The sequence below is a fragment of the Rhodococcus sp. ACPA1 genome (assembly GCF_002300195.1).
GTDB lineage: Bacteria > Actinomycetota > Actinomycetes > Mycobacteriales > Mycobacteriaceae > Rhodococcus_F > Rhodococcus_F opacus.
Map to the genome: position 1 here is coordinate 460,371 of NZ_NSDX01000003.1, position 57,671 is coordinate 518,041.

General features: G+C 65.2%; 49 protein-coding genes (2 of these 49 cut by a window edge). 30 read left to right on the forward strand and 19 right to left on the reverse strand.

Going from position 1 to position 57,671, the window contains the following annotated elements; all coding sequences use genetic code 11:
• On the forward strand, positions 1 to 2,315 hold the 3' portion of the coding sequence (locus tag CJ177_RS12650) for a response regulator (protein WP_095867868.1). Its footprint begins 124 nt before the window's first position; 2,315 of the gene's 2,439 nt are visible here — the last part of the coding sequence; its start codon lies off the left edge, out of view; the stop codon is at positions 2,313 to 2,315.
• 54 nt (positions 2,316 to 2,369) lie between these two features.
• A complete protein-coding gene (locus CJ177_RS12655) occupies positions 2,370 to 3,416 on the forward strand; it encodes a YihY/virulence factor BrkB family protein (protein WP_061697332.1) in 1,047 nt (348 codons plus the stop codon).
• 21 nt (positions 3,417 to 3,437) lie between these two features.
• Here the strand turns inward: CJ177_RS12655 and CJ177_RS12660 are convergent, their stop codons facing one another.
• Positions 3,438 to 4,931, reverse strand: a complete 1,494-nt coding sequence (locus CJ177_RS12660) for an NAD(P)/FAD-dependent oxidoreductase (protein WP_061697353.1) — start codon at positions 4,929 to 4,931, stop codon at positions 3,438 to 3,440.
• Positions 4,932 to 4,961: 30 nt separating this feature from the next.
• Positions 4,962 to 5,855, reverse strand: a complete 894-nt coding sequence (locus tag CJ177_RS12665; protein WP_095867869.1) for an SDR family oxidoreductase — start codon at positions 5,853 to 5,855, stop codon at positions 4,962 to 4,964.
• A gap of 76 nt (positions 5,856 to 5,931) precedes the next feature.
• On the opposite strand from CJ177_RS12665, the gene CJ177_RS12670 reads away from it, so the two are divergent.
• The 7 genes from CJ177_RS12670 (at position 5,932) to CJ177_RS12700 (ending at position 13,257) form a co-directional block, all read left to right on the forward strand.
• On the forward strand, positions 5,932 to 6,585 hold the full coding sequence (locus CJ177_RS12670; protein ID WP_061045955.1) for a TetR/AcrR family transcriptional regulator: 654 nt from the start codon (positions 5,932 to 5,934) through the stop codon (positions 6,583 to 6,585).
• A gap of 120 nt (positions 6,586 to 6,705) precedes the next feature.
• Positions 6,706 to 7,983 (forward strand): hypothetical protein, encoded by a 1,278-nt coding sequence (locus CJ177_RS12675; protein ID WP_061697329.1) that lies wholly within the window; start codon positions 6,706 to 6,708, stop codon positions 7,981 to 7,983.
• A gap of 176 nt (positions 7,984 to 8,159) precedes the next feature.
• Positions 8,160 to 9,512 (forward strand): MFS transporter, encoded by a 1,353-nt coding sequence (locus CJ177_RS12680; protein ID WP_061697328.1) that lies wholly within the window; start codon positions 8,160 to 8,162, stop codon positions 9,510 to 9,512.
• 18 nt (positions 9,513 to 9,530) lie between these two features.
• A complete protein-coding gene (locus tag CJ177_RS12685; protein ID WP_061697327.1) occupies positions 9,531 to 10,292 on the forward strand; it encodes an IclR family transcriptional regulator in 762 nt (253 codons plus the stop codon).
• A gap of 172 nt (positions 10,293 to 10,464) precedes the next feature.
• On the forward strand, positions 10,465 to 12,198 hold the full coding sequence (locus CJ177_RS12690) for an FAD-dependent oxidoreductase (RefSeq protein ID WP_061697326.1): 1,734 nt from the start codon (positions 10,465 to 10,467) through the stop codon (positions 12,196 to 12,198).
• 1 nt (position 12,199) lies between these two features.
• Positions 12,200 to 12,508, forward strand: coding sequence for a YciI family protein (locus CJ177_RS12695; RefSeq protein ID WP_061697325.1), 309 nt, complete (start codon positions 12,200 to 12,202; stop codon positions 12,506 to 12,508).
• Positions 12,505 to 13,257, forward strand: coding sequence for an SDR family NAD(P)-dependent oxidoreductase (locus CJ177_RS12700; protein ID WP_095867870.1), 753 nt, complete (start codon positions 12,505 to 12,507; stop codon positions 13,255 to 13,257). Before CJ177_RS12695 ends, CJ177_RS12700 begins: the two co-directional genes overlap by 4 nt.
• A gap of 67 nt (positions 13,258 to 13,324) precedes the next feature.
• On the opposite strand, the gene CJ177_RS12705 is transcribed toward CJ177_RS12700, so the two are convergent.
• A complete protein-coding gene (locus CJ177_RS12705) occupies positions 13,325 to 13,783 on the reverse strand; it encodes a hypothetical protein (RefSeq protein ID WP_025433389.1) in 459 nt (152 codons plus the stop codon).
• Positions 13,784 to 14,074: 291 nt separating this feature from the next.
• Here CJ177_RS12705 and CJ177_RS12710 point away from each other — a divergent pair, with 291 nt between their 5' ends.
• Both CJ177_RS12710 and CJ177_RS12715 read left to right on the forward strand, forming a co-directional pair.
• On the forward strand, positions 14,075 to 15,451 hold the full coding sequence (locus CJ177_RS12710; RefSeq protein ID WP_095867871.1) for an MFS transporter: 1,377 nt from the start codon (positions 14,075 to 14,077) through the stop codon (positions 15,449 to 15,451).
• 1 nt (position 15,452) lies between these two features.
• Positions 15,453 to 16,145 carry a GntR family transcriptional regulator gene (locus CJ177_RS12715; protein ID WP_179443217.1) on the forward strand — a complete coding sequence of 231 codons (693 nt, stop codon included), beginning with the start codon at positions 15,453 to 15,455 and terminating at the stop codon, positions 16,143 to 16,145.
• A 93-nt stretch (positions 16,146 to 16,238) separates the two neighbouring features.
• On the opposite strand, the gene CJ177_RS12720 is transcribed toward CJ177_RS12715, so the two are convergent.
• Complete coding sequence (locus CJ177_RS12720; RefSeq protein WP_179443218.1) at positions 16,239 to 16,574, reverse strand: hypothetical protein; 336 nt, start codon at positions 16,572 to 16,574, stop codon at positions 16,239 to 16,241.
• Positions 16,575 to 16,748: 174 nt separating this feature from the next.
• Between CJ177_RS12720 and CJ177_RS12725 the strand changes: the two genes are divergently transcribed.
• A complete protein-coding gene (locus CJ177_RS12725) occupies positions 16,749 to 18,056 on the forward strand; it encodes an IS256 family transposase (RefSeq protein ID WP_095867872.1) in 1,308 nt (435 codons plus the stop codon).
• A 621-nt stretch (positions 18,057 to 18,677) separates the two neighbouring features.
• On the opposite strand, the gene CJ177_RS12735 is transcribed toward CJ177_RS12725, so the two are convergent.
• Entirely contained in the window at positions 18,678 to 20,051 is a 1,374-nt protein-coding gene (locus CJ177_RS12735) for an MFS transporter (protein WP_095867873.1), read from the reverse strand.
• 754 nt (positions 20,052 to 20,805) lie between these two features.
• Here CJ177_RS12735 and arr point away from each other — a divergent pair.
• Both arr and CJ177_RS12745 read left to right on the forward strand, forming a co-directional pair.
• The gene (gene arr, locus CJ177_RS12740) at positions 20,806 to 21,240 is read left to right on the forward strand and encodes an NAD(+)--rifampin ADP-ribosyltransferase (protein ID WP_025433386.1); all 435 of its coding nucleotides are present in this window, start codon (positions 20,806 to 20,808) and stop codon (positions 21,238 to 21,240) included.
• 194 nt (positions 21,241 to 21,434) lie between these two features.
• Complete coding sequence (locus CJ177_RS12745) at positions 21,435 to 21,992, forward strand: histone-like nucleoid-structuring protein Lsr2 (protein WP_025433385.1); 558 nt, start codon at positions 21,435 to 21,437, stop codon at positions 21,990 to 21,992.
• A 500-nt stretch (positions 21,993 to 22,492) separates the two neighbouring features.
• Here the strand turns inward: CJ177_RS12745 and CJ177_RS47390 are convergent, their stop codons facing one another.
• Together CJ177_RS47390 and CJ177_RS12755 are read right to left on the reverse strand one after the other, a co-directional pair.
• Positions 22,493 to 22,789, reverse strand: coding sequence for a hypothetical protein (locus CJ177_RS47390; RefSeq protein ID WP_179443219.1), 297 nt, complete (start codon positions 22,787 to 22,789; stop codon positions 22,493 to 22,495).
• A gap of 71 nt (positions 22,790 to 22,860) precedes the next feature.
• On the reverse strand, positions 22,861 to 23,223 hold the full coding sequence (locus CJ177_RS12755; protein WP_179443242.1) for a WhiB family transcriptional regulator: 363 nt from the start codon (positions 23,221 to 23,223) through the stop codon (positions 22,861 to 22,863).
• 783 nt (positions 23,224 to 24,006) lie between these two features.
• On the opposite strand from CJ177_RS12755, the gene CJ177_RS12760 reads away from it, so the two are divergent.
• The 3 genes from CJ177_RS12760 (at position 24,007) to CJ177_RS12770 (ending at position 27,213) form a co-directional block, all read left to right on the forward strand.
• Positions 24,007 to 25,302 carry a DUF3500 domain-containing protein gene (locus tag CJ177_RS12760; protein ID WP_095867874.1) on the forward strand — a complete coding sequence of 432 codons (1,296 nt, stop codon included), beginning with the start codon at positions 24,007 to 24,009 and terminating at the stop codon, positions 25,300 to 25,302.
• 68 nt (positions 25,303 to 25,370) lie between these two features.
• Positions 25,371 to 26,708: a DUF3500 domain-containing protein gene (locus CJ177_RS12765; RefSeq protein ID WP_095867875.1), complete on the forward strand. Its 1,338-nt coding sequence runs from the start codon at positions 25,371 to 25,373 to the stop codon at positions 26,706 to 26,708.
• 49 nt (positions 26,709 to 26,757) lie between these two features.
• Positions 26,758 to 27,213: a sugar ABC transporter substrate-binding protein gene (locus tag CJ177_RS12770; protein WP_257014503.1), complete on the forward strand. Its 456-nt coding sequence runs from the start codon at positions 26,758 to 26,760 to the stop codon at positions 27,211 to 27,213.
• Positions 27,214 to 27,618: 405 nt separating this feature from the next.
• Here CJ177_RS12770 and CJ177_RS12780 read toward each other — a convergent pair whose 3' ends face one another.
• The 4 genes from CJ177_RS12780 to CJ177_RS12795 form a co-directional block, all read right to left on the reverse strand.
• On the reverse strand, positions 27,619 to 29,130 hold the full coding sequence (locus CJ177_RS12780) for an aminobutyraldehyde dehydrogenase (protein ID WP_095867876.1): 1,512 nt from the start codon (positions 29,128 to 29,130) through the stop codon (positions 27,619 to 27,621).
• A gap of 118 nt (positions 29,131 to 29,248) precedes the next feature.
• Positions 29,249 to 30,736, reverse strand: coding sequence for a sodium:alanine symporter family protein (locus CJ177_RS12785; protein ID WP_005250600.1), 1,488 nt, complete (start codon positions 30,734 to 30,736; stop codon positions 29,249 to 29,251).
• 3 nt (positions 30,737 to 30,739) lie between these two features.
• Entirely contained in the window at positions 30,740 to 31,633 is an 894-nt protein-coding gene (gene dapA / locus CJ177_RS12790) for a 4-hydroxy-tetrahydrodipicolinate synthase (protein WP_095867877.1), read from the reverse strand.
• Positions 31,634 to 31,681: 48 nt separating this feature from the next.
• On the reverse strand, positions 31,682 to 33,076 hold the full coding sequence (locus CJ177_RS12795; RefSeq protein WP_061045944.1) for an NAD(P)/FAD-dependent oxidoreductase: 1,395 nt from the start codon (positions 33,074 to 33,076) through the stop codon (positions 31,682 to 31,684).
• 378 nt (positions 33,077 to 33,454) lie between these two features.
• Here CJ177_RS12795 and CJ177_RS12800 point away from each other — a divergent pair, with 378 nt between their 5' ends.
• Positions 33,455 to 34,141: a GntR family transcriptional regulator gene (locus tag CJ177_RS12800; protein WP_373560046.1), complete on the forward strand. Its 687-nt coding sequence runs from the start codon at positions 33,455 to 33,457 to the stop codon at positions 34,139 to 34,141.
• A gap of 3 nt (positions 34,142 to 34,144) precedes the next feature.
• Here the strand turns inward: CJ177_RS12800 and CJ177_RS12805 are convergent, their stop codons facing one another.
• Entirely contained in the window at positions 34,145 to 35,506 is a 1,362-nt protein-coding gene (locus CJ177_RS12805; RefSeq protein WP_005250607.1) for an MFS transporter, read from the reverse strand.
• A 1,237-nt stretch (positions 35,507 to 36,743) separates the two neighbouring features.
• On the opposite strand from CJ177_RS12805, the gene CJ177_RS49190 reads away from it, so the two are divergent.
• The 5 genes from CJ177_RS49190 (at position 36,744) to CJ177_RS12825 (ending at position 42,003) form a co-directional block, all read left to right on the forward strand.
• A complete protein-coding gene (locus CJ177_RS49190) occupies positions 36,744 to 36,986 on the forward strand; it encodes a hypothetical protein (RefSeq protein ID WP_306453392.1) in 243 nt (80 codons plus the stop codon).
• Positions 36,987 to 37,004: 18 nt separating this feature from the next.
• Positions 37,005 to 37,796, forward strand: a complete 792-nt coding sequence (gene yddG / locus CJ177_RS12810; protein WP_373560047.1) for an aromatic amino acid DMT transporter YddG — start codon at positions 37,005 to 37,007, stop codon at positions 37,794 to 37,796.
• A 169-nt stretch (positions 37,797 to 37,965) separates the two neighbouring features.
• Positions 37,966 to 39,204, forward strand: a complete 1,239-nt coding sequence (locus tag CJ177_RS12815) for an acyl-CoA dehydrogenase family protein (protein WP_005250612.1) — start codon at positions 37,966 to 37,968, stop codon at positions 39,202 to 39,204.
• The gene (locus tag CJ177_RS12820; RefSeq protein WP_005250614.1) at positions 39,201 to 40,616 is read left to right on the forward strand and encodes an LLM class flavin-dependent oxidoreductase; all 1,416 of its coding nucleotides are present in this window, start codon (positions 39,201 to 39,203) and stop codon (positions 40,614 to 40,616) included. Before CJ177_RS12815 ends, CJ177_RS12820 begins: the two co-directional genes overlap by 4 nt.
• A gap of 28 nt (positions 40,617 to 40,644) precedes the next feature.
• Positions 40,645 to 42,003: a styrene monooxygenase/indole monooxygenase family protein gene (locus CJ177_RS12825; protein ID WP_061697312.1), complete on the forward strand. Its 1,359-nt coding sequence runs from the start codon at positions 40,645 to 40,647 to the stop codon at positions 42,001 to 42,003.
• Between the two features lie 67 nt (positions 42,004 to 42,070).
• Here CJ177_RS12825 and CJ177_RS12830 read toward each other — a convergent pair whose 3' ends face one another.
• Positions 42,071 to 42,673 (reverse strand): CGNR zinc finger domain-containing protein, encoded by a 603-nt coding sequence (locus CJ177_RS12830; RefSeq protein ID WP_025433378.1) that lies wholly within the window; start codon positions 42,671 to 42,673, stop codon positions 42,071 to 42,073.
• A gap of 69 nt (positions 42,674 to 42,742) precedes the next feature.
• On the opposite strand from CJ177_RS12830, the gene CJ177_RS12835 reads away from it, so the two are divergent.
• The gene (locus tag CJ177_RS12835) at positions 42,743 to 43,597 is read left to right on the forward strand and encodes an alpha/beta fold hydrolase (RefSeq protein ID WP_005250619.1); all 855 of its coding nucleotides are present in this window, start codon (positions 42,743 to 42,745) and stop codon (positions 43,595 to 43,597) included.
• Positions 43,598 to 43,606: 9 nt separating this feature from the next.
• On the opposite strand, the gene CJ177_RS12840 is transcribed toward CJ177_RS12835, so the two are convergent.
• The gene (locus tag CJ177_RS12840; protein ID WP_226955571.1) at positions 43,607 to 44,536 is read right to left on the reverse strand and encodes a LysR family transcriptional regulator; all 930 of its coding nucleotides are present in this window, start codon (positions 44,534 to 44,536) and stop codon (positions 43,607 to 43,609) included.
• Between the two features lie 123 nt (positions 44,537 to 44,659).
• Between CJ177_RS12840 and CJ177_RS12845 the strand changes: the two genes are divergently transcribed.
• The 6 genes from CJ177_RS12845 to CJ177_RS12870 all read left to right on the forward strand — a co-directional run bounded on the left by CJ177_RS12845 (position 44,660) and on the right by CJ177_RS12870 (position 52,127).
• Positions 44,660 to 46,030 (forward strand): MFS transporter, encoded by a 1,371-nt coding sequence (locus tag CJ177_RS12845; protein WP_061697311.1) that lies wholly within the window; start codon positions 44,660 to 44,662, stop codon positions 46,028 to 46,030.
• A 36-nt stretch (positions 46,031 to 46,066) separates the two neighbouring features.
• Positions 46,067 to 47,683 (forward strand): amidohydrolase, encoded by a 1,617-nt coding sequence (locus CJ177_RS12850; protein ID WP_061697310.1) that lies wholly within the window; start codon positions 46,067 to 46,069, stop codon positions 47,681 to 47,683.
• 300 nt (positions 47,684 to 47,983) lie between these two features.
• A complete protein-coding gene (locus CJ177_RS12855) occupies positions 47,984 to 48,286 on the forward strand; it encodes a hypothetical protein (protein WP_005250623.1) in 303 nt (100 codons plus the stop codon).
• A gap of 355 nt (positions 48,287 to 48,641) precedes the next feature.
• The gene (locus CJ177_RS12860; protein WP_005250624.1) at positions 48,642 to 50,168 is read left to right on the forward strand and encodes a class I adenylate-forming enzyme family protein; all 1,527 of its coding nucleotides are present in this window, start codon (positions 48,642 to 48,644) and stop codon (positions 50,166 to 50,168) included.
• A gap of 109 nt (positions 50,169 to 50,277) precedes the next feature.
• On the forward strand, positions 50,278 to 50,889 hold the full coding sequence (locus tag CJ177_RS12865) for a TetR/AcrR family transcriptional regulator (RefSeq protein ID WP_005250626.1): 612 nt from the start codon (positions 50,278 to 50,280) through the stop codon (positions 50,887 to 50,889).
• A gap of 395 nt (positions 50,890 to 51,284) precedes the next feature.
• On the forward strand, positions 51,285 to 52,127 hold the full coding sequence (locus CJ177_RS12870; RefSeq protein ID WP_005250628.1) for a mycofactocin-coupled SDR family oxidoreductase: 843 nt from the start codon (positions 51,285 to 51,287) through the stop codon (positions 52,125 to 52,127).
• A 332-nt stretch (positions 52,128 to 52,459) separates the two neighbouring features.
• Here CJ177_RS12870 and CJ177_RS12875 read toward each other — a convergent pair whose 3' ends face one another.
• The 5 genes from CJ177_RS12875 to CJ177_RS12895 form a co-directional block, all read right to left on the reverse strand.
• Positions 52,460 to 52,795 (reverse strand): WhiB family transcriptional regulator, encoded by a 336-nt coding sequence (locus CJ177_RS12875; protein ID WP_095867878.1) that lies wholly within the window; start codon positions 52,793 to 52,795, stop codon positions 52,460 to 52,462.
• A gap of 124 nt (positions 52,796 to 52,919) precedes the next feature.
• Positions 52,920 to 53,678, reverse strand: coding sequence for an SDR family NAD(P)-dependent oxidoreductase (locus tag CJ177_RS12880; RefSeq protein WP_061697308.1), 759 nt, complete (start codon positions 53,676 to 53,678; stop codon positions 52,920 to 52,922).
• A complete protein-coding gene (locus tag CJ177_RS12885) occupies positions 53,675 to 55,240 on the reverse strand; it encodes an acyl-CoA carboxylase subunit beta (RefSeq protein WP_095867879.1) in 1,566 nt (521 codons plus the stop codon). The genes CJ177_RS12880 and CJ177_RS12885 overlap by 4 nt, the downstream gene beginning before the upstream one ends.
• Before the next feature lie 53 nt (positions 55,241 to 55,293).
• On the reverse strand, positions 55,294 to 56,043 hold the full coding sequence (locus CJ177_RS12890) for an SDR family NAD(P)-dependent oxidoreductase (RefSeq protein ID WP_095867880.1): 750 nt from the start codon (positions 56,041 to 56,043) through the stop codon (positions 55,294 to 55,296).
• A gap of 1 nt (position 56,044) precedes the next feature.
• Positions 56,045 to 57,671, reverse strand: partial view of an acetyl-CoA carboxylase biotin carboxylase subunit gene (locus tag CJ177_RS12895; protein WP_025433375.1) — the 3' portion only. The gene runs 164 nt beyond the window's last position; only the last 1,627 of its 1,791 coding nucleotides appear in the window; its start codon lies off the right edge, out of view — the gene reads right to left on this strand; it ends in the stop codon at positions 56,045 to 56,047.

A 57,671-nucleotide genomic window follows, 5' to 3' on the forward strand; every position in this document is an offset into this window, starting at 1 on the left:
AGACCTGGTCTGTCGAACTGCGGGCGGCGGTACGGACCGTGCTGCCCTCCGAGGTCCCGATGTTGCTCTGGTGGGGACCTGAGCTCGTGCAGATCTTCAACGACGCGTACACCCGGGTCCTCGGTGCGAAGTACCCAGCGGCGATCGGTGAACCCGGGGCGCAGTGCTGGGCGGAGATCTGGGACGAGGTGGGACCGCTCGCCGAGCAGGTGATGTCGGGCGGCGCAGCGACCTACACGGAGAATCAGCCGCTGTACCTGCTGCGGCACGGGTACCTCGAGGAGACGTACTGGACGTTCTCCTACAGTCCGGTGCAGGACGAGGACGGGAACGTCGCCGGGATCTTCGTGGCGACGACCGATGTGACCGCGACCGTGCTCGGGGAGCGCCGACTCGAGACTCTGCGGCAACTGGGCACGGTTTCCACCGCAGGCGGCGACGATCCGCTCGTCGATGCCTGCCGTGCGGTCGTGCGGGTACTCGGCGGCAACGGACAGGACGTTCCGCTTGCCGCGATCTATCTTCGCCGCGAGGTCGGCGGCTCGGGTGACGACGAGTCCGAAGACCTCGTGCTCGTCGGTGCCGCCGGGGTGGACGACGACGGCGAGTTCAGGCCCGCCCGGATCCCGGCGACCGACGTCACCCACCACCGCGTCCGGGCGTCGGGCGAGCAGTCCGAGCCCGCCGGGTCGAAGGCGGTGACCGAGGTGAGGCTGTGCCCGTTGATCGTGACGGGTCACGCGGAGCCGGTGGGTGTGCTGGTGCTCGGGATCAGTCCGTACCGCGCGTTCGACGACGCGTATCGGGGCTTCGTCGAGCTGGTCACGGCGAAGGTGTCGACGCTGATCACGGACGCCCTGGCCTACGAGTTCGAGCGGGACCGCGCCGCTGCGCTGGCGGAACTCGACGCTGCGAAGACGCGGTTCTTCCAGAACGTCAGTCACGAGTTCCGTACCCCGCTGACCCTGTTGCTCGGGCCCCTCGAGACTCTGCGCGAGCAGTCCGAGGACGAGTCGCCCGCAGATCGGCGCGAAGCGATCGCGGCCGCCTATCGTGCGGCGGTCCGGCTGCAGCAGCTCGTCGACGGCCTACTCGATCTGTCCAAGGCGGAAGCCGGCCAGCTTCTGCCACACACGGAGCCGACCGATATCGGCCAATTGACGGCGGACTGCGTGAGCATGTTCGATTCCGCCGCCGCGCAGGCGGGGCTCGCGCTCCGGACCGATCTCGACGACGTCTCCGGCCTGGTCGAATTGGACCGCGAGATGTGGGTGAAGATCGTGCTGAATCTTGTCTCGAACGCGGTCAAGTACACCCGGTCCGGATCCGTGTCCGTAGCGCTCGGCCAGGACGCCGGCCGGTTGGTGCTGAGCGTGACCGACACGGGTGTGGGGATTCCCGCCGAAGAACGGGAACGCGTATTCGACAGGTTCCATCGCGTCGAGGCCGGCGGGTCGGGCAGCGGTGGGGGCGTCGGCATCGGCCTTTCCCTGGTGTCCGATCTCGCCGCGGCGCTCGGCGGTTCCGTCGACCTCGACAGCGTCCCGGGCCGGGGCAGCACCTTCACCGTCCGCGTACCGCGGATCCCGGCGCCGGACGGCGCGACCCCGCGGGCAGACGACCAGCCCATCGGCGCGGTGACCTCCTACGGTGACGTCGAACAGCGGGAGCCGTCCGTCGAGGTCGCGGTTTCGACCGAACGCGGAGCGGACGGCCACCGCATCCTGCTCGTCGAAGACCACCCGGACCTGCGCGCGTACCTCACCCGATTGCTGCAGGAGCAGGGCTGGGACGTCGACGCCGTCGCCGACGCGGAGTCCGCGCTGAAGCATGTCGCCGTCCGCACACCGAATCTCGTGCTCAGCGACGTCATGCTTCCCGGTCGCGACGGCATCGACTTCCTCCGCGAGCTGCGGTCGGAGCAGTCGACGGCAAGGCTGCCGGTCATCCTGCTCACCGCCCGCGCGGGAACGGAGTCGACCGTCGACGGGCTGAACCAAGGAGCCGACGACTACATCGTCAAGCCCTTCCAGCCGAGCGAGCTCGTCGCGCGGGTGCGTGTTCATCTCGAAATGTCCTGGCTTCGTGAAACTCTGATCACGGACAGTGAGCTCGAGTCGACACATCTGCGCACGGCACTGGATACCCGCACCACCCTCAGCCAAGCTGTCGGGCTGACCATGGCCGCGTTCCAGTGCGACGCCGACACCGCCTTCGACAAGCTCGCCTCCTATTCGCAGAATCGCAACGTCAAACTTCGGGAGATCGCGGCGGAGGTCGTCGCGAACTTCACCGCGGGCACCGACCGCGAGTAGAGCCGAAGGGAATGCCGCAGTTTCCCTGAGCCGGGTTCCGGGTAGGCGTCACCGATGAACGACGATCAGCACGCCGAACCGGACCCCGACGATCCGCGGAAGCCGGATTCGCCTGCGGACCTGACGAAACCTTCCTGGTGGTACGTCATCAGGAAGACGGCGCACGAATTCACGCGCGATCAGTGCACCGACCTGGCCGCCGCACTGACGTATTACGCGGTGCTGTCGCTGTTCCCTGCGCTGCTGGCGCTGGTCTCGTTGCTGGGAGTGTTCGGGCAGGGGCAGCGCACCACCGATGCGGTCCTGCAGATGGTCGACGACCTCGGGCCGTCCTCCGCCGTGGACACGTTGCGTGAACCCATCGCGCAGTTGGTCGAGACACCGACCGCGGGCATGGCGCTGGTCCTCGGCCTGCTGGGCGCGGTGTGGTCGGCGTCCGGCTACATCGGGGCGTTCGGACGCGCCATGAACCGCATGTACGAAGTCGAGGAGGGGCGTCCCGTGTGGAAGCTCCGGCCGCTGATGCTGGCCGTCACCATCGTCGGTCTGGTCCTGGTGGCCGCCGCTGCGGCGATGCTCGCGCTGAGCGGCCCCGTCGCACGCTCGGTGGGTGACGCGATCGGATTCGGCGACACCGCCCTGACCGTCTGGAACATCGCCCGCTGGCCGTTCGTCCTCGGCGTCGTCGTGGTCGCCGTGGCCATCCTCTATTACGTCACGCCCAACGTGAAGCAACCGAAGTTCCGTTGGGTCAGCGCCGGTGCGTTCCTCGCCATCGTGACGTGGATCCTCGCGTCGGTCCTGTTCGGTCTGTACGTCGCCAACTTCGGCAGCTACAACAAGACGTACGGCTCCCTGGCCGGCGTGATCGTGTTCCTGCTGTGGCTCTGGATCACCAATCTGGCGTTGCTCTTCGGTGCCGAACTGGATGCCGAACTCGAACGCGGACGCGAATTGCAGGCCGGCATGCCGGCCGAGGACGAACTGCAATTGCCGCCTCGCGACACGCGGGTCTCCGACAAGAACGCCGAGAAGTACGAGCAATACGTGCAGGAGGGCAGGGCGCTACGTGGGCCCTCCGGGCCCGTGAGTACTTGTTAACCGCGGGCGGTTAACAAGTACTCACGGGCGGAACGCCATTGCGTCGTCCACGACCTTGCCGTGCCGCAATGTCAGAAGGTCGCGGAAGTAGTTCATCCGCAGCCGCCACGGCGCTTCCGACCCCTGCTTCGGGAACGACTCCACCGACCGCAGGACGTAACCGGCGGCGAAGTCGAGGAACGGCTCCTCCTCGACCGAACTGTCACGCTCCGGGGCGCACTGCGCGAACCCGTTCGCGTCCATGTGTGCGAGCAGACGGCAGACGTACTCGCACACCAGGTCGGCCTTGAGCGTCCAGGACGCGTTGGTGTACCCGATGACGAACGCGAAGTTGGGCACCCCGCTGAGCATCATCCCCTTGTACGCCATGGTGTCGGTGAGGTCGATGTCGCGGCCGTCGACGACGAGCGTCGTTCCGCCGAACGCGAGCAGATTCAGGCCGGTCGCGGTGACGACGACATCGGCGTGCAGTTCCTCACCGGACTTCAGCGTGATACCGGTTTCGGTGAAGGTGTCGATGTGGTCGGTCACGATCGACACCTCGTCGTTCCGGATGGACCGGAACAGATCCCCGTTGGGCACGAGACACAGTCGCTGATCCCACGGGTTGTACCGGGGAGTGAAGTGGGTGTCGATGTCGTAGCCCTTCGGCAGCCACTTCTCCTGCATCTGCCGGATGCGCCCCTTCATGAAGTCCGGATAGCGCTGGCACAGTTGGTAGATCGCGGTTGCGACCGACGCGTTCTTCAGGCGGGTGAGGCTGTAGGCGAGCTTGGCGGGAAGGTGCCGGCGGAGCCGGTTCGCCAGCTTGTCCTTGGCAGGCATCGAGATGATGTAGGTGGGCGAGCGCTGCAACATGGTCACGTGTGCGGCCTCGGCGGCCATCGACGGAGCCAGCGTCACCGCGGTGGCCCCACTGCCGATGATGACCACCCGCTTACCCGCGTAGTCGAGGTCCTCGGGCCACTTCTGCGGGTGCACGACCTGCCCGGCGAACCGGTCGAGGCCCGGGAACTCGGGGGTGTAGCCCTCGTCGTAGCGGTAGTAGCCGCTGCAGGACATCAGGAAGTTGGCGGTGAACCGGACCGTCTCACCGGTATCGGTGCGCTCGGCGTCGACCGTCCACTGGGCGTCCGGGGTCGACCACTCTGCACGAACGACCTTGTGCTGGAACCGGATATTCCGGTCGATCCCGTGCTCGGCGGCGGTCGTGCGGACGTACTCGAGGATCGACGGCCCGTCGGCGATGGACTTCTCACCCGACCACGGCTTGAACCGGTAGCCGAGGGTGTACATGTCGGAGTCGGAGCGAATGCCGGGGTAGCGGAACAGGTCCCAGGTGCCGCCGATCGATTCGCGGCTCTCCAGGATCGCGTAGGTCCGTCGGGGAAAATTGTCCTGCAGGTGGTACGCGGCACCGATCCCGGACAGTCCGGCCCCGATGATCAGCACGTCGACGTGTTCGACGGGCGCCTTCGCGCCGGTGGTCTCGGCGGCGGTATCGGTGTGTGACATGAACACTCTCTCGCTGGCGGGGACTGGTGGTTACTTCGGGTCTACGGCGACGTCGCCGAGAGCGACATTACGTGCGCTGGTGGACCGGCCGAGTTTCGCGACCTCCTCGTCCATCAGCGGAAGGATGCGGGGGACGTGGGGCAGCAGGTTGCGATCCCCGATCGGCGACGTCACCACCGCCTTCAGCCAGCCGACGAGCTCGACCCACCGCGGCACGTAGACCCGGCGCTTCCGCCCGGCCAGGGCGTCCACGAACGCGTCGACGCACGAGTCCACCGACGTCGTCTTGCCGAGCGGTCCCGGTAGAGCGGCGAGAAGTTGGTTGAACGCGGTGAGGTCGGCTTTCGCATCCTGAACGAGCGGTGTGTCGATCCACGACATGTGGGCCGAGCCCACGGTGACGCCGTGGTGCGCGACTTCGAGACGAAGGGTGTTGGCGAAATGCTCGATGCCGGCCTTGCTGGTGTTGTACGCGGCCAGCCCGGGTGCGGGCGCGAACGCGGCGAGCGACGACACGACCAGGATGTAGCCCTTGCGGTCGATCACGGACGGAAGCGCAGCTCGGACGGTGTGGAAGACGCCGAGGATGTTGATGTCGATGACCCGCTTGAACGTGGCCGGGTCGACGTGCATGACCGAGCCGTAGCTGGCGATGCCGGCGTTCGCGAGCACGAGGTCGATGCCGCCGAACTTCGCGACACCGGCGTCGACTGCCTTCTGCACGGCGGCCAGATCGCAGACGTCGGCGGTCGCGGCGAGCGCGACGTCGTCGCCGAGTTCGGCGGCGAGGGCATTCAATGGCTCGGCGTCCAGATCGATCAGAACCAGTTTCACGCCCTTGCGGGCGAGGGCGCGGGACGTTTCCGCGCCGATGCCACGCGCGGCTCCGGTGACGAGTGCGACTTTGTTCCTGAGCGTGGGCATGGGATCTCCTGGCGTGTGATCTGGCACCGTTCGGTGTCAGTTTGTATCTGGAACTGTGCGGTGTCAATATGGGGGCGTGAGTTCGCCCAAGCTCGACGGAACGGGCCGCACCTACCGCGGTGCGGGTCCGCGTCAGCGTCAGGAAGAGCGCCGCGTGCGCCTCGTCGACGCGGCCGTCGAAGTGTTCGGGACCAGCGGATACCGGTCCGCGACGGTGGAGAAGATCTGTTCGACCGCCGGGCTCACCAAGCGCTACTTCTACGAGTCCTTCGACGACAGCGAGGCCCTGCTCCTGGCCGCGTACGCGAGCGTGACCGACCGCCTGCGGGACAGCGTCCTGCGCGGTGCGGGGGAGGGCGGCACCGATCTCGACGCACGGGTTCGCGGTGCGCTGACCGCGTTCTTCCGATCCGTCGCCGACGACCCGCGGATCCCGCGGATCGCATTCCAGGAGGTCCTCGGCGTCGGGCCGGAGGTCGACAACGCCTACCGCCGCGTCACCCTGTCGTTCGTGGACGCCGTTCTCGTCGTCATCGGCCCGGCCGTCGACCGGACCGCGTTTCCCGACTTCCACCTGCGCACCCTCGCGACCGGCCTGGTGGGAGCCGTCCTGATGATCGCCCAGCAATGGGTGCTGTCGGAGAACCCGCAGCCGATCGAGTCCGTCATCGGCAGCGCGCACACCATCCTTTCGGCCGTCCTGGGGCAGCTCGGTCCCCAGCCCATGTGAGTGGCGCGGCGTCCGGGCGCACGCTTTGCCACTCACATGCGCTGACCTGGGATTGCGTGCGCCGGCGGCAATCCGGGCAAACCCCTGACGCCAACACATATATGTTGTTAAATACCTGACATGCCCAGTGCTGTGCACTGCCGATCACCGTGGGTCCGCAACACGACCATCCGCGCGGTGCTCGTCGCGCTGTTCGGGGTGGCCGCCCTCGCGACGCCGGCATCGCTCCTCGCGCACGCCGCCGGCTACGAGGGCCTGCTCGACATCACGCCGGCGAACGCGGCAGCGGAGTCGATCGGCGGACTCGACCCCCGGCTGCCCACCGAGTCCGCTGTCCTCGGCGCCGCGCTGGCGGCCGCCCGCTCCGACGGTGTCGCTCCGAAGCGGTATTCCGCCCTTCTGCAACAGTATTGGCTCGCTCGTGGATCCGAGGCGTCCGGCATCGACCTGGCCGCGTGGGATCCGAACGCGGGGCTGATCGCCAACGCCGCGGTGGTCGACCGGGTCTACGAGAACTACGGCCGGTACCAACTCCAACGCGCCGAGCTCTACTGGTCCGGGATGGCCGGGCTGGCGGGAGGTTCGTTCGCCGCCGGCTTCTGGGACCTCGACCTCGGCCGGACTGTGCTCGGAGTCGATGCCGTCCACACGCTCGGCAACGCTGTCGCGTCCACGGTCCGTGGGTTGCCCGGCGAGGCGATGGCGCTCCTGCCCGCGGACCCGAGAACGCTCGCGACCGTCGGCCCGGCGATGACCGCCGAGGACGTGGACTGGTATCAGAAGCGCCTGCTGATGATGCAGAAGCACATCTACTTCGACATGGTGCCCATGCACGAGGCGTACCTGAACGAGGGCAGGGCCGCTGTGGAGGAGATGGCCGCCGCCGGACTGCTCGACGAGAACGCCGAGATCGCATGGAACGGCATCTTCTCCGGCACTCAGGCCGGGTACGCGGACGCGCTGTTCCGGATGGCGTCGCGCGAGCAGAATCAGATCATCGCCGATCAGTGGGACGTCACCGCGGCAGCCCGTGACGGCGTCGGCCGCGCGCTCACGTACGCCACCACACTCGCGGCGCAACCCTCGGTTCCCGGTTCGCGGGCACCGGGACAGGTTGTGCCGATGGCGGTCGACTGCGACGTGAACGGCTCGGCCTACCGTCTCCGCACGCCCCTGCCCGGTTTCAACTGGGCCGATCGCGAACCGCGCTGGCAGTACATCGTCAGTGACATCGCGTCGTCCTACCAGCGGCTGGCCGAGGTTCGTCCGGGCGAGTTGCGGGCCCTGCTGGCCATCCCGTTCCGCGACTTCGTCGAGAGCCAGCGGGTGCTGCGGCGGGTGCCCGACCTCGCCCGCGACATGAGCACCGGCTGGGAGTTGTCCCCGGCGCATCCGTAGCGGTAGTGGTTGCCGTTCCCGGACGAACGGGACGCTCGTTCGATCTGACGCAACGACCGTCCCGTTCGTCCGGGGCACGAGGCCGGGTTTCCAATGGATGGATGTGACGTTGCGCACGCGTAGGCGCGGTTGGCACGTTGTGTCACACCACGCCAGGCCCGATCGCAGGAGAGTCGATGAACGTATCCGCCGTCACGCACGACAGCCCGACGACCGCGACACCCACCGAGGTCGCGAAGACGCCGAAGAAGGCGGCGCTCGCGTCGTTCCTCGGCAGTGCGCTCGAGTACTACGACTTCTTCATCTACGGATCCGCCGCCGCCCTCGTCTTCGGGCACACGTTCTTCCCGGCCGGCAACGACGCGATCGGCACGGTCGCCGCGCTCGCGACGTTCGGCGTGGGCTACGTGGCCCGGCCCGTCGGCGGAATAGTGCTGGGACATTTCGGAGACAAGCTGGGCCGCAAGAAGATTCTGCTGCTGACCCTGCTCATCATGGGTCTGTCCAGTCTCGCGATCGGATTCCTGCCCACGTACGAGCAGATCGGCATCGCCGCCCCGATACTCCTCGTGCTGTGCCGCCTCGCGCAGGGGTTCTCCGCGGGCGGTGAGGCCGCCGGAGCCAGCACCCTCACGCTCGAGCACTCACCCGAGGGGCGGCGGGCGTTCTTCACCAGCTTCACGATGACCGGATATGCCGCCGGGATGGTCCTCGCGACCCTCGTCTTCATTCCCGTGGCCGCGCTGCCGAAAGATCAACTCGACAGCTGGGGTTGGCGAATTCCGTTCTGGTGCAGCGCGGTGATGCTCGTGGTGGCCTACTTCGTGCGCACCAAGCTCGACGAGACCCCGGTGTTCGAGGAGTCACGCGAGCACGCGGAAGTGCAGAAGCTGCCGGTCGTCACCGTCGTGACCACCCAGTGGCGGGACGTCTTGCGGATCGCGCTCTGCTCGCTGTTCGCGGTCGGGCAGACCGTGTTCACGGTCTTCGGGCTCGCCTACGCCACCGGACCCGACGTCGGCATCGACCGCACCACGATGCTGTGGGCGTCGTCCGTGTCGATCGCGGGCTCCATCGTCGCGATCCCGCTGCTCGCCAAGCTGTCGGACCGCGTCGGACGCCGCCCCGTCTGGATCACCGGCGCCCTCGGGTGCGCCGTGACGATCTTCGGGTACTTCTGGGCCATCTCCGTCGGCTCCATTCCACTGATCTTCCTCGCCGCGCTGCTCACGATGACGCTGTTCTACTCGATGGTGAACGGCCTGTGGCCGAGCTTCTTCACCGAGATGTTCGCGGCGCCCGTGCGCTACTCCGGTTTCGCGGTCGGTACGCAGATCGGCTTCCTCATCGCCGGTTTCGCCCCGGCGATCGGCTGGGCGCTGCTCGGTACCGGGGTGAACGCGTGGGTCCCCGTGGCGGTGTTCACTGCCCTCTGCATGCTGGTCTCGTCCGTCGCCGCCTTCACCGCCCGTGAGACGTACCGGGTGCCGCTGGCCGAACTCGGGCGTCCGTCGACCCCTCGGGAGTAGCCGGAGGACAATAGGGCGATGTCACGGACACCGACAGGAGAATCGGTCACTGCCCGAGTCGTGAGGGTCTTGTCCTCATTCGACGCGGACACACCGTCCCTGTCGGTGTCCGACATCGCGCGTCGGTCCGACCTCCCCGCCGCGACGGCGCACCGCATTGTCGGGGAACTCGTGAAGTACCGACTCCTCGAACGCAACGACACCCGCATCAGCATCGGCGTGCGGATGTGGGAACTGGGGTCCCGCGGCTCGCACACCCTGAGCCTGCGCGAAGCCGCGATGCCGTTCATGGAAGACGTGAACGCCGCGATCAAACAACACACCCAGCTGGGCATCCTCGACGGCAACGAGGTGCTGTTCGTCGAACGGCTCTCCACGCGCGGGTCCGTCGTCAACGTCACCAAGATCGCCGGGCGTCTGCCGGTGCATGCCTGCTCGTCCGGTCTGGTCCTGATGGCGAACGCGTCCCGCGACGTGCAGGACGAACTGCTGTCGCAGCCGCTCGAGCGCTACACCGACGCCACGGTCACCGATCCCGAGCAGATGCGACGTCTTCTCGCCGAGGTCCGGCACCAGCACTTCGCGGTAGCCGCAGGTCTGATCACACCCGGAGCGACGGGAGTCGCTGTGCCCGTGCGGGACACCGACGGCGGCAGGGTGATCGCCGCCCTGTCCGTCGTCATACCGCACGATCAGGCCAACTCGCAGTCGGTGGTCGCGGCGCTGACGACGGCGTCGCGCGGCATCACCCGGGCGATGACGCGCGGATCGCGGCACTGACAGAAACCCTTTCCATCCATTGGAGTCGCGCTGTGACTCGGGTCTCGGGTCGGTCAGAGTGGTTGTCACGAACACACCGTCACCGATCACGCATCGCGATCCGAAAGTCACTGCACACCAGAATGTTCGCCGATGCCTGATCGAGTGCCGACTCTCCAGGGAAGGTCCAAGCATGAGCTCGAAAACTGTCAAATGCGACCTGTTGGTCATCGGATCCGGGGCCGCAGGCATGGCCGCCGCACTCAAGGCGGCGAGCGAGGGGCACAGCGTCATCGTCGCCGAGAAGTCGCAGTGGCTCGGCGGCACCACCGCGATCTCAGGAGGCTGGGCGTGGGTGCCCGGCAACAAGCAGGGCGTCGCGCAGGGTGACACCCGTCAGGACATCGAAACCTACATCCGCGCACTTGCCAAGGACTGCTACAAGGCCGAGATGGTCGACACGTTCCTCGACGAGGTGCCCGAGGCCATCGACTGGCTCGAGCGCGACACCGACGTCGAATTCGTCTATCCGGAAATGGCTCCCGACTATCAGATGGACGCGCCGGGCGCGAAGCCGTCGGGACGCGCGATTTCGGGCAAGGTCGTCGACGCGCGCACCCTCGGCGAGAACCGGTTGCGGTTGCGCCCCTACCTCGACACCTACACCGTGTTCGGCTACATGCCGGAGGTCGGGCCCGACATCGCCCAGTTCCTCCACGCCAACCAGTCGTGGAAATCGTTCGCCTACGTGTCGAAGAAGCTTCTCAAGACCTGGGTCGAGACGGTCCTCTGCCGCCGATCGTTCGACCGGACCAACGGCAATTCGCTCATGGTGCGGATGGTGTCGTCCGCCGCGAAGCTCGGCATCCGGATGTGGACCGAGACGCCGGTGACGAAGATTGTGCAGTCGGAGAACGGGGTCGTCACCGGGGCGGTGCTCGGGGGAGTGCACGCGGGAACGGTCGAGGCGCGGCTCGGCGTTGTCATCGCAGCCGGCGGCTACTCCTCGGATCCGGCGCTGCGAGCCGAGTACTGGGGTCATGATCCGCACGGGGACAACCACTTCACTCCCACGGTCGGGCACGACGGCGACAATGTGCGCCTGGCCGCGCCGCTCGGCGGGCACGTCGACACCGACGTCCACGAGCCGGCCGCGTGGGCCCCGGTGACGGTGTTCACCGGTCTGCGCGGACAGCAGCGGATCTTCCCGCACCTGCGGGCGTTCGGGCTCCCCGGACTGATCGCGGTGAACCGCAAGGGTGAACGTTTCGCCAACGAGTCGAGTTCCTACCACGACTTCGGCATGGCGATGATTCAGGACAACGCCGGTCAGGACGAGACATTCGGTTACATCATCGCCGACTCGAAAGCCATGAACAAGTACGGCATCGGCTACGCCAAGCCGTGGCCGATCCCACAGGGCTATTTCAAGAAGACCGGATTTCTCCACAAGGCAGGCACGGTCGAGGAACTCGCCCTCGAGATCGGCGTCGACGCCGCCGGGCTGAAGAAGACCCTCGCCGAGTTCAACGCGGGAGCCGCCAAGGGCGAGGACCCGAAGTTCAATCGCGGATCCAACTGGTTCCACCACTTCAAGGGCGACATGGAGCACCAGCCCAACCCGAACCTCGAGCCGCTCGACAAGGGGCCGTACTACGCCGCGAAGATCGAGATGGGAGACCTCGGCGCCTATTCCGGCCTGGCCGTCGACCGGCACAGCCAGGTCCTCGACGACGACAACCAGCCGATCCCCGGCCTGTTCGCCGCCGGTTCCGCGGCCGTGAGCATCTTCGGCGGCGGCTACCCTGGCTACGGCGCCAACATCGGGCCCGCCCTCGTCTTCGGATACACCATCGGCCGGGACGCCGAGGTCCTCGCATCGCTGCGCAGCGAATCCGCCGCGGCGACCGTCCTGGAAGAGGTCTGACGTGCCGTTCTTCCTCGTCCGTTACGCATACACCGGCGACACGGCCGGCCGGGACGAGCACCGTCCCGAACACAAAAGCCACCTGCAGGCCGCCGCCGACCGCGGACTGATCCTCGGGTCCGGACCGTTCGCGGCAGGAGAAGACCCCGGCGCGGCCATGATCTACGAGGCCGCCGGCAAGCAGGACGTCGTCGACGTCGTCGAGGGCGACCCGTTCCGGACGCACGGGTTCGTCGCGTCGTACGACATCACCGAGTGGATTCCGATGATCGGCCCGTGGGCCGTCGCAGCAGTGGGAGGTAGGTCATGACGGGTCGAGTGGCAGGGAAGGTCGCCGTCGTCACGGGGGCGAACGGTGATCTGGGCGGCGCGACCGCGCGGATGCTCGCACGAGAGGGGGCGTTTGTTGCGGCCCTCGACCTCAAAGTGCCGGATGCGCCGTGGGATTCGGCGACGATCACGTCGTTCGCGGTCGACGTCACCGACGAGACCGGCGTCGCCGAGGCCGTCGCTGCAGTGGTGGATACCGTGGGTGTTCCCGACGTCCTGGTCAACTGCGCCGGCATCATCGGCAGGCCCGCGCCGTCGCACGAGGCGTCGGTCGCCGAGTTCGACCAGATCTTCGACGTCAACGTCAAGGGTGTCTGGTTGGCCACCAAGTACGTCGTGCCCCACATGATCGGTCGGAAGAAGGGCAGCATCGTGAACTTCTCGTCGATCCACGGGTTGACGGGAGGCTCCAACGTCCCGCTGTATCACGCGTCGAAAGGTGCTGTGCGACTGCTCAGCAAGGCGGACGCCGTCACCTACGGGCCGCACAGAATTCGCGTCAACTCGATCCACCCCGGGTCGATGCGGACGTCGATGAGTCAGCGGTCGGCCGAGGGCAGCGCGATCGGCCCGGAGGAGTACTACCGCCAGCTCGTCTCGGGCAACCCCCTCCCGCGGCAGGGGGAACCCGACGAGATCGCGTACGGGGTGCTCTACCTCGCCTCGGACGAGTCCGGCTTCACCACCGGCACCGAACTCGTCGTCGACGGTGGGTACACGGCGCACTGACCTTTCGTGTCGCCCAATGTCACACGCGTTCGGTCCGACTGCACCGGTGTGACATTGGGCGCGGACGTCAATCGAAGTGCCGCACCAGACGGCGATGCCGGTGCGCGAAGAACGCGCCCAGGACGCGGGCGAGCACCGGCGTCAGCGGCACCAGCGGCAGCCTCGGCTCGAACGTGATCCGGTCGTGGACGCCGGTGCTCCCGTCGTCGAATGGCCGCAGCGTGCGTTCGTGCTCCCACCGGCGCATGCTGAGCATTGTCGACTTCTCGTGGAACCGCCGACACGGTTCGAGTTCGGCGATGGTCAGATCGTCGTAGTCGAACGGGACGAGCCCGAACAGCCGCAGCCACGCTCGCCCGAGCGGTTCGCCGATCGGGACCGAGTCGATGGTGATCGATTCCCGACCCCGCGGGATGCTCATCGTCATCCACGGACGCATTTCATCGTTGATCCCCTCCGGGTCGACGACCCTCGCCCACACCTGCCCGATCGGTGCGCCGACGACCGAGCTGCGTTCGATGATCACCGTTCCATCTTCGTTCGACCTCGCATGGGTGTGCAATGGCTTCGCGTCTGCGCACCGAAGTCCCGTAGCGAGATCTGCTCTCGCGCGTACGTCACTGATGATCGCCCGAGTCTCCCCCGCGTTCGGCGACCTCGCGGATCTATGCCCTGTGATCGACGAGTCCAACCATTGCGCCAATGGGGCGTGGCACACCTCCAGTGTGATCTGTGATCTAATCTGGATGCCCTCGGAAATCGAAAGTTCACCGGGGTTCGACGACTGCGAAGGCCTACTTCGACAAGGACACACTCGATGACGACGACAAACGCTCTCGACGATGCCCCGCTGTCCGCATTCCACAAGCGGCTTGCGTTCTCCGCTTCGGGCGGTCCATTCCTCGACGGTTACGTGTTGTCGATCATCGGGGTCGCAATGGTGCATTTGTCCACCGAGTGGGGGTTGACCACCGCGGAGCAAGGCGTTGTCGGGATCTCGTCGATGTTGGGCATCTTCGTCGGGGGCATCCTAGGTGGCCGTATCTCCGACCTATTCGGTCGAAGAATCCCGTATACGGTGACCGTCGGCTCGATCGCTGCCCTTTCAGTACTCCAGGTCTTCGTGGACGAGTTCGTATTGCTGCTCGTACTTCGGGTTCTCATAGGTGTAGCCATCGGGGCCGACTATCCAATCGCAACGTCACTGTTGACCGAGTTCTCACCGAACAAGCATCGGGGGCCCATTCTCGGCTACTTCGTCGTCATGTGGTTCGTCGGTGCCGCCGCCGCGTACGTGTGCGGACAATTACTGACACAGCTCGGCGAAAACAGCTGGCGCTGGATGCTCGTGAGCGCCGCTGCTCCTGCCGTGCTCTTCTTGCTTGCACGAGCTGGGACACCGGAATCTCCTCGGTGGCTCACCAGCAACGGCCGGATCGACCGTGCGAACGACGCCTTGCGAAAAGCATTCGGGCCTGATGTCACTGTCGAGGACATTCCCGACGAGCGGGCAACAAACGTCGATCTTCGTGCCCTCCTACGGTCCGGCTACGGAGGCCGGTTGCTGTTCGTCACGGCATACTGGACCGCCTCGATCGTTCCTCTCTTCGCTGTCTATGCATTCGCTCCAGCCATCCTCGACGATCTTGGTTTCGGGAACGGCATGGAGCAGATAGGCTCCGCCGTCATCACTGTGACGTTCATGGTGGGATGCATCGTTGCTGCCTCCTTGGTCAACAAGATCGGACGTCGTCCACTCATGATCCACAGCTTCCTGTGGTCGGCGATCGCGCTGGTGATTCTCGGTCTGTTCCCGAACTCGTCGACAGTGACGGTCATGGCCCTGTTCCTTGCATACGCCATCTTCATCGGTGGGACTCAGATCATGCAGCAGGTCTATCCGAACGAGCTGTTTCCCACTGAAATTCGAAGCTCGGCCAACGGCCTGGCTACCTCGCTCAGCCGAATCGGAGCTGCGATCGGCACCTATCTGGTGCCAGTTTCGCTTACGTCGCTGGGAGTCGGTACGACTATGCTCCTCGGCGCCGCGATCACAGCTTTCGGTGCGGTGATCGCGGTTTTGTGGGCCCCCGAAACTCGGGGATTGTCGTTGTCCGAGAGTTCGGGACTGTCCGCCCCGGAACAGTCACACTCTGAACCCGTACCCGTCTGCGGCAGGGGTGAGCAGGGCTAATATGTGTTCCGTGGTCATATCCAAGCGCGCCGAGTCGACACTGCTGACCGATCAGGTCTACGCGACGATTCACGAGGCAATCATGAACGGCGAGTTGCCGACCGGCTCCCGTCTGCGCATACGCGATCTCGCCGACCAGGTCGGAACCAGCGTCATGCCGGTGCGCGAGGCAATCAGACGGCTGGAGGAAGCCGGACTGGCCGAACGCGTCCCGCACAGGGGCGCGGTGGTGAAGGGCCTGACACTCGCGGAGTTGGTGCATGTCTACGACGTACGCCTCCTCCTCGAGGTCGAGGCTGCGCGACTAGGCGCCGAGCGGATTTCCACCGCGGACTGCGACAGGATGCAGCACGAATACGACTCGATGCGGGCCGCGATCAGCGAAGGACGTGTCGTCGCCTACCTCGACCACGACGAGGCGTTGTTGTCGATTCTCTACACCGCTGCGGCGAATCCTGTGCTTCTGCAGACGATTCGAAACCTATGGAACCATTGCCGTGCTTACAAGATCGTGGGTGCGCAAGGAACCTTGAACTCCATTGTCGACGAGTCGTTGTGGCGGTATCAGCGGGACCTGATCGCTGCCGCCCGGAAGAATGACGGTAAGGCTGCTGCTGCGGTCAACGACTCCTCGCTGGTCGACGCGACGGACCGTATCAAAGCACTTCTGGCATCGGAAACCGTCGCCGAATAGCGGTGTACAGCAACAATTTTTCCTTGCGTTCATACGACCACGTGGGGTACGTGATGCGGCCGCACCACGTACCCCACGTCTCAGCCCGCGACTCTATTGCTTCAAGCCGACGTTCAGGACGCTCCGCATGTAGTCGATGCTCTCCTTGGCAGCCTGCAATTCGAGTTCGCGTCCTTCTTCGATGGGCCGACCGTTCATCGGAAGCTCGATCTCGAAGATGATCGTGTCGAGAGCCTGGGGTGCATTCGCACGTAATTCTTGGATCAGCTTCACGCAATCGATGTCGCCCTGCCCGATCGCTGTGCCAATGGAATGAGTGCCATCGGCATCGACGACGATCTCGATGTCACAGAAATGACAGCAATAGGCATACGGCGCCATCTTCTTCACGCATTCTTCGATACCTTCCATCAGCACCAGCGAGTTCATGGTGTCGAGGCATGCGCCGATCAGAGGGTGGTGCAACTGCTCGACGACCCAAATGACTTGAGAAATGATCAGAACTTGTGGATCGGGGAGGGCGTACCTTCCCGGAAGATGATCTGCAAGGTATCCGAACTCTGATCAAGACCAGCGCGGCAACGCTGGCGGGAAGGTACGCCCGTGCTCACGGTAGTACACGACGACGACCGGACCAACGACGACGACGGGCGGTCGTTACTCGACGAGATCGTCCGCGACGGTGCCCGGCAGATGCTCGCAGCCGCCCTGCAGGCGGAGGTCGCCGCCTATATCGAACAGTTCGCTGACCAGGTCGACCAGAACGGTCGCCGCCTGGTGGTGCGCAACGGCTACCACCACGAACGCGGTGTACTGACCGCCGCCGGTGCGGTCACCGTGAAAGCCCCTCGGGTCAACGACAAACGCATCGACCCGGACACCGGAGAGCGGCAGCGATTTTCGTCGGCGATCCTGCCGGCCTGGGTGCGCAAGTCCCCGCAGATGAACGAGGTACTGCCCTTGCTGTATCTGCACGGGCTCTCCACCAGCGACTTCGGGCCGGCGCTCGAGCAGTTCCTCGGATCCGGTGCCGGGCTGTCGGCGGCCTCGATCACCCGGTTGACGACCCAGTGGCAGGACGAGGCCAAGGCCTTCCAGGGTCGGGACCTCTCGGGCACCGACTTCGTCTATCTGTGGGTCGACGGTATCCACCTCAAGGTGCGGCTCGAGCAGGACAAACTGTGCCTGCTGGTGATGATCGGGGTCCGCGCGGACGGCCGGAAGGAGCTCGTCGCCCTCACCGACGGGTATCGCGAGTCCACCGAGTCGTGGGCGGACCTGCTGCGCGGCTGCCGACGCCGCGGTATGACCGCTCCCGTTCTCGCGGTCGGTGACGGCGCTCTGGGGTTCTGGAGGGCGTTGCGGGAGGTGTTCCCGGAAACCCGGGAGCAGCGGTGCTGGTTCCACAAGCAGGCCAATGTTCTTGCTGCGCTACCGAAGTCGGTGCATCCGGGGGCGCTCGCGGCGATGAAGGAAATCTACAACGCCGAGGACATCGACAAGGCCCAGGTGGCGATCAAGGCCTTCGAGCTCGACTACGGCGCGAAGTATCCGAAGGCGGTCGCGAAGATCACCGACGACATGGATGTGTTGCTCGAGTTCTACAAGTATCCGGCCGAGCACTGGGTACATCTCCGCACCACAAATCCCATCGAGTCAACTTTCGCGACGGTGCGGCTCCGGACGAAGGTCACCAAGGGGCCGGGTTCGCGTGCGGCGGGACTTGCCATGGCTTACAAGCTGATCGACGCCGCCCAGGCGCGCTGGCGTGCGGTCAACGCACCACATCTGGTCGCGCTCGTTCGTGCGGGCGCGGTGTTCCACAAGGGCAAACTGCTCGAACGACCCACCGATATCAGCCCCAACGCCGGGGCGATCGAGCCCGCAAGCACCGGATCGGAGGTCGCTTGAAACAACCTCATCCACAGGATTTGACAATATCTCCCAAATGACCTCGTCGGCGAACAGATCGCAGTGATTCTCGAGCGCGATCTTCATTCCGCACTTCTCGATGAGTGGAATATTCTTCTGGAACTCACGTACGCGCTCCGCGAGCTGAACGACCACATCGGGATGCATGCAGGAACCGTAAATCGGTTTAGGACGCTCTATGTCCAAACTGAACTTCACCAGTTGCGCACCGATGGCATGCCCGATGTTCAATGCCGCTTCGACTGAAGCGTTCACACGTGGATCGCAGGGTGCGTTGATCGACACATTCAACTCGAGCTCGAGGTCGCGATTGCGTGCGGCCGCACTGACCTGGGCTAGGTGTTCGGCGCTGACGTCGTTGTCGAGATCGACCAATGTGATGTGCAGGACGTCCAATCCCCACTCCACCGCAAGGTCCATCATCTGATACAAGTCGATCTTCTTCTCGAATTCGTAATCCTGCTTGAACCCCCAACTCTCACCACAGCCGTTCAGGTGGAGCGTGTACGAGTGCATACCGAGCTTGAACTTCCGATCGTCGTTCTTGACGATGCCCATGGGAAATCTCCTTGTACGACCTGTTGAGGACCGGTTCGGCTTCTAGCTTCGCGACATTGCGGCCTTCGAGGACGCGGCTGCTTTCGCATCGGCCTCAAAGGTCAGACCGGCGCTCTGAGCGAGAGTGAGCCCGCGGGTCTCAGGTGCCATGAAATGCGAGAGAACTGCGCCGATGATGGTGATAGCTGCGGCGATCAGCATGGTGGGACCGATCCCCAGACCGGTGAGTGACAGTGGCACCAGGAACGTTCCGACTGCTGCTCCGATACGGCTGAGCGACGACGCCATACCGACAGCCGAACCACGAATCTCTGTGGGGAACAGCTCGTTCGGGTACACCCACTGCAGGATCTGACTGCCGCCGATGACTATTGCATACACCGCGAACAGAGCCATGATGATCGTCGACGGTGCCTCGGGGAAGAATCCGAGGATCAGCAGGGCGAGTCCGGACCAGAGGAAGCTGTGAATGAGAAGTGGGCGCCTGCCCATCCGGTTCACCAGCAGCAGTGCAACGACGCAACCGACAAGGAACAAGATTGTGATGAACGCCGATCCGAAGTGCGCTGCGTCGCCCTCGAGTTTGAGTGCACCGAGAATAGCGGGGGCAAAGGCATAGACGGCAAACAGGGGGACGATCGAACATGTCCAGAACAAGGTGATGAAGGCCATCCGCTTGCCGTAACCCGATCGCAGCAGATCCTTGACGCTGACGTTCGATCCCTCTTCTTCGGGCAAGTCTGCGATGCTGACGTGTGGTCCGAAGACTTTTCGCAGGACCTCGTTCGCTTCGTCGATTCTTCCTTTGTTGATGAGCCAGCGGGGGGATTCCGGTGTGCCGACTCGGGCGACGACAATCAAAATCGCCGGTATCGCTGCACTGGCGAGCATCCAGCGCCATGCATCGTCGTTTCCGATTCGCGCCAGGATTTCACCAGCGACGTAGGCAGCTGCCGCGCCGACGAACCACATCGCAACGAATGCGCCGAGGAACGGGCCGCGATATTTACGTGGCGTGAACTCGGTGAGCAGCGAAGTCGCGATTGGATAATCCGCGCCCACAGCCATACCGATCAACAGTCGCAGGATGATCAACCAGACGACGTCCTGAACGAAGAACTGGGCCACCGAGAACACGATGATGGCGATCAGGTCGATCGTGAACAAAATCTCTCGACCGAACTTGTCTGTCAACCATCCGCCGGCATAGGCACCGAGCAAGATCCCGACCAGCGATGATGCGCCCACCAGGCCCTGTTCGATCGATGACAGACTCAGTTGATCGGCAAACTGCACCATCGCAACGCCGATGATGGACAGCACGTAACCATCAAGGAACGGCCCTCCCGAGGAGAACACCGCGAGCTTCTTGTGGAAGCTGGACAACGGTGCGTCGTCCAACGGATTGGTTGTCATATCGATCTCCTAGGTGACAGAGGTATAGACGTCGGTGGGATGCGAGGAAACCCGGGGCTCACGAAGTGGTGAATGTGGCCTCGGGAGGCGTCAGACCAAGTGGTACCGGCGATGCGGAGGGAAGCGAGACTTCGGGTGTCGAACGGGAGCTGCTCCCTCCGAAGCCGCTGCCGTGCGGGTGTGCTGAGTCTTGATGTGATGTGCGTCTCGTAGATCAGACTAGGATGTGATCACAGATCGCACAACCCCCGGTTGGAATATTTACATCAGAGATACATTCGATGGGCCGCGCAGAACCCGCACCTTGACTACCACCTCGGATTCGTGCCGACAGGCACCGCGGCGAGGATCCGTGCTGAAGTTCGATGCCGGGTTGAACATCGCAGGTCACCCTGTCCGAGATTCGAGAGTGCTGCGCCGACAATTACATTCATATCCCGATGGAGTAGCGACGCTGCCGTCTTCACTCCGGCGCCGTTCCATGCGATGTGAGCGCGTCAGGTCCGGGATGCGTCGGATTTGAGGTCCTTTGGTGGCGACGGTGTACGCCACCCCGAGAGTTCTGGATCGAAGGCACCACAGAGCGATTCCGCGGATACAACTACTTCGGTGAGCACCCCGAACTCATGCTCGAGTTTGTACCTGTGCCGACGGCAGAAACTCCGATTACGTGTTCTCCCACTCTCACTATATGGCGGTGAGTGGGGCTTGCGGCAAGGCCCCTGACGTGCTGCACAATCGTCTGACAAGAACAATGGATGGGGTTGTTGTGACGAAACCTTTCGAAGTGCACGAGTCGGGTGCGCTCCTTCACGGCACCAAGGCGGACCTTTCAGTGGGTGATGTGCTGGTGCCCGGGTACCTGTCGAATTACGGGGTAGGGCGCCTCGCGAACCACGTTTATGTGACGCAGACATTGGATGCCGCAGTGTGGGGAGCTGAGTTGGCTACAGGCGAGGGCAGAGGTCGCATCTACGTAGTGGAGCCGGAAGGCGCATTGGAGGACGACCCCAACGTCACGGACAAGAAATTTCCCGGAAATCCGACCCGCTCCTACCGCACACGGGAGCCCGTGAGAATTGTCGGCGAGATCACGGATTGGGTGGGGCATTCGCCCGAACAGCTTCAAGCCATGCGGGACGGTCTGGCGGACCTCGAGCGCCGGGGACTTGCCGTTATCTACGACTAGATCCCGGACGCGCCGATCGAGTGGGCGGGCGTTTGGCGTTGGTCTCCTATGAGCGCCAGGTGATGATGATTAAGCGCCCCTGTCTGGGGTAAACACGGCTTACGCACCGCCGCCGGGAACGGTTCCATGATGTATTTCGCCGCCCACCGACGCCGAGGTGCCGTGTTACAACTGGGCAACTGCGGGTGAGGGCGATGAAAACCAGAGGTCGTGTGGTGGTGGCGGTCGGGGCCGGCTTTCTACTGAGGGGCTGGACCGCGAAGCTCGCGAGTTCCCCGGAGGTCGCCAAGCTGACCGAGTCTATTCGGGGAGAGCTGATGACCGCCGCGAAAGCCGCGGCGGTCACCGCGACCAGTTCGCGCATCGATTCGCTGAACAACCGGCTCCAGTCGAGCGCCGGACACCTCGTGGGTGGCGTGGCCGAGGAGGCCGGCACCAGGCGGAGGTCGGGCGAGAACCACGACCTCCACGTTGTCGAGGCGGAAAAGAGCGAGGAAGAACCTGCGGGTGACGAGTCCACAGAGGACGAAGGAGACGAGCAGCCCGAGGCGACGGGCGAGAACGACGAAGGCGAAGAGACCGAGCAGCCCGAGGAGGAGGAACGGCCGAGGCGCCGTCCCCGCACTCCACGACCCCGGGGCGGCGGCACGGCCAAGGAAGTCCGGGAATGGGCAGTCCAGCAGGGCTACGAGATCTCCTCGCGCGGCCGGATACCCGCGGACATCGAGCAGGCTTTCCGCGACGCCCACTGACGACCGAGCGGCGGCCGACGATCGGCGCACGGGCGTGGTGACGTCGGCAGAGCGAAGAACGCCCTGCCGGCAAGCTCTCCGAAGCCTCGAGACCGTGAAGCGTGCGCGTGCAGCGGGCTGTGACGGACGCCGGCATGTGTTCGAGTCCGAGATGAAGGACCGCCCGCTTCGGAATACCACTGGATAGCCCGCTGTTGAACTGGCTGACGGTGGCGCGCATACCCCGGGTACCACACCAGAAAGTCGCTGCGAGCGATCACTTGCCGAGAGGCGATATGGCGTCACTGTCACTGTCACCCCTTGACCGGGTAAGACCTACATTGCGTAGCGTTCCCGCAAGGGATGAGGAGCCGCTGACGCCGGGGAAGGCGTCGGCGGCTTTCCTCTGACTTCCCCCGGCGCCGAAGCAACGCAGGGCAGGTGCCGGAGCAACGCCCGGAAGCGGTGACCCGCGGCGTCTGTTCGCCGGGGGGCACCGCCCGCTCGCGGAACGAGGATTGTCAACTGGGAACTTCTTCGTTCAGCGCCGTGTGGCTTGCCCTGGCGTCGGGAGCGATCGGCTGTGCACTAGGCCCGTTCGGGGTGTGCGTCGTGCTGTCATCCGACCACCATCTGCGTGACAGGTAGGCGAGCAAGGTCACGCCGAGAGCGCCGAGGCTCAGGATGATCTGCGATCGTGTGGAGTCGACGAAGAACATCGACACGAGTACCGCGATGATGCCGGCCGCGGCCACGACTGACAGGTAGGGGAACAGCCACATCGTGAAGCGGAGTTTCCCGGCGTGCTCCCGTCCCATTCCCGATCGGTCTGGTGCTCGGCAGATTCCTCGGACTGTTCCCCACCTTCTGACGCCGCCCCGCGGAGGAGTCATCGGACCGTCGACGATGACGACGTCTGCCGGTGACGTCTTCCCGGCCCGGGGTGCCGGAGATCGTCAGGCGTCCTCCGGCAGGACGGGTTTGTGCGCCCACCAGCGGCGGCGTCCGCCTTCACCGACCCGGGCCTGACGTCGTCACCGTACCGACGCTCGGACTCCGTGGTACCACCCCAGATCCCGAACGGCTCGCGCACCGTCTGCGCGTGAGTACGGCATTGCTCGAGCACCGGGCAGGTCTGGCAGATCCGGGTGGCGAAGCTTTCCCGGTACCGCCGGGCCTCCTGCGTTTCACCTTCGGGGTAGAGAACAGATCGGTTCCCATGCTTGAGGCCCTCGCGTTGCTTGACGCTCAGGTCGGACTTCTAGTCCACGCGAGTACACAGCTCTCAACAACTGACTGAAAACGATCGGCAGTACAAGCAGAATCGTCGCAAGTTTCTCCGCCTCATAGCCACGCTGAAGCTGAAAGACCCGATTCCATACCAGAACCTCGGCGTGTGGAACGGGCTCTGGAAGAGGCTGCCGACCTGGGCAACGCCGACGATGTCAGTTCAATGATTTAGTCGCGAACAGTAGAACTGCTCTCGAGAGCATCAAGAACTCCGTCGCGCTCGTGGTACCGGAAACGGAAGCCGCTGCCACGTGGCGGGACGTCGACACTCGCGTGGCCGAGCTTGGTCGCGCACTCGCGCGAGCCGAGAGCACCGACGACCTTCAAGATGTGGGCCGCAGCAGGAGCCGAGAGATACTGCGAGAGACACTGATCGCGTGTCCCTCGTCGGATGAACAGCTCATTCGCCTCGTCATAACCCACGTGGAATGGGCGTGTGAGCTGCGAGCAGGCCTGAGCCTGACCGAGTTCAGCGCACTGACACTACCGACCGATTCCGGGGTGTGGTCGGTGCATTCGTCGATGGGCCGGGGTGCACGCTCCTGCCATCGTCGCGAGACTGATTCTTGCCACCGTGTAGAGACCAGTTCGACTGATCAGCAGAAGAGAACGGCATCACGACTACCCCGAGGTTGAATCCGCCGAGATCCTCTGCATCATCTAGGTTATGCCTTGACAATCACTTGCAGGAACCACCCAGCTTTCTCGCAGGGAGTGAGCAGTTTGCGCCTATAACATTCGTGCCATGCGACCCACAGTTCATTCGTGCCATGCGGCCCACAGTTCATTCATATACCGAGCAACCGTTGGCAACCGTGGCCGTACTGCTCTGGCGTCCTTGGTGTTGGTCGGGGGTCTCGTGCTCGGCGGATGCGCGAACGAAACAGCGACATCGAGTGACACGAGATCGAATACGACTGCATCGTCCGAAATGACGAACGCGTCTGACGCGATCGATTCCACGACAAGCGCGGATTCGACGACAACAGTCGAGACCATTGCTGCTACCGCTGATGCCGCCGAGGCATTCCTGCAGACACTGTCGGAGGAGCAACGCGAGCAGGTCACCTACTCCTACGATGACGAAACGAAATCGACGTCGTGGTCTAACTTCCCGGTGACCATCGTGGACCGCGCCGGGCTGAACCTCACCGACCTGAGCGAGGAGCAGCACACTGCCGCGCTCACGGTCCTGGAAGGACTGCTGAGTGACGAAGCCTATGCGACGGTGACCGGCATCATGGGCGGTGACGAATTTCTACGAGAAAACGCGAGCGACACAGAACAAATCGCGCTCGGCCAGTACTACATTGCTTTCTTCGGAGACCCGTCGCACACGAGCGCGTGGGAGGTGCAATTCGGTGGGCACCACCTCGGTATCAACGCCACTCTGAGCGGTGCCGAGGACACCATCACCTTCGCGCCGACGCACTTGGGCGCCCAGCCCGCGGTGTACGCCGATGCCGGCGGAAACGAGGTGCAACCGTTCGACGGCATCTACACGGCCGCATTTGCCTTCTACGACAGCCTGACCGAGGAACAGCGAAGCCAGCTGTATCAGGGTGAGGCCGTCGAAGACCTCGTGTGTGCTCCCGGTAGCACCTGCGATTTCCCCACAGGAACAGGCATAGCCGGCTCCGATCTGAATGACGAGCAGAAACAGTGCCTACTGGCCTTGATTTCGAAGTGGGCCGGCATGTCGGACGCGGAGACGACGGCCGAGACTCTCGACAAGATCGAATCGTCGTTGGACGAGACATACGTGAACTGGTCCGGTGCGACGGCATACGACATGACGCAGGGAAGTGGCATCTACTTCCAGATCTCAGGTCCGGACGTGTATACCGAGTTCGCCAACCAGCAGTCATCGACCGGAACCGACGTCGCAGGCTATGTCACGGCGGGCTGGGGACACATCCACACGATCTACCGTGACCCGACGAACGACTACGCGGGCAGCGTCGAACAGCAGGCAGCTGCGCAGTTGGGTGGAGGCACCGGCGGGCCTGCCGGGCGAGGTGGCATGGCGCCGCCGAGCTGAGCCGCTCAACGAGCGCAAAGGCAGCCTCGCCATCGTGAGGCTGGACAACACTGGAAAAGGAACTCTCTATGACCGGATCACGCAGCGACCGCGAAGGTTCGCATGTCCACGGACACCGTCACCACGAGCCCGGTTCGCCTGGATTCGTTTCGCGTCGCCGGTTCATGACTCAGGCGTTCGCATTGGCGGGGGGCGCCGCGTTCTCCACGATGCTCGCCGCGTGCGGATCGGACGCGTCGTCGGATCTATCGATGGCCAGTGCGTCTGCCGCGTCCCCGGGTGCGCCGGGCGGTGGGCCCGGAGGTGGCGGCGGCCAGGGCATCAAGGACTCATTCGTGGGCGTGACCACGGACGGCACCGTGATCACGGACCTCTACAGCATCCACCAGACTGGCGTGTCCACGGGGGAGGTCGTGGCCGCGGCCGAGGCATGGCTTGCCTCCCTCACGGACGCGCAGCGTACGTCAATCACCTTCCCCGTGGAGGTGTCCGAATACACCCAGGACCAGTGGCGCCTGTGGACCAACGTGGACGGGAGCCGGGACGCAGGCATAAGCCTGCAGGACATGACGGAGGACCAGCGCACCAAGGCGCTGTCGGTCCTGGCGGCGGGCATGAGTGCGCGCGGGCTCGAGAATGCCGACAAGGTACGGCATCTCAACCTGTACGGAGGGCAGCTGGCCAACATGACCGACAAGTTCAACGACGAACTGTACTGGCTCACCATGATGGGAACCCCGTCAGGCACGGAGCCGTGGGGTTGGCAGTTCGAAGGTCATCACCTGGTGATCAACTACTTCGTCCTCGGCGACCAGGTCGTGATGACCCCGACCTTCATGGGGTCCGAGCCCACCGTCGCCAACTTCGAGATCGGCAGCAAGTACGAAGGCACGGAGAGCTTCCAGGACGAGCTCGCGGCCGGATACGACCTCGTGCGCTCGCTGAGCCCGGACCAGCAGTCGGTGGCGATCACCACGAGCGCCACCAGCGACAGGGACCTGACGGCCGGTGCGTACTCGGACAACGCGGTCATGGCCTACGAGGGCATCAAGGCCAGCGAACTCGATTCCGCACAACTGGCGAAGCTGTGGACGATCGTCGAGCTGTTTGTCGGAAACGTCAACGAGGGTCACGCCGAGGTCAAGATGGTCGAGGCCAGGGCGTACGTCGACGAGACCCACTTCTCCTGGCACGGCAGCACCGCCGACGACGTACCGATGTACTACCGCGTCCACAGCCCAGTTCTCCTCATCGAGCTCGACTCCCAGGACCTCGGGCCCATCGGAAAAGCGATGGGGTGGCCTGCCGGGATGACTCAGCGTCACATCCACGCCATCATCCGTACCCCCAACGGCAATGACTACGGGAAGGACCTCCTCGCATTGCACCTGGCCTTCGACCACTGACGAGGAGTGGGCCACCGTCGTATGGTCGTAGCTCTTTTGCCCATCGACGATGCGGACCGCGGCGGGGGCCGAATCCGACGCGGCGACGGCTTCACCGAGGGCATCGGGCAGTCGCCCCGGTATCTCAGTGATCGGCCGGGACTCGGAGTGGACAGCCACCCAAGCCCTGTCACTGACGGTGGACAACCTCACCGCCAACCCCTCGATCAACGGATTGTTCAGTCACAACGACGAGATGGTCCGCGGCATCGTCTCCGGGCAGCCAGGCCACATTCCGCTCATCGGCATCGACGGCACACCGCTCGCGCTACAGCGCATCCGCGACGGGTCACAGGACGCAGCGATGGATCAGGACCCCTACATCATGGGAGCGCTGGCGTTGCGCACGCTCATCGAGATTCTCGACGGCAAGCAGGTGCCGAAGCAGCAGCTCGCAGAGCCGAAGCTCATCACACGGGCGAACGTCGACGACCCTAACCTCTGGGGCAACAAGTTCCAGCCGTGAACGGAGGAATCATCACCGGAAACGCACGCACCACCGCCCGCCGTCGGCATCGGCTTCGGAGGCCTGTTCTCCACACAAGCACTGCGCCGCAGAGACGTCGAAGTCACACCCTCACCTGCGGGGGAGAAGATCAGATCTGTTCCCATGCTCCGGCACGTGGCGTTCATCTGCCAATCTCACAGATCGGTCGAGGGCGCGTAGAGGTGTGTGGTCAGAGCGGTGGACTTCATGACTACTCCGATCTTGTCCAGATGGTGTGAGCGGCAGCGATATCGACGGCGGGGCCCCGCCCCCTCAGGTGGACGATGCCGGGTACGACTGTGGCGCCCGCCCCACTCGGAGAACAGGGCGGGCGCCACGTTTCGCACGACGGTCGAGGCCGGGCAGGACGAACCTCAGGATGAACTATCGACCGTGGTTGTGCATGACGTGCTTGGTGCGCGAGTAGTCGTCGAGTGCATAGATCGACAGGTCGCGTCCGTAGCCGGATCCCTTGAAGCCACCCCACGGAACTTCGTTGGCCAGCACGAGGTGGGAGTTGACCCACACCGTTCCGGCGTCGATCCGCGCGGCAACTTCGTGGCTGCGGCGGGCGTTCTCGGTCCAGATCGATGCCGAGAGGCCGAACGGAACGTCGTTCGCGCGGCGGATCGCCTCGTCCTCGTCGGTGAACGTCTCGACGGTGACCACCGGCCCGAAGATTTCTTCGCGAGCGCATTCGGCGCCGTCGGGTACTCCGACGAGCACGGTCGGTGCGACGAAGTACCCGGGCCCGTCCAGTGCAGCTCCACCGATTGCCGCTGTAATTCCCTGCTGCGCAGCACGTTCCAGATATGCGGTGACCCGCTCGAAGTGCGCCTTCGAGACCAGGGGCCCGATTTCCACGGTGTCGCCTGCTCCTGGCTCGCCGACCACGAACGTGCTCACCTGTTCGACCAGCTTCCGGGTGAACTCCTCGGCGACCGACTCGTGCACGAGAATCCGGCATGCTGCGCCACATTCCTGGCCCGAGTTCCAGTAGCTCGCCGCACGCAATGACACCGCGGCGTCGTCGAGATCGGCGTCGGCGAAGATCACCACGGGTGCTTTGCCGCCCAGTTCGAGATGGACGCGCTTGAGCGTGTCTGCGGCCCCGCGCGCGACGGCTTTGCCGCTGCCGACGGATCCGGTCAGGGCGATCATGTCGATGTCGGGATGCTCGGCCAGCCGCGCTCCCACGGTCGGTCCGAGTCCGGACACCACATTGAACACGCCCGCCGGAAGCAGGTCGCCGACGAGTTCGGCGAATTTCAGTGTCGTCAGGGGGGTCTGTTCGGACGGCTTGATGACCACCGTGTTTCCGGCTGCGAGGATCGGGGCGATCTTCCACGCCGCCATCAGCAGTGGATAGTTCCACGGGGTAACGACGCCGACGACACCGAGCGGTTCACGCAGGATGACCGACAGGTGGTTCTCGGCGTAGTCTCCGGCGGCCATCGAAGTGGTCGCACGCAGCGCGCCCGCCATGAACCGGAAGGTGTCCACGGTACCGGCGACGTCGTCGTTCGAGACTTCGAAAGGTTTTCCGGTGTTGGCAGATTCGAGGCGCGCCAGCACCTCGGCGTTCTGCTCGATTCGGTCCGCGATGCGGTGAAGCAGAAGGGATCGGTCCTTGGGAACGAGTCTGGCCCAGTCGTTCTTGGCTGCGACCGCGGCTGCGACCGCTCGGTCGACATCGGCCGCGGTCCCCTGGGGTACCGCGGCGATGACCTGTTCGGTACTCGGGTCGACGACGTCGGTGCGGGGACCGGAGTTGTCGACGGCGTCGAACGCTCCTGCGATGTAGTGCTGGGTCGGCGGCAGGTCGTCCCGGACGTTCAAGGAACCTCCAGGTGCTCGGCTGACGGCGACATGTCCGGTGAGGGTCGTGTTGGGCATCTGGATGAACCTCCAAAATCGACTTGGGATGTTGCGGGCCGGCGCGAGAAGTGCCGGCCCGCAACGGGGTTGCGCTGGGAGATCAGCTTTCGCGTGACGGACAGGTGCGGCAAACGCCTCAGCGAGAGACGCTGTGTCCGGTGACGGTGTTCGATTCCCAGAACTCGGCTCCTTCGATGCCGAGCGATGTGGGATCGAACGTGGGGTCGAGTCCACGCTTCTTCTGTTGTTCGTAATCGCGGTAGACCCGGTAGACGAGCGGAAAGAGCAGTACCAGGCACATCAGGTTGACCCAGGCGATGAGCCCGAGCCCGATATCGCCGATCGCCCAGACCAGTCCTGCGTTCACGACGGAGCCCACGAACACGATCGCGAGCGTGCCGACTTTGAGGACCAGCTTGGATACCGGCCCCTTCCGCCCGTTCAACAGGAACAACAGGTTCGAGTTGGCTACGTAGTAGTACACGATGAGGCAGGTGAAGCCGAACAGGAACACGGCTACTGCGATGAACGCTGCGCCCCACCCGGGCACCAACGTGTCGATGGCCTTCTGGACCCAGTTCGGACCGGCCTCCACGCCCGGAATGTTCTGGACGAGGTAGCCGCCCGAACCATCGGAGACGTTGTACTGCCCGGACACCACCATCATCAGCCCTGTTGCCATGCAGATCAGCAGCACGTCGATGTAGATGCTGAACGTCTGGACGAGACCCTGCTTGCCGGGATGAGACGTCCGCGCCGCCGCCGCGGCGAACGTCGCCTCACCGATTCCGTTCGCCGATGCGAAGACTGCCCGGCGCACGCCCCATGCAACTGCGGCGCCTGCGATGCCGCCCAGCACAGGGTCGATACCGAACGCCGAGTTCACGATGAGCGTGATCGCTTCCGGCACGTTCTCGATGTTCGCGGCGATCACCGCCAGCGCCAATGTGAGGTACCCGATTGCGAGAATCGGTACAAGAGTCTGTGTGACCTTGACGATTCGAGTGGTGCCTCCGAAGATCACCAGAGCGATCAGCACGGTGATGAGCACTGCCGGAATCCAGGTCGGTGTTCCGAATGCCAGCTCCGCGCTCGAGGCAATGGTGCTGACCTGGAATCCGGGGAACATGAAGCCGTAGCCGACCAGGCCGAGGAACGCGACGAGGCCCGCGACCTTGGGAAGCTTCAGTCCGTACTTGATGTAGTACGGCATGCCGCCGATGTCCTCGTTGGCCTTCTTGCGGTCCTCGTCCTCGACCTGACGTTTGAACACCTGCGCGAGGGTTGCCTCGGCATACCCGACGGTGCAGCCGACCAGTCCTGTCACGGCCATCCACAGCAGGGCACCCGGTCCGCCACCGCCGACTGCTGTTGCGACACCGGCGATGCTCCCGACACCCACACGGCTGGCGAGCGCGAGTACAAGCGCCTGGAAGGAGGACAGTCCTCCCTCGCCTTCGCTGGATTCCTTCAGCTGTCGGATCATGTCCGGGATGCGTCGGAACTGAATGCCTCTGGTTGCGACGGTGTACGCCACCCCGAGGCCGAGGACCACGTAGGCCATCGGTCCCCAGATGGCGTCCGCCACGGTCGTGAGCATCTCGGCCCAGTCCAGGCTTGCCATGATTTACCCTGTCCGCCCTGCGAGGGTCTGCAGTGCCTGTCCGATCTTCTCGACCTGAGCTGCGGGAAGTTCTGCAGTGGGCCGGCGGGGCGCTCCTACCGGTTCTCCCTGCAGCGCGAGACCTGCCTTGACGGCGGAGATGAAGGGAACGGAGATCATCGCGTCGATCACCGGGTACAGGTTCTTCCATGTGGCGAGGGCGCCGTGCAGGTCGCCCTCGGCGATGAGCCGGTTCACTGCGACGATCTCGTCCGGAACGACATTGGCGGCACCGGCCATGACTCCGGCGGCGCCCTCGACGAGAGCACTGTAGATGTACGAGTCCCAGCCGATGAAGGTGCCGATCACGTCGCTGTGGTGGTGGATCAGCTGCAGTGCCTGTTCCCAGTTCGCGCTCGAGTCCTTGATGTACCGAATGTTGTCGACCTCTTCGGCCAGCGAGCGAACAGTGCCGGGGTCGAGGTTCACACCCGTGACCGCGGGGATGTTGTACAGCATGACCGGCAACTCCACGGCGGAAGCGACATCCTTGATGTACGCCACCGTCTCTTCGGTCGAGAGCGGCTCGTAGAACGGTGTGATCAGCATGAGCACGTCGGCGCCCGACTTTTCGGCGGCGCGGGAGAGCCGGATGGCCTCGGCGGTCGTCGTGGCACCGGTCTGGGCGATGACGGGGACCCGGCCGTCGGCGTGCTCGATGACCGTGTCGACGAGCCGGAGGCGTTCGTCCGACGACAGTGCCCCGACCTCACCGGTCGATCCTGCGGCGACGACTCCGTCGACGCCGGCCTTGATCGAGCGGTCCACCACAGTCTCGAGCTTGGAGATGTCGATGAGCTCGTCGGCGTCGAACGGGGTGGTCAAGGCGGTGAGGACACCGCTGAGTTGCGTGGACATCGAAATTAACTCCTAGATCGTTGACGAGTGTTCTGGTGTGGGACGGTGTCAGGCGCTGACGGGGTGCACGGTGAGCTCGCCGGGTTGACGGGTCTGCCGGTGGGTGGCGAGCACACTGGCCGCTTCTTGGGCGGCGGAGAACCCGGAGGTGATCGACGTTTCGGTGTAGAGGGTGCCGAGGTAGTCGCCGGCCAGGAAGACTCGGCCGGCACCGCGCGTCAATGTGGGCTGAAGCTTGGCGCGACCGGGGAAGCTGTAGGGCGACGCGTTCTTCCACCGTGCGGCCTTGGCTTCGACGACGGTGTCGGAGAACCCGGGCCCGAGGATCTGCTCGAGGTCGGCGAGGTGAGTGTTCACCACTTCGTCGTCGCTCTTGTCGAGCAGTGCGCTACCCAGTGCTGCAGGCGAGAACGTCATGAAGCTGCCGCCGGGCTGCCGGACGGACTCGGTGCCGCGGACGATACTTGCCTGGTTGAGCGCGATGGCGAACGAACGCTTGGGGGCGGCGATGGCGTAGATGTCGTCCCACGGTTGCGCCGTCGTTTCGTCGGTGAGAAACGCCGAGCTGACGTGGGGGCCGTACTTGATCTGCGAGAGCGCGTCGCGCAGCTCCTGCGGCAGGTCGACTCCGACCCGGTGGGACACGTCCGCGGTCGTGGCCAGAACGACCGTTCGCGCCTCGACTTCGTGGTCGCGTCCGTCCTGGCGGTAGCGAACGATCACCGAATCCTTCTTGTGCACGACCTCCTGAACCGCGGCACCCAGCTGAACGCGGTCGCCCAGCGAGGCGGCGAGGGCTTCGGTGAGTGTGGACGGCCCGCCGACGATGCCGCGGCTGAGGCCCTGCCCGAAGCCGAGCACCAGGCTGAAGTATCCGATGCCCGCGCCCGCCGAGATCTGGTCCATGTTTCCAGCGGACCGGGTGACGGTGGTCTTGAACAGCGCAGCCGCGTCCTCCGGCAAGTCCCCGACGAAGTCGAGGAAGGATTCGTCGTTCGCGAAGTCGTAGATCCGCTGCTGGCGCATCGCTCCGGACTCACCGGCGCGCTTGCGCACCACTCCGGTGTACTTTCCGACGCCTGCAACGACCTTCATGCCGGCGCGCATGGTTGCCACGCGAGCCGAGAGCGACATCGGGATCCGGAACGGATATGTGGCGATGTGCCCCTTGCGGAGGAATTTCCCGTTCATCGCGAGGGCCTGCAGCGACCCTGGGATGTCGACCGACATCACTCCGGCCTCGTTGAGCAGGGCTTCTGTGGACGATCCGGGACCGGCGAACACGTGGCCGCCCCAGTTCAGCCAATACGACCCGCGACGTTCGGAACGGATACGTCCGCCGACGCGCTCCTCGGACTCCAGGACAAGTGTGTCCCAGTGACGCAACCGCCAGCCTGCTGACAGACCGGCGAGGCCGGCACCGACTACAACTACATCTCGCACTTCGATATCTCCTTCACTGGGGCCATGTCTCTCGCCGGGGGTTGGTGGCGTGTTCGTGGCAAGTTGTGATTCGGGACGCGCGCACCTGCAGTGCAGTGGTTGCGTGCGATACACGCAGTCCGGACGCGTCGTTCTCCGGGATAAAACAGTGATGCCGGTCATACCCGCTCCATTGAGGATAAAGTGTGATCACAGATCACACAAGCGGATGATGTGATCGGCGGCGCATCGTGCGCGAAGGCCCGACAGGGCTACGTCGAGATCAGGGCGAAGGGCGAGGGCCACATGACTGCGATGGAACCGGTTACTCGTGAGGGCGAACGAGCTGCGATTCAGCGTCAGGGAGAGTCCTGCTCAGGCCCCGCTAGGATCGCCCAGGTGACCGTTCCGCAGAAAGTCGAGCCGACTCTCCTGACGGATCAGGTGTACTCGATGATCCATCAATCGATCATGAACGGCGATATGCCTGCCGGGACGAGACTGCGCATCCGCGACCTCGCGGCCCAGGTCGGGACGAGTGTCATGCCGGTTCGAGAAGCCATCCGCCGGCTCGAGGAGGCAGGTCTCGCGGAGCGGGTCCCGCACCGGGGTGCCGTCGTGAAGGGACTGAGCTTCGCAGAGTTGGTCCATGTCTACGACGTCCGACTGTTGTTGGAGGTCGAGGCTGCCCGGCTCGGTGCCACTCGAGTCACCCGTGCCGACGCCGAGCACATGAAGACCGAATTAGAGGCGATGAGGGTCGCGATCGTCGAGGGCCGTGTCGTCGAATTGTTGGATCACGACGAGGAGCTCCTGTCGATTCTCTATCGTGCGAGCGATAACCCGGTGCTCGTCACCATGATTCGCAATCTGTGGCACCACTGCAGGGCATACAAGATCGTCGGTGCCCGGGGCACGCTGGACTCGGGGGACGTCGAGTCGTTGTTGGTCTTTCAGGAGCGTCTCGTCGAGGCTGCGCTTCGAGGCGACGACGTCGCAGCTGCGAGCGTCAATCACGATTCGCTCGTCAACGCGACGGGTCGAATCCGGGCTCTCCTCGAAGCGCAACACCGGGAGCAGGCGTAGATGTTACGACCGGGACGCTCGTGCGGGCGATACCGGTGAGCCGGCGATCCCGAGAGAGGCGCTCTCGGTCAACGAGAGTCCTCGGGTTTCCGGTGCCCAGAAGTGGGACAGGACCGCTCCGAGCAACGTGATCACCGCTGCGATGAGCATCGTCGCGCCGATGCCGAGGCCGCTGAGGGACAGTGGTACGAGGAAAGTTCCGACAGCTGCACCGATGCGGCTGAGAGATGAGGCCATGCCTACTGCGGTGCCACGGATCTCGGTGGGGAAGAGCTCGTTCGGGTACACCCACTGCAGGATCTGCGTCCCGCCGATCAGTACGGCGTAGGCAGCGAAGAAGACCATGATGATCGAGGTGGGGGCCTCGGGGAACACTCCCATCAGCAGCAGTGCCAGACCGGCCCACAGGAAGCTGTGAATGAGGAGGGGGCGGCGTCCCATGCGGTTGACGAGGAACAGGGCGATGATGCATCCGACCAGGAACAGGATCGTGATGACGGCGGAACCGATATGTGCCGCATCTTCTTCCAGCTCGAGGGCGCTGAGAATGGCCGGCGCAAACGCGTAGACGGCAAACAAGGGGACGATCGAGCAGGTCCAGAACAGGGTGATGAACGCCATCCGCTTTCCGTATCCGGACCGGACGAGTTCCTTGACGCTGACGCTGTTCTCGTCCTCCGCGGGGAGGTCGGCGACGGAGACGTCGGGTCCGAACACCTTACGCAGCACCTTGTTGGCTTCGTCGATCCTGCCCTTGCCTACCAACCAACGCGGTGACTCGGGAGTGCCGACGCGGGCTACGACGATCAGAACTGCAGGCACCGTGGCGCTGGCGAGCATCCAGCGCCAGGCGTTGTCGTTTCCTGTTTCGGCAAGAATCTGGCCCACTACGTACGCCGCGGCAGCGCCGACGAACCACATGGCGACGAACGCGCCGAGGAACGGACCGCGGTACTTGCGAGGGGTGAACTCGGTCAGCAGCGACGTGGCGATCGGGTAGTCCGCGCCGACGGCCATGCCGATGAGAAGGCGAAGGACGATCAGCCAGATCACGTCCTGGACGAAGAACTGTGCGACGGAAAACGCGGCGATCGCGATCAAGTCGACCGTGAACAAGACTTCTCGCCCGAAACGATCGGTCAACCAACCGCCGGCGAACGCACCGAGGAGAATGCCGATCAGCGACGATGCGCCGACCAGTCCCTGCTCCACGGATGACAGGCCCCACTGATCCGCGATCTGGATCATCGCGACACCGATGATGGACAGGACGAATCCGTCCAGGAACGGCCCTCCCGACGAGAACACGGCGAGCTTCTTGTGAAACCTGGACAGTGGCGCGTCGTCCAGCGGATTGGTGACCATATCGAGCTCCTCGTTGACGTCTTCAGTCGGTCTTGGCTTGACGTGGGACCCCTGTACGACGTGGGTTCGGGGTGCCTGTCGCGGTCGATGTGAAAAGAGATGGGTCGAGCTTCGAGCGCGACTGTCCTGCACTGGCGCTCTGGTGAATCGCGGTGCACTGAATGGCAGCGGACTCTGCACCACGAGACGCGGTGAAGATCGAACTTCGTCCACGCCGGCGATCGTGGTTCAGACCATCACGCCGATGTGATGTGCGCCTCGTCACAGAGAATAGGATGAGATCACAGATCACACAACCCTCGATGTGATTTCATGCGACCTGGACGCGCGTGGCCGCGGGGTGACGCGGCGGCTCCGGTGTCGCATCTCCCGACCCCTCTACCTTGCGCGATGCTGATAACCCTGTAGCCTTGCGCTGATATATCAACATCGAGGAGTCCGAAATGAGCCAGACCTGCACGCTCACGCTCAGTTGTCCGGAGCGTTCGGGAATCGTGCATGCCGTCGGCTCGTCCTCTCCCGACGGCAGCGGTCTCCCCGTGCTGTAGACGCTTCTCGGGAAAGTTGCGACGCTCACCGTCGCAGGGGACCGTGAGCCGCGGGCAGTCGCCATGGTGTCGCGGATGGGCCATCGTCTGAACAACCCCATCGCTGGATGGCGTGTGTAGACCTCGGGGCCGACTTCCTCGCCGTCGTCTCCGACTACGAGAACGGGGCGCGACTCTTCGACGGTGTCGCGAGTGCGACGCCGATCGGGCGGTTCTCGGCCGCTCTACGCGTGTTCTGTCCGATGACGCCAGTCACCGGCTACGCGGACGTGCCAACAACATTCATGTCTCGTTCCTGCGCGGATTCAGTGTTCTTCCGGTGCTCGAGAGTCGAAATCCCCGCGAGTTCAATCGGTCTGAACGTTTCGTACCCCGTGAGTGGTGTGTCTCACGCATCGTCGACCTTGTCACATATGTGATCACAGATTACATTCGTATTACCGCAATGTAAGCGGCGGTGTCATCGACCGCCGGTGTGCAACCACGAACCTTGGGTTGCGGTGACAGTTCATTTCCCGGCGACTAGCGCGAGCGCCCGAAACTCGTTGCATTCCGGTCGAATCGGTACGAGTGACGGTGTCACCGAGAGTTCACGAGCAGGGAAGAGGAGGAGTGTTGTTGTGAGAGCGGCCAAGTCGAGCCGAAGTGCCACCGCGGCGGGGCTGTTGGCGATTGTGTTGTGGAGTTCGATGGTCGGAATGATTCGTCTGGTCACCGATAGCCTGGGGGCGATCGGCGGCGCTGCGATGATCTACTCGTGCTGCGCGATTCTGTTGTCGCTGACCGTCGGATGGCCCAAGTTCAAAGACTTCAGCCGGACGTATCTCGTCACCGGTGCCGTGATGTTTGCCGCGTACGAGGTGTGCTTTGCCCTCGCAATCGGACTGGCGGACACTCCGAGGCAGGCAATCGAAGTCGGAATCGTGAACTAGCTGTGGCCGAGCCTGACGGTGGTGTTCGCGATCGTGTTCGCCGGACAGAAGGCTTCGCGCCTGATCCTGCCCGGCATCGTACTGTCGGTCGTCGGCATTGCAGTCGTTCTCGGCGGTGACGCCGGACTGGACGTCGCAGGCACCGTCGACAACGTGCGCTCGAATCCTCTGAGCTATGGGCTCGCGTTCGCCGGCGCAGTGATCTGGTCGGGCTACTGCACCGTCACCAAGATGTTCGCCAACGGGAACAACGGCATCACTCCGTTCTTCGTGCTGACGGCCGTGTCGTTCTGGTGCATGTACCTCCTTTCGGATCACGAGCCGATGCATCTGAGCTTCACCGCAATCGCGGCGACGTTGGTGGCGGCGTGCGCGATCGGCTTCGGCTACGCCCTGTGGAATGTCGGAATTCTTCGCGGAAACATGACACTGCTCGCCGCTGCCTCCTACTTCACGCCCGTACTGTCCGCCGCGTTCTCATCGTTGATGTTGGCCACGGCACTCGGTCTCACGTTCTGGGTCGGAACTGCTGTGGTGTGCCTCGGGGCAATCCTGTGCTGGCTGGCGACGCGCGAACCGAAGGCAACCGTCGAAGGTCCAATAGTGAGCGGGGCACTCGACGAGCAGAGCATCGACGAGCGGAGCATCGACGAGCAGAGTATCGACGAGCAGCCTCTCGACGAGAAGGGCATCGAGGAGCCCACCGTCGTTCGTTCACTTCTCGGTACGCGAGTGGAATGCGTGGTAACCATCGCCAGTGATCACCGTTCGGCGCCTCGTGTGCCGATCGACGTCGGGTCGGGAAGCTAGCGTAGCTGCGCGGGAGCCGTGCCGCGGCGGGACGGCCTACGACCCCATCCTCGTCTACGTGTAGCGCCCCCAGGCGCGTTCGACTCTCTGCGATCGTAAGTAGTGCCCCCACGCGCTTGGTTCGCCCATGGTGGTGTCGACATCGTCGACGCACCGAGGAGCAGGGCACGTGAGCAGTTCAACGATCGAGGCCGAGGCAGTGACCGACCGCGAACTGGAAGGTCGGTTCCATCCGATCTTCGACCGAATCGCCGAGGGCGCGCTGGGCCGGGAACGGGATCGCCGGTTGCCTTTCGACGAGGTGGGTCTGCTTCGGGACGCGCGGTTCGGTGCCCTGCGCGTCCCCGTCGAGTTCGGTGGGTACGGCGCGTCCGTCCGACAGCTGTTCGGTCTGCTTGTCGATCTGGCCGCCGCGGAATCCAATCTGCCCCAGGCGCTTCGGGTGCACTGGAGCTTCGTCGAGGACCAGCGCCTCGCCGACCCGACCGTCAGCCGCGAGCGTTGGCTGCGCGCGGCAGCTGAGGGAACACTTGTCGGCAACGCGATCACCGAACCCGGGGTAGGAGCCGCCGACCGGTACCAGACGACGCTGCGCCGCCGCGACGACGGCACCTGGGTCCTGGACGGCGTGAAGTACTACAGCACGGGCAGTCTCTACGCCGATCACATCCTCGTCGCGGCCGATCGCGACGGCGAGCGGGTGTCGGTTCTGGTGGACGCCGACGCTCCGGGCGTGACCCAGACCGACGACTGGGACGGTTTCGGACAGCGGCTCACCGCAAGCGGTACGACCACGTTCTCAGGTGTCGGGGTGCCAGAGGATCGGATCCTCGGGCCCGGATACGGCGCGCCCGGCCGCACCTACGCGACGTCCTACCTGCAGCTCGTGCAATTGGCCGTCCTCGCCGGGATCGCCCGCCGCGCGGAGACGGACACGGCGGAATGGGTTCGTGCCCGTACCCGCACGTTCACCCACGCGGCTGCCGACCTGCCCCGGCACGACCCGCTCGTGCAGCAGGTGATCGGCAAGCTGTCCGCCGCCGCGTACGGTGCCCGCGCGACCGTGCTCGCCGTCGCCGACGACCTCGACCGACTGCTCGACGCCGGTGGTGAAGACCCTGAGCTCCTGGACCGCGCCGAGGCCGCCGCAGCCCGCGCACAGTCCGTGGTGATCGGCCTCGTCCTCGACGCGACCGCGCAGTTGTTCGAGGTGGGTGGCGCGTCGATCACCTCCTCGGAACTCGGTCTCGACCGGCACTGGCGCAACGCACGCACCATTTCGGCCCACAACCCTCTGATCTACAAGCAGCAGTCGGTGGGGGCGTACGTCCTGAACGGTGATCCGCTGCCGTACGCCTGGAGCGCCGGGCAGCGACAGAGCGTGCGCGACACGGACGCGCCGGCATGACCCGGCAGATCCGCTTCAACGCGTTCGACATGAACTGCGTCGCCCACCAGTCGCCGGGCCTGTGGCGGCACCCGGACGACCAGTCGCACCGCTACACCGACCTCGGCTACTGGACCGACCTCGCCCGACTCCTCGAACGCGGGCTGTTCGACGGCCTGTTCATCGCCGACGTGCTCGGCACCTACGACGTCTACGGCGGAACCGACGAGGCTGCGCTACGGCAGGGCGCCCAGATCCCGGTCGCGGACCCGTTGCTGCTCGTCTCGGCGATGGCAGCGGTCACCGAACACCTCGGTTTCGGCATCACCACGGGTACGGGATTCGAGCACCCGTATCCGTTCGCGCGGCGACTGTCCACCCTCGACCACCTCACCCGGGGGCGAATCGGGTGGAACGTTGTGACGGGCTACCTGCCGTCCGCGGCCCGGAACTTCGGTGACGCCGACCAACTCGACCACGACACCCGGTACGACCACGCCGACGAGTACCTCGAGGTGCTCTACAAGCTGTGGGAAGGCTCGTGGGAAGACGACGCCGTCGTCCGCGACACCGACCGCGGCGTGTACGTCGACCCGGAGAAGGTGCACCACATCGGCCACCGCGGAACACATTTCACGGTCCCGGGCATCCACCTGTCGGAACCGTCACCACAGCGGTCGCCGGTGATCTACCAGGCGGGGGCGTCGCCGCGCGGTGTCCGGTTCGCCGCCGAGAACGCCGAGGCGATCTTCGTGGGGCCACCGTCGAAGCGGGTGCTGAAGGACACGGTCGCACGGATCCGGCAGGCCCTCGTGGACGCCGGCCGCGACCCCTATTCGGCGCGGATCTACGCGCTGTCCACCGTCATCACAGGCAGCACCGACGAGGCCGCGGCCGCGAAGCAGGAGGAGTATCGGCGATACGCGGACCTCGAAGGCGCGCTGGTCTTCACGTCCGGCTGGATGGGGATCGATCTGTCGCGGTACGACCTCGACGACCCGATCGGAAACGTCGAGAGCAATGCCATCCAGTCGGCGGTCGCCGCCTTCCAGGAGGCCGCCGACGACGGCCGTGAGTGGACCGTGCGCGACATCGCGGAGTGGGCGAGCATCGGCGGTCTCGGGCCGCGGTTCGTCGGCTCCGGTGAGACCGTCGCGAACCAGTTGCAGGAGTGGGTGGCCGACACCGACGTCGACGGGTTCAACCTGGCGTACGCGATCACGCCGGGATCGTTCGAGGATGTCGTCACCCACGTCGTGCCGGCGCTGCAGGCACGTGGTGCCTACCCGACGGGCTACACCGACGGAACCCTGCGCCACAAGCTGTTCGGGAAGGGTGACCGGCTTCCCAGCGACCACCGGGGCGCGCGGTACCGCCTCGGCGGCGACCTCTCGACGCGGACCGACCGCTACCGCGCGTACACGAACACCTGAACGACCACCACAACCACCGGGAGGACCCATGAGTACACCCCGCACCGCCGCCGTCGTCGGAGCCGGACTGGCCGGCACCACCGCCGCGCTCGGCCTCGTCGACGCCGGTTTCGCCGTCACCCTCTACAGTGACCGCGACCGCGACGCCTTGCGCAACGACGTCCCGGCCACCGGCACTGCCGTCTACTTCGGCAAGTCCCGCGAGGCCGACGCCCGCATCATCGAGGACCTCTACGCCGACGGTCCGCACTCGACCGGGATGAGCACCCGTCTGCACACGGGGGAGGGCGACACCCGCGCCGACGTCCTCGAATTCGACCCCGACTTCCGGTACGTCGCGCAGGGCGTCGACGTGCGACTGCGGGCCGACGACCGGCTCGGCCGGTTCCTCGACCGCGGCGGCCGCTTCGAGGTCCAAGCGGTGAACCCCGGCGACCTCGACGCGATCGCCGCCGACCACGACCTGACGCTCGTGGCGACCGGAAAGGGCGGGCTGTCCACGCTGTTCCCGGTGGACGCCGAACGGACCGTGTACAGCGAACCGCAGCGCCGACTGCTGCTGGTGACGTTGCAGGGCCTGGGGCACGGCCCGGACACCTTCGGCTACCGGTCCGCGGCGGGCGGCGCGCACAATCTCTTCAACCTGCACACCGATTTCGGTGAGGCCTGGCTCGGCCCGTACCTGCACAAGGACGCCGGCGCCACATGGAGTTTCCTCGGCTTCGCGAAACCGGGCAGCCCGTGGGAGGAGCGGTTCGCGGCGGTCACCGACGTGCACTCCGCGCGGCAGACGGTCGTCGACTTCTACCGCGACTACTTCCCGCACGACGCCCCCGAGATCGAGCGGTTGCAGGTGATCGAGTCCGACCCGCACTCGTGGCTGAGTGGGGCGGTCACCCCGACGGTGCGGCGCGCGGTCGGGACGACCAGGAGCGGCCACGTGGTCGCGGCGATCGGTGACACCGCGATCGCGTTCGATCCCCTCGCCGGACAGGGCGCCCAGAACACCGCCGTGCAGGTGGCCGCGCTCGTCGAGGCGGCACGCGGGCACGACGGCGAGTTCACCGCCGACTGGTTGTCCGAGCAGTTCGAGAAGCACTGGAACACACGGGGCCACGCGGCCGCCGAGGTCACCCGGCTGTTCCTCGGCGACCCGAAGTACGCGGTTCACGCCGAATTGCTGTTCCCGGCGGCGACCGTGAGCGAACCGGTTGCCGCGGCCCTGTTCGGGTTCCTCTCCGAACCCGACACGCTGATCGGTCTCGACACCCGGGAGGACGTTCTCGCGTTCATCGCCGCCGCGGCCGGAGAACCTGCCGACGACGTGCTGGCACGGTTCACGCCGAGCGCCGGGTTCACCGCGTCTCCCGCGGCGGCCCGAGCCTAGGCAACTCCTCGCTGTTCCCACACGATGACCCGGCGCCGGTGGTGGTGGTCGTATCGACATCGACTCCTCACCCGGCGCCTGTGGGGCCCGTTCCGGGGCGATCCTGCTGTTCGCGACGGCGTCGGGCGCGAAAGTTCGCCACGTTGACGCGGTTTCCGCATACCTGGGGCATGCAGAACCGGCGCCGGCCCGCCCGGCTGGTGTCGACGAAAATTCCGTTGCACGAGGGGGATTCGCACGACCGGAACCGGTTCGGTCCCAGCGAAGCCACGGTTCCGAGCAGGCCCGTTCCGATGACGACGGCCAGGTCGTCGGCGAGGGTCGACTCGGGTGCGGTCTCGAGGTGCCACGTCCATGCGCCGTCGTGGCGCCCGAGGAAGGGGACGGTGCGCGCGACGCGCAGGAGTTGGTTGGCCCCGTCGACGATCGCCTCTTCGTTCGGCGCGGCCACGATGTCGCGTACGCGTGTCCGCAACGCACGAACCTCGTCCAGATCGGCGCCGGTCGCCGGCCGGTCGCCGGGGACGATGCCGTGCTCGGTGAGGAAAGCGTGCAGCGACTCGCCGTCGGTGAGGGCGTCACCGGTCGCGACGAGCACCTCCGGGGCGGTGAGGACGAGCGCAGTCGCCACCGATGCCCCGAAGGTGTAATCGGTGAAAGTCAGTTGTATCACTTACATCCTCCGTCTAGCGTAATGGTTGCCAAGCCAGTTTAACCATTACGTCTCGGGAGGATGATCATGACTCGACAGCAGATCTCCAACACGGCCGACACCGACCGGTGGCGCCTGCCCGACCGGCTGACGGTGGACGGAGCCACCGTCGCGGCCGGAGTCTCCGGCGACGGCCCGCCCGTCGTTCTCGTGCACGGCACGCCCTCGTCGTCGTATCTGTGGCGCGCGGTGATTCCCCGCCTCGCCGAGCGGAACACGGTGTACGTCTGGGACCTTCCGGGCTACGGTGACTCGCCGCCGGTTCCCGGCGAGCCGGTGGCGATCCGCACGCACGCGCGCGTGCTCGCCCGGCTGGTCGAGCATTGGGGGCTCGAACGGCCTGTGCTGGTAGGCCACGACATCGGTGCGGCGACGGTGCTCCGGGCACACCTCGTCGAGGGAGTCCCGGTCCGTCGCATCGCCCTCCTCGACGCGGCGGTGCTCTCACCGTGGGTGACGCCGGTGGCGCAGCACATGCAACGCCACCTCGACGTGTACCGCACGATGCCGACGCACATCTTCCAGCGGATCACCGAGGCGCACCTCGACACCGCGACCCGTCGTCGGCTGCCGTCGTCCGTCGCGGAGGCCTACCTCGGTCCCTTCGCAGGTCCCAGCGGGCAGCAGCGTTACCTCGACCAGGTCCAATACTTCGACGAACGCGACACCCTCGAGGTCGTCGACAAACTCGGCAGCGTGAAGGTGCCGGTGCAGATCCTGTGGGGTGCGGACGACGAATGGCTGGACCGTTCGTTCGCCGACGATCTCGCGGGCCGCATCCCCGGGGCGCGAGCGACGCTCGTCCCCGGAGCCGGGCACTTCCTCACCGAGGACGAACCCGACCTCGTGGCGCAGGCTCTCGCCGACTTCCTCGCGCAGTGAGTGCCGGTGTCACGGTCGGTCGGGAGTGTGCAGTAGGTCGGCGATCGTGATTTCCGCCGTCGGCGTCAGGACGTTTCGGTGGTAGTCGGTGATCGAATCGACGAGTGCCGACACTGCGGGCGCGGCGAAGTGTTCGGGATCCCAGCCCGCATAGAGGGTGACGGCAAGGAAGCCCTCGGGGATCCGGATCGGCACTCGAACCAGGTCGAAGAGCGGTTGGTCGGTCAGTACGGCAACCCCCTGGCCCGATGCGGCGAGTGCTCTGGCCACAGATGTCACCGACACAATTCGGGGGTCGACGTAGGCGAGCCCTTGGCCTGCGGTGGCGGTATCGAATGCGAGTCGGGCGGCGTTGGTGCGGTGCATCAGGATGAGCGATTCTCGAGCGAGGTCGGCTAAGGGGACTTGGGTCCGTCCGGCCAGGGGATGTTCCGGTGATGCCAGCGCGCACACCGGGGCGCGGCCGATGACTCGGGTCTCCATCGACCCGGGTGGAGGGAACGTCGAGATGCCGATGTCGGCATCTCCGCGCTGGACCACGTCGTACACGGTGCGGGTATCCCGTTCGATGATGTCGTTCAGTCCTGACCTCAGGTATCGACCAGCGAGATACGGTGCGAGGACGTCGGCGATGGTGGTCGCCGGCGCCGCGATCGTCAGCGGGATGTCGCCGCCTCGGGCGAGGTGCCTGAGTACTGAGCTCGCTTGGTCGGCCCGCGCCACGAGGTCGCGCGCGAGCGGCAGGAAACGTTCGCCTGCGACACTCAGCCGTAAGGCGCCCGGTCCGCGGCGAAACAACTCGACACCCAGCTTCTGCTGCAAATTGTGAAGTTGCCGCGAGAGCGAGGGTTGCGCCACTCTCACCGCGCGGGCGGCCGCCGTAACCGACCCGTGGTCGACGACCGCGAGGAAGTATCGAAGTACACGAATCTCCACCATGCCTCCTAGGCATTGGCCTGCTGCGAAATGGATATTGGACGGTTATAGCAGCACTCTTCACACTTATCTCCACGCACGTGACTGTGAGCCGGCTCATGGCTCCGTTTCTTTCGAGGAGAAGGCATGAACGCTATATCCGGCCCGGATTCCGAGGCCGTCCCGAACCTTCGCGGGGCTCGGAGAGCAGGCTTCGGCGCCCTGATCGGCACCACGGTGGAGTGGTACGACTTCTTCATCTTCGGTACCGCGGCCGCACTCGCCTTCGGGCCTGTGTTCTTCCCGTCGGCATCGCCGACCGTGGGACTGCTCGCCTCGTTCGCGACGTTCTGGTCAGGTTTCCTGGCCCGTCCTCTCGGGGGTGTGGTCTTCGGCCATCTCGGCGATCGGATCGGCCGGAAGAAAACGCTGATCACCACCCTCGTCCTGATGGGTCTGTCCAGTACCGCCATCGGACTTTTGCCCGGATATGCGTCGATCGGCATCGCCGCCCCAGTTCTGCTCATCCTGCTCCGGATGGTTCAAGGACTCGCGTTGGGCGGCGAGTGGGGTGGTGCGGTGTTGATCGCCGCCGAGCACGCGCCGCCCGGCCGACGGATGCTGTTCGGCGCTTTCGCGCAACAGGGATCGCCCGTCGGCAACATCTTGGCGACCCTGGCCTTTCTGGGCGTCAGCACACTCCCGGCCGACGATTTCGCCTCCTGGGGCTGGCGGATCCCATTCCTCTTCTCGGCGGTACTGCTTCTGGTCGGGTTGATCATTCGAATCGGTGTGGAGGAATCACCGGAATTCCTTGCAGCGAAGGAGCATGGGGAAATTTCCGAGGCGCCGGCACTCGAAACCGTCCGAACCGCTCCCGTCCCGCTCCTTCTCGGAATCGGAGCCGCGGCGATCGGTGTCGGTGGGGCATATTTCATGGGCACATTCATGGTTGCGTGGACGACCACGGACCTGGGTGTCAGCCGATCGACGATCTTGTCGGCTTTGCTGCTGGCAACGGTCGTGCAGTTCTTCGTCCAACCCATCGGCGCACTCCTGGCGGATCGCTTCGGGGGGACGCGAGTCATGGTGACGGCGCTGGTCGCCACGGTGATCTTGACTCCGCTTGTTTATGCGCTGGTCAGCACAGGGGAGATTGGTCTGATCTACGTCGGCCTCGCCCTCGGTGCTCTGACGAGTCCGGCGTACTTTGCCGTGTTGGCCGGCTTTCTCGCGCAAGCGTTCGACGCCCGGATCCGCTATACCGGTATCTCTTTGGCTTACCAGTTGTCGGCAACGTTGATCGGCGGAATGGTGCCGTTCATCGCTCAGTGGCTCCTCGCCGGCAGCGGCATCGCCATGGTGGCGTCGTACCACGTGGCACTCACCTTGCTCACCTTGGCGTGTGTGGTCCTGCTCGCCCGGCGAACGCGAACTCGGCCCGCCCCTCACTCGGAGCGCACAGATGTCGGCCTCAACGTCGCGACCGACCGTCACGTCGTTGCCGAAGTCGACTGAACACCACCATCACCACCACGATCCAAGGAGCACATCATGAATACACCCGCACGACCGCGCATCGTTCGCGGACGTCGAATCCTCACCTCCGCTGCGGAATCCGCCAACGCGATCGCGATGATCGGTGACCGTATCGTTGCGCTCGGCGACTCCGACGATCTGCACCGACAGTTCCCCACCGCATGGGTCGACGACAGGGGAGACGCCGTGATCTCACCCGGATTTCACGACGCACACCTGCACCTCGCTATGGCCGCCGAGAACGAACTGAAGCTCGACGTGTCACCCGCGCACGCATCCACGCTCACGCAGCTACTCGACAAAGTCGGTGCCGCGGCCAAGGACGACCCTGCACAGGGCTGGGTCCGCGCGGTGGGCTACGACGACGCAAAGATGCCCGAAGGTCGCGTTCTGACCCGCTGGGACCTGGACACCGTCACCGGGAACGTTCCCACGATCGTCCTCCATGTCGCCTGTCATTGGGGAGTGGTCAACTCCGCAGCGCTCGCCGCGGGAGGTATCACCGACAATTCGGAGCCGCCCAGCGGAGGTGACTTCGGACGGGACGGAACTGGTCGGCTCAACGGCATTCTCTATGAGCGCGCTCTCACCGATTTCGCCTACGCCCAGGGCGATGTGGACGGGAGGACGGTCGTACCGGAGTTGGGGCTCGACGAGCGGATAGCAGCGCTAGGGACTGTGATTCGCCGTTGGCACGCAGCAGGGTTGACATCGGTCTGTGACGCATTTGCCGGGCCCGCGGATGTCCGCCTGTTCGAGGCAGCTCGCGAGCAGGGCCTGCTGACGATGCGTGTCGGATTCCTTCTCGCCGCCGAGCACTACGACTCAGTACACCGGCTCGGCCTCCGCTCGGGTTTCGGCGACGACTACCTGCGCTTCGTCGGCGTGAAGGCGCTCGTCGACGGCGCTGTCGGGGGACGAACCCTCCTGCTGGAAGAGCCGGACCACGACACCGGGCATCACGGCATCCAGGTGCTCACCCGTGAGGAACTCGCGGAGGTGGTCCAGAAGGTGCACGGTGACGGCAACCGAGTCTGCGTCCACGCCAACGGCGACCGCGCCATCCGGCTCGTCCTCGACGAATTCGAAACCGCGCAGAAGAAAATGCCGCGACCCGGACTGCGGCACCGCATCGAACACTGCAGTGTGGTGGACGAGGACATCTTGCGACGCATGAACGAGCTTTCCGCGATCGCGGTCCCCTTCGGCAACTACGTCCATCAACATGGCAGCCATCTGATCGACTGGTACGGCGAGGACCGGGTAGAGCGGATGTTTGCCCACCGGGCGTTCCTCGATGCCGGAGTGGCCGTGGCGGGGTCCTCCGACTTCCCCTGTGGAGCAGTCGAACCCCTCCTGGCGATGCAGAGCATGGTCACTCGAACCGGGTGGGACGGTGCCCTCGTCGGGTCGTCGCAACGAGTCTCGCCGACCGAAGCCCTCGCGATCTACACGGCAGGATCAGCCGTTGCCACCGGCGAGGAAGACCGCAAGGGCACACTCGCCGCAGGCCGGCTCGCCGACTTCGTGGTCCTCGACGAGGATCCGCTGGATGTACCGCACGACCAGATCTCGAAAATCGGTGTCCGATCAACGTTTGTCGGCGGCGTCGAGGTGTACGCGCGAGACTGAGACGACGGGCCGGCGGGGCGAGTGCACCATTGCGCTCACTCGCCCCACCGGTCCGCAGGCTCTCCTTGTCTCTGGTAACGATTGCGCCAGCATCAAATCCACCGAACTTCCGACATTCCCTGTCGGAACCAGCAGTCGGGGGGAACTACCACGTGAACATGGTCGGGATCGGTCACAGCAAACACGTCCCGTCGGCACGGTCGATCGACCGTGCCCCTGCGTGCGTCAACGATCATTCTGAATCCGGCCCAGGCACAGGTTCCCGCAGTAGACTGACAACCCCCGACGGGAGGACTCGATTTGCTGGTCTTCGGCGAGCCATACGAGGCGAGTAACGGCACCGTGATTGTCACCGTTTCGCGTAAAGGTTGGGGCTCTCGGCCTGAGCGTCCGGTCGGCATCTACTCCGTCAGCGCAGAAAATACCGCGTGGATCCCGGCCGTCGACACCAGCCGGCACGCGTTGATCGGGGTATGCACAGGGTTCGCGGCTGCGGTGATCAGCACCATCGCGGTGCTACGGCGACCGCCATGGCCGGAGATGACTGAGCGCGTAATGACCGCGATCGCGGAAGCGCGGATCGCGGAAAGCCGGCAGCGGTAGGGCTCCAAACCTGCCTGCCTCAGTGTTGGATCAATCTCCTTCGTGATGCCTCTCGCTGTACGGCAACGGCCGTCGGCTGATCGGTGGCGTGTGACCCACCTACTCGCGGTAGGTACGGCCGTCACTCGAGGGGTGCCCCGGGTGAGGTGTTCCGAGGCGGCCCTTCCGTCGGGGCGCTCGTGGTAGTGACGGCGCACGCCGGCGAGCGCAAGCCATTCGCTGTCTTGTCCTGAGCGGTCATTCGGCATTCGCTGGAAGTTGGCGGGAATTTCCAGAGCCGTGGGACTAGCGAACGTACGTACGCCTAACGTAGTGTTGAAGGCCACAGCAACACCTTGTACGGCTAAGGAGAACGATGTTTACTCTCGTCGACGCTATTCGTCGCAACGAGCGGTTGGTGCCTCAACGCGAAGCGATCTTCGACGGTACGCGCCGGCTCACCCATGGAGAACTCGCGGACCGGGCGTGGCGGATTGCCGCCGGCCTTCGGGCGCAGGGTGTCAAACCCGGTGACACCGTCGGCGTGCTGGCGGGCAACACCGCCTTCGGCATCGAAACCTTCCTGGGAATCGTCGCCGCCGGCGCCGCCTTTGTCCCATACAACTGGCGATGGGCAACCGAGGAGCTGGCCCACGGCATCAACGAGACCGGCGCCCGTGTCGTACTCGTCGGCGATGGCTTCGACGCCGCCATCGCGGAGGTCCTGGCCGGTGATGACCTCGAAGCGCCGGTCGCCGTGGTGCACGAGGGGGACGAATTCGATCACCTGCTGCGATCGGAACCGATCAAGGATGTGCCGGTTCAAGCATCGGATGCTGCCTGCATCCTGTTCACCGGCGGCACCACCGGCTTCTCCAAGGGGGTCGTGCTCTCGCACTCGGCGATCCTGACCAACGCAGTCAACGAAATCGCCGACTGCCGGATCGGTGGCCGCCCGAACGATCGCGGCCTGGTCGTCACCCCGCTCTTCCACTCCGCCGCACTGCTGTGCTGGTTCCTGCCCCATTACGTCACGGGGAACAGCTCGGTCCTCGTCCACAAATTCGTGGAAGAGGAGATCGCGGACCTCGTCGCCCGCGAGTCGATCACCAACATGTTCCTCGTGCCCAACATGATCCGGCGCATGCTCAAGTCGGGCACGTTCGACACCGATGGGTTCCGCAACAATTTCAAGGCTCTCCACACCGGTGCCGGGTTGTTGCGCATGCCGGACAAGCTGGCAGTGTCGTCCCTGATCCCGGACGTGGACCTCTTCTTCCGCTACGGCCTCACTGAAGCCGGGCCGATGGTCACCCGTTTGCTCCCGCAGGACATGCTCCGGCCGGAGATCGACGGCTCGATCGGCACCGAATACCTCCTCACCGAGGTCGAGTTGCGTGATCTCTACGACGGTGCCCCGACCGCGGTGGGGGAGATCGGAGAGATCTGCGTCCGCGGCCCCAATCTGATGACCGGATACTTCGGTCGACCGGAGGCCACCAAGGAGGTACTCGACAACGGGTGGCTGCGTACCGGTGACCTGGCGGTTCGCGACGAAAATGGCTACCTGTACTTCCGCGACCGGGCCAAGGACATGATCAAGACCGGTGGCGAGAACGTGTACAGCTCGGAGATCGAGCAGTTGCTCCACACGCACCCGGCTGTCATGGAAGCCGCCGTCCTCGGCGTGCCGAGTGAGGAGTGGGACGAGGAAGTGCGAGCGGTAATCGCCGTTCGGCCGGGTCAGACCGTCACGGAGACGGAGATCGCCACGTTCCTGCGCAAGCACTTGGCTGGATACAAGGTCCCGAAGATGATCGCGCTCGTGGGCCCGAACGCCCTGCCGATGAATCCCAGCGGCAAGATTGTCAAAACGAACATCCGGGCGACGATGGGCTGGTGACAACCGTGCCGACAATCAGCGAGAATAGCGATCGACTAACGTACGATTGTTCCTGAGACCGCTTGCCGGCCCCTTCGGGGACCGTCCAATTTACCTCGGAGGGGGCACAGTGACGCGAGCAACTCGGGTGACACGCGGCGGCGAGCGCACCAACGTCGCTATACGGGAGGCCGCGGCCAGCCTGTTCTACGAGCACGGCTACGAGGCCACGTCGCTGCGCACCGTTGCGAGCGAGGTCGGCATCCAGGTCGGCAGCCTCTACAACCACATCAGCGGCAAAGAAGAATTGCTGACCGACATCATGGTGTCGGTCATGGACGAACTCCTCGAAGCCGTGAACAAAGCGCTCGTCAGCGTCGATGGGAGTGCGCTGGACCGGTTCAAGGCGGCGGTCGACTGCCACATCCGCTATCACGCGGAGCATGCGCGGGAGACGTTCATCGGCAATACCGAGCTCCGGGCCCTGAGCGACGGAGACTTGGAGTTGGTCCTCGCCAAGCGTGCCGAGTACGAGCGCCTGCTGCAGAAACTCATCAAGGATGTGGCCAAGGAAACCGGCGCGGACATCCTCGATGCCAAATTGCAGACGTACTCGATACTGGCTCAGGGTGCGCACGTGTCGTCCTGGTACAAGCCTGGCGGCCCGAAGTCGCTCGACAAGGTCGTCAACACCTACATCAAGATGGCGCTGCGCCAGCTCGGCGTCGAGAACGCCGGCTGACCCGACCGTATCTCCGTTCAGCCCGCGCCCGGGGCACCGGCCCGGGGTGCGGGCTGACAAGTTTGGTGACACACACCCAACGAATGCCCCGGAGCGGTGCGTGGTTGCGGTCGTCCCCGATCGATGGCTACGGCCGCGTACGCACGTGGGATCGCTGCGCTGTTCGTCCCGTTGTCTCGGTAATGCTCTCGCGGAGAATGCTTCCCGGACTCTGTTGATCATTTTGTGGTGCTCGTCTGCCGCCATGGCGCATGCACGGGCCCTCGTCTTCACCCGGCACGCATGGTTGACATTTGCTGTCGCTCACATCACACTCTAATTAAACAAACGCACGTACGTTTGTTGGTTGCTCCGCCGACATCGGCAGGGTCGTACATCGAGAGATTGGAAACTCAATGAGCCGCTTGGAGGGCAAGGTCGCCCTGATTACCGGGGCCGCACGCGGCCAGGGCCGTTCACACGCACTGGGGCTGGCCAAAGAGGGCGCTGACATCATCGCCATCGACATCGCCGACCAGATCGGCAGTGTGCCGTACCCGATGGCGTCGCTCGACGACCTGAAGGAAACGGCGCGACTGGTCGAGGAGCTGGGCCGCCGCGTCGTCATCGCGCAGGCCGACGTGCGCAACCTGAAGCAGATGGAGGCTGCGGTCGCCGACGGCCTCGCTGAGTTCGGCCGTATCGACATCGTCTGCGCCAACGCAGGCATCATCTCGGCCAACAAGGTCCTGGACCTGACCGAAGAGCAGTGGAACGACATGATCGACACCAACCTGACCGGTGTCTTCCACACCGTCAAGGCCGCGGTGCCGAACATGGTCGAGCGGGGCGAAGGTGGCTCGGTCATCTTTACCGGATCGACGTCGAGCTTGAACGGTTACCCGAACGTCGGCCACTACGTCACCGCCAAGCACGGCATCGTCGGACTGATGCACACCCTCGCGAACGAGCTGGGCCCCAAGGGGATCCGTGTCAATGCGGTCCATCCGACGAACGTCAACACCAAGCTCTTGCAGAACGAGACCTTCTACGGACTCTTCCGTCCGGACCTCGCGCACCCGACGCTCGAGGACTCCCGCGACGCGTTCGCCACGATGCACTCGCTCCCGAACATCCCGTGGGTCGAACCCATCGACATCACCAACGCCGTGCTCTTCCTGGCCTCGGACGAATCGCGGTACATCACCGGAATCAACCTGCCCATCGACGCCGGCGCAAGTCAGAAGGTCGGCGGCTAGAAGCCGTCGGATTCCGTGGCCGGTCCAAGTCTGGCCGCGGGACCATCCCCACTGCCCCTTCACCCGAGACGTTTCCGTCGCGGGTGAAGGGGCAGTGGGTTTTGCGCTGCGTGTCTTCGCGCCTCTGCTCAGTGAGGGTGCCTCATACGGGCCCGATGGCCGGTGCAGGTGATTCGTCGGACTGTGTCGGGATCACGCACGTCCTCGACGTACACGACGGGTGACTGCGCGTCCTCCCTGCTGGCCGACCTCTGTTCGAGGGACGTTCCTGCGGACTCGCCGGATTCGATGACTCTCGGTGCGTCGTAGTGGGTGGCCGTGACTGTTCTACCTCATGACGTGCTCGGGTCCGGCGCGGTTCGAGGGTCCGGTGGCGCGACGTACTCCCCGGGCCGGGACGCGAGGCGGGTACGTCTGGTCTGGCGGGCGCGCTCGTTTGCGGACATGCCACCCCAGATGCCGTAAGCCTCGGTGGCGGTGAGGGCGTGGGTGCGGCATTCGGCGAGCACGGGGCAGTCCTGGCAGATCTGTTTGGCGGCGTGCTCACGCTGGGCGCGGACGCTGCCGCATTCACCGTCGGGGGAGAAGAACCTCTCGGTGTCGGTGCCGCGACAGGCGGCGCGGTGCTGCCAGTCCCGGTCGATGTGGTGGTCCGAATGATCAGGCACTGCGGGATAGGTCGCTTTCGGAGTCGAAGGTTGACTTGATCCGACGGGAGGCACCGGATCCCGGGCCCTCGTCGTGAGGGCCCGGGATCCGGGTGCTGAAAGCGAATGGCGAGGATGCGCGGCGTCAGAGCGCCATCCCACCATCCACCGGAAGAACGACGCCGGTCGTCCAGTCGTCCTCGAGTGCGAACCGTGCGATCCACCGGGCGGTGTCGACGGGATCGCCGACCCGGCGGAGTGGAATCGCCTCAGCCCGCTCGCGGAGTAGCGTCGACTCTTGCTCCGCGCTCATCCCGGCGGTCCGGTAGATCGCGGTCGGCGTCGGTCCGGGAGCGACGGAGTTGACCCGGACACCCTTGGGGCCCAATTCCAGGGCCCAGCACCGGGTCAGGTGCGCGACCGCCGCTTTCGACGCCGCGTAGTGCGCGTTACTGGCGGTCGGTTTGAGGGCAACCGAGCTGGCCACGTTCACGATGGACCCCCTGCTGCTCTCGAGCGCCGGGAGCAACGCCTGCGTGACCACCGTCGTCCCGAGCACGTTCACCTCGAACAGCGCACGCACCGACGCGGCACTGACATCGGCTAGCGGACCGACCAGAAACGCGCCTGCGCAGTTGATCACGAAATCAATGTGGCCCCAATGCTTCAACGCCGCCGACGCTGCGGATGCGACGACCGCCGCATCGGTGACATCGACGGTACGGGCAGCGACATCCTCACGCCCGGCAAGATCTGCCAGGGCCCCGTCGCTCCGATCCCACGCGTCGACGCGGGCGCCGTGGTCGACCAGCACTTCGAGGCAGGCCCGACCGATCCCGGTGCCCGCACCGGTGACGACACCGGTGAGACCTTCCCGCCGCGGTGCGAGCACCGGCGCGCTCATACCGGGGTGACGCCGTTTCGGCGGGCGGGTGCGGTGCGGTCCCGCTTGCGATAGAGCGCCAGACGCTGGGTGAGTTCGTCGCGCAGCTCGTTCGCGGGCACGACCGCTTCGACGGCGTTCTCGTTCGCGATCTTGAACACGTCGATGCCGGCGGCGTACTCGGCCTGCTTCTCGGCGATGAACGCGGCCCGCTCCTCCGGATCCTCGATGGCCTGGATGCGGTTGTAGTGGATGCCGTTCACGGCGGCGTCCGGCCCCATCAGGGCAGGCTTGGCCGTCGGCAGCGCGATCAATGCGTCCGGCTGCATCGGGGCACCGGACATCGCGAGGTAACCGCCGCCGTACGCCTTACGCAGCAGCACGGTGATGCGGGGCACGCGGGCCTCGGAGACGGCAAAGATCATCTTCGCGCCGTGCCGGATGATGCCCTGACGCTCGACTTCCGAGCCGATCATGTAGCCGGCGATGTCGACCAGGAACAGGATCGGGATGTTGTAGGCGTTGCAGATCCAGATGAACCGGGCGGCCTTGTCGGAAGAGTCGGGGAAGATCACTCCACCCTTCACGGTGGGCTGGTTGGCGACGATGCCGACGCTCTGGCCGTTCAGGCGCGCGAACCCCGTGACCAGTTCCGGGGCGAAGAGGTCCTTGTACGGGAAGAAGCTGGCGTCATCGACGAGGGAGTCGATCAGCTCGTGGATGTCGAAGATCTCGGATTCGACCTCGGGGACGATCTCCTTGATGGTCCGGGCACCGGACGGTTCCGCCGGTGCGGTGATCGGGGGCTCCTGCTGCCAGTTCGACGGCAGGAACGACAGCCACACCCGCACGGCGGCAATGGCTTCCGCGTCGTCCTCGACGAGGACGTCGGACAGGCCGGAGACGGTCGAGTGCATTTCCGCGCCGCCCATTTCCTCGAGGGTGACGTCTTCACCGGTCACCATCTGTGCCAGTCGCGGCGAGCCGAGGTAGGCGGTGGCGTGGCCGCGGACCATGATCGTCAGATCGCACAGTGCGGGCACGTAGGCGGAGCCGGCGGGGGAGGGGCCGAAGAGGGCGCAGACCTGGGGGACGCGGCCGGAGATCTGGACCTGGTTGTAGAAGATGTTGCCCCAGGCGCGACGGCCCACGAAGCTTTCGAACTGTTCGTCGATGCGGGCGCCGGCGGAGTCGAACAGGTACACGATCGGGGTGCCGGTGGAGTCGGCGAGTTCCTGGGCGCGGACGATCTTCTCGAAGGTGCGCTTGCCCCAGGTGCCGGCCTTGACGGTGTAGTCGTTGGCGATGACGACGACATCGCGGCCGTCGACCTTGCCGACCGCGGTGACGACGGCGTCGCCGGGCAGACCCTCGTCGTAGCGGGCGAGCAGGCCGTCCTCGAAGGACCAGCTGTTGTCGAACAGGAGTTCCAACCGGTCGCGCACGAGCATCTTGCCTGCATCGATCTGCTTCTGGCGTTGCTTCTCCGAGCCACCGAGCCGAGCCTTGGCCAGCCGCGTCTCGAGCTCTTCATGCGGGCCTACCGGGCCCGCTGTGGTCTTCTCGTCGAGAATGTCAGTCATGATCTTTCCAAACTGTTTCGGAGGTAGTGGATTACGAATCGTCGGTGGGGGCGCTACTTGTAGCTGAACAGCAGGGAGGCGCCGCCGTCGATCACGGTGGTGGTGCCGTTGACCCCGCGGGATGCGCGGCCGGCGATAAACCCGATCACCGCGGCGACGTCGTCGGGGTCGAGGATGCGTCCGGTCGGTGTCTTGGCCGCCATCCGCTCTGCCGCGGGGCGGTCGAGCATGGGGGTGACCATCGCGCCGGGGGCGACGGCGTTCACGGTGACCGCGGTGCCCCAGAAGTCGAACATCAGGGAGCTGGTCAGGTTGATCAGTGCGGCCTTGGAGGCGGCGTAGGCGGAGTACTCGTAGCCGCGGGTGCCGGCGAATGAGGCGCAGTTGATCACTCGTCCGTACTCGGCGGCCTTCAGATCGTCCGCGAAGGCCTGGGTGAGCAGGAACGGGGCGGTGACGTTGACGTCCATGACCTGCCGCCAGGAGTCGGCGGTGGTGTCGGCGAGATGGGTGCGGCGCAGGATGCCGGCGATGTTGACCAGATGGGATACCTGGCCGAGGTCGGCGTGCACCGCGTCGACCAACGAGCCGGCCGCCGATTCGGAGGTGATGTCCACGCCGTACGCGGCGCTGGTGACCCCGTTGTTGCCCAGTTCGGTGGCGGTGCGCTTGGCCGCGACTTCGTCGATGTCGACGCAGGCCACCGCCAGGCCGAGTTCGCCGAGCACCGTGGCGGTGACGGCTCCGAGTCCGCCTCCGGCGCCGGTGACGACCGCGACCGGCGGCCCTGCGGGTGTGGTCATCTCACTCACCTGCCGCCACGACGGTGGCCAGGGATGCTCCGGCCGCGACGACCTGCCCGACCTCGACGTGCAAGGACTCGACGACACCGTTGACGGCGGCACGGATCGGGTTTTGCATCTTCATCGCCTCCAGCACCATCAGCACCTGCCCCGCCTCGACTTGGGCGCCGACCTCGACGTCGATCTGCGCGACCGTGCCCTGCATCGGGCTCTTGGCCTCACCGCTCGCCGCGGCGCCGCCGCCCCGCTTCTTCCGTGGTCCGCCGGTCGCGGCGCGGCGCGCCTGCGGCTCGGCGACGGGCGCGGCAGCGGCCGGACCTGCGGGGGTGAAGAACGGGATGACGTAGCGGCGGTCACCGACCCACACCTCGTTGCGGGGCAGCATCTCCTCGGTGTCCTCGGCATCGGTGTCGGACAGGTCCTCGACCGGCGGCAGCAGCGAGGCGAAGTCGATGTCGCGCTCGAGCCAGTTGGTGTGCATGGCGACGTTGCGGAAGTCCTTGTGCGCAATGATCTGTCGTGCGGCGGGGACGGTGGTGGGCACGCCGTCGATGATCAGCTCGTCGAGGGCGAGGGTCAGCCGGTCCAGGGCGCGGTCCCGGGTCGGTGCCCACACGATGAGCTTGCCCACCAGGCTGTCGTAGTACGGCTGGACCTCGTCGCCGGATTCGTAGCCGCCGTCCCAGCGGACGCCGGCGCGCGTCGGTGCCTGCACGGTGGCGATCGGTCCGGGGCTGGGCATGAACAGGGCGCCGCGGGTGTCCTCGGCGTTGACGCGGACCTCGATCGCGTGCCCTCGCGGGACGGCGCCGGACTCGGTGATCGACAGCGGCTCGCCGGCGGCGACGGCGAGTTGCTCGGCGACCAGATCCAGGCCCAGGGTCATCTCGGTGACCGGGTGCTCGACCTGGATGCGGGTGTTCATCTCCAGGAAGTAGAAGGCCTCCCGGTCGGCCTCGACGAGGAACTCGACGGTGCCGGCGCCGACGTAGCCGACCTGCTTGGCCAGGCGGACCGACGCCTCGCCCATGGCGCGGCGCAGCTCATCCGACAGGCCGGGAGCGGGTGCTTCCTCGATCAGCTTCTGATGTCGGCGCTGCACCGAGCAGTCGCGGTCGCCGATCCACACCGCACTACCGTGGGTGTCGGCGAAGACCTGGACCTCGACGTGGCGAGCGCTGGACAGGTACCGCTCGAGGTAGACGTCGTCACGACCGAACGCGGCAGCGGATTCCTGCTTGGCCGAGGCGAACGCGGATTCGGCCTCCGAGGCCGAGGCGACCATGCGCATGCCGCGGCCGCCACCGCCGTAGGTGGCCTTGATCGCCACCGGGTAGCCGTGCTCGTCACCGAACGCGATCACGTCCGCCACGGAGGCGATGGTGCCCTGCGAGCCGGGGACCTGCGGGACGTCGGCCTTCGCGGCGAGATCGCGGGCGGCGATCTTCGAACCCATCACCTCGATCGCCGAGGAGGGGGGCCCGATGAAGATCAATCCGGCGTCTTCCACGGCCTTGGCGAACGCTGCGTTCTCGGCCAGGAAGCCGTAGCCGGGGTGCACGGCCTGCGCACCGGTGCTCTTGGCTGCCTCGATGATCTTGTCGATCGCCAGGTACGACTCCGACGCG

Excerpts from the sequence above, each read along its gene's own strand:
- CJ177_RS12655 (WP_061697332.1), top strand. The coding sequence starts at position 2,370 with ATGAACGACGATCAGCACGCCGAACCGGACCCCGACGATCCGCGGAAG.
- CJ177_RS12660 (WP_061697353.1), bottom strand. The coding sequence starts at position 4,931 with ATGTCACACACCGATACCGCCGCCGAGACCACCGGCGCGAAGGCGCCC.
- CJ177_RS12665 (WP_095867869.1), bottom strand. The coding sequence starts at position 5,855 with ATGCCCACGCTCAGGAACAAAGTCGCACTCGTCACCGGAGCCGCGCGT.
- CJ177_RS12675 (WP_061697329.1), top strand. The coding sequence starts at position 6,706 with ATGCCCAGTGCTGTGCACTGCCGATCACCGTGGGTCCGCAACACGACC.
- CJ177_RS12680 (WP_061697328.1), top strand. The coding sequence starts at position 8,160 with ATGAACGTATCCGCCGTCACGCACGACAGCCCGACGACCGCGACACCC.
- CJ177_RS12685 (WP_061697327.1), top strand. The coding sequence starts at position 9,531 with ATGTCACGGACACCGACAGGAGAATCGGTCACTGCCCGAGTCGTGAGG.
- CJ177_RS12690 (WP_061697326.1), top strand. The coding sequence starts at position 10,465 with ATGAGCTCGAAAACTGTCAAATGCGACCTGTTGGTCATCGGATCCGGG.
- CJ177_RS12700 (WP_095867870.1), top strand. The coding sequence starts at position 12,505 with ATGACGGGTCGAGTGGCAGGGAAGGTCGCCGTCGTCACGGGGGCGAAC.
- CJ177_RS12710 (WP_095867871.1), top strand. The coding sequence starts at position 14,075 with ATGACGACGACAAACGCTCTCGACGATGCCCCGCTGTCCGCATTCCAC.
- CJ177_RS12715 (WP_179443217.1), top strand. The coding sequence starts at position 15,453 with ATGTGTTCCGTGGTCATATCCAAGCGCGCCGAGTCGACACTGCTGACC.
- CJ177_RS12720 (WP_179443218.1), bottom strand. The coding sequence starts at position 16,574 with ATGAACTCGCTGGTGCTGATGGAAGGTATCGAAGAATGCGTGAAGAAG.
- CJ177_RS12735 (WP_095867873.1), bottom strand. The coding sequence starts at position 20,051 with ATGACAACCAATCCGTTGGACGACGCACCGTTGTCCAGCTTCCACAAG.
- arr (WP_025433386.1), top strand. The coding sequence starts at position 20,806 with ATGGATGGGGTTGTTGTGACGAAACCTTTCGAAGTGCACGAGTCGGGT.
- CJ177_RS12745 (WP_025433385.1), top strand. The coding sequence starts at position 21,435 with ATGAAAACCAGAGGTCGTGTGGTGGTGGCGGTCGGGGCCGGCTTTCTA.
- CJ177_RS47390 (WP_179443219.1), bottom strand. The coding sequence starts at position 22,789 with ATGGGACGGGAGCACGCCGGGAAACTCCGCTTCACGATGTGGCTGTTC.
- CJ177_RS12760 (WP_095867874.1), top strand. The coding sequence starts at position 24,007 with ATGCGACCCACAGTTCATTCGTGCCATGCGGCCCACAGTTCATTCATA.
- CJ177_RS12765 (WP_095867875.1), top strand. The coding sequence starts at position 25,371 with ATGACCGGATCACGCAGCGACCGCGAAGGTTCGCATGTCCACGGACAC.
- CJ177_RS12770 (WP_257014503.1), top strand. The coding sequence starts at position 26,758 with ATGCGGACCGCGGCGGGGGCCGAATCCGACGCGGCGACGGCTTCACCG.
- CJ177_RS12780 (WP_095867876.1), bottom strand. The coding sequence starts at position 29,130 with ATGCCCAACACGACCCTCACCGGACATGTCGCCGTCAGCCGAGCACCT.
- CJ177_RS12785 (WP_005250600.1), bottom strand. The coding sequence starts at position 30,736 with ATGGCAAGCCTGGACTGGGCCGAGATGCTCACGACCGTGGCGGACGCC.
- dapA (WP_095867877.1), bottom strand. The coding sequence starts at position 31,633 with ATGTCCACGCAACTCAGCGGTGTCCTCACCGCCTTGACCACCCCGTTC.
- CJ177_RS12805 (WP_005250607.1), bottom strand. The coding sequence starts at position 35,506 with ATGGTCACCAATCCGCTGGACGACGCGCCACTGTCCAGGTTTCACAAG.
- CJ177_RS49190 (WP_306453392.1), top strand. The coding sequence starts at position 36,744 with ATGGTCGGAATGATTCGTCTGGTCACCGATAGCCTGGGGGCGATCGGC.
- CJ177_RS12820 (WP_005250614.1), top strand. The coding sequence starts at position 39,201 with ATGACCCGGCAGATCCGCTTCAACGCGTTCGACATGAACTGCGTCGCC.
- CJ177_RS12825 (WP_061697312.1), top strand. The coding sequence starts at position 40,645 with ATGAGTACACCCCGCACCGCCGCCGTCGTCGGAGCCGGACTGGCCGGC.
- CJ177_RS12835 (WP_005250619.1), top strand. The coding sequence starts at position 42,743 with ATGACTCGACAGCAGATCTCCAACACGGCCGACACCGACCGGTGGCGC.
- CJ177_RS12840 (WP_226955571.1), bottom strand. The coding sequence starts at position 44,536 with ATGGTGGAGATTCGTGTACTTCGATACTTCCTCGCGGTCGTCGACCAC.
- CJ177_RS12845 (WP_061697311.1), top strand. The coding sequence starts at position 44,660 with ATGAACGCTATATCCGGCCCGGATTCCGAGGCCGTCCCGAACCTTCGC.
- CJ177_RS12850 (WP_061697310.1), top strand. The coding sequence starts at position 46,067 with ATGAATACACCCGCACGACCGCGCATCGTTCGCGGACGTCGAATCCTC.
- CJ177_RS12860 (WP_005250624.1), top strand. The coding sequence starts at position 48,642 with ATGTTTACTCTCGTCGACGCTATTCGTCGCAACGAGCGGTTGGTGCCT.
- CJ177_RS12870 (WP_005250628.1), top strand. The coding sequence starts at position 51,285 with ATGAGCCGCTTGGAGGGCAAGGTCGCCCTGATTACCGGGGCCGCACGC.
- CJ177_RS12880 (WP_061697308.1), bottom strand. The coding sequence starts at position 53,678 with ATGAGCGCGCCGGTGCTCGCACCGCGGCGGGAAGGTCTCACCGGTGTC.
- CJ177_RS12885 (WP_095867879.1), bottom strand. The coding sequence starts at position 55,240 with ATGACTGACATTCTCGACGAGAAGACCACAGCGGGCCCGGTAGGCCCG.
- CJ177_RS12890 (WP_095867880.1), bottom strand. The coding sequence starts at position 56,043 with ATGACCACACCCGCAGGGCCGCCGGTCGCGGTCGTCACCGGCGCCGGA.